The following is a 57157-nucleotide window of genomic DNA, read 5'->3' as shown; positions in this document are numbered from 1 at the left end:
CATGGCCGTAGGTAAGCTTTTTATCATCTGCTGCACCGCCCTCTTTCCATTCTGTGTAATAACCGCCGTATTCGTGATCTCGCATTTTATTCTGAAAGAAGCTGATGCCATGTTGTGCCGCTTCTTTATATTTCTCTTTTTCTGTGAGCATGTAGCCAACACTGAAGTTATACAGATGGCGCGCTTGCCCAACGATGTGTTTCGTTGTGTCGTTTGTTAATGATCCGTCCATGTAATAGCCTTCGTGATAGCCGCCATACTTCCTGTCTAATGCTTGCGGATAGTAGAATACAAGTGTTTCTTCAATATGCTGAAGCAGCCCTTGCCTTGTATAAAAATCGAACGTATTTTTCACGTCTCGGCACCTCTCTCGTTTTGGTATGTGTCTTTTATTTTCCCTTTTTTGCCATAGACAAACGACTGATAAAACTGTTGTATCCGCTTTAAAATTGCTATATAATAAGCAGTAATCACATACATATGCACTTTCTGGAGGAGCCTGCCACACTAGGCCCCTCTGTGTTCATTTTTAGCATACCCTTAGGGATTCCTGGGGGTATGCTTTTTTTGTGCCCGGAAATTGCATAAATACATGTTAAAGGAGTAAGATATGGAATTTATATTACACTTAGCGTTAATTCTTTTGTTCACAAAAATTTCCGGTCAGCTTGCATTGAAGATTGGACAGCCATCTGTTCTGGGGGAACTTCTTGCCGGTGTCATCCTCGGCCCGGCTGTACTTGGCTGGATTCAGCAAACTTCCTTCATTCATGAATTCTCCGAAATCGGCGTACTGGTCCTCATGTTTATCGCTGGCCTGGAGACTGACTTGGAACAGCTGAAAGCAAATTGGAAGTCCGCTTTTGCAGTTGCCGTTCTTGGTGTGCTTTTCCCATTTATCGGTGGTTACAGCTTGGCACTAGCTTTTGGCATGAGCCAAGGTCATGCTCTCTTCTTAGCGCTGCTCTTCTGTGCGACGAGCGTGAGCATTTCTGTGCAAGCATTAAAAGAGATGAATAAATTGAACTCACGAGAAGGTACCACAATCCTCGGTGCAGCAGTTGTAGACGATATACTTGTTGTCGTTCTGCTGGCAGTATTAATGAGCGTGCTTGGTACAGGTGAATCAGTCAGCATAGGCGCTCTAATTGGTAAAAAAGTGCTCTTCTTTGGCATTATAATCGCAGCCTGCATTTGGCTGATCCCAATGGTGATGAAGCTGTTTGCTCGTTTCCAAGTAAGCGAAACAATTGTTTCAGCAGGCGTTATAATTGCACTTGCCTTCAGTTATTTCGCTGAATATATGGGCATTGCGGGCATTATTGGAGCGTTTGCCGCTGGTATTGCCATCTCTCAAACGAAACATAAGGAAACCGTGGAGCACAAATTGGAACCAATTGCTTATGGTATCTTCGTGCCTGTCTTTTTTGTCAGCATCGGCTTAAACATCAGCTTCGAAGGGGTCGGTTCCCAACTCTTGTTTATCGTGCTCATCAGTATAATGGCAATCGCAACGAAGCTTTTCGGCGGTGCCCTTGGAGCAAGATTAACTGGATTCAATGGCAGATCTTCAATGGCAATCGGAACAGGGATGGTTTCAAGAGGCGAGGTGGCGCTTATCATTGCAGGTACAGGTCTAAGCTCTGGCTTACTTGATCCGGAATACTATACGAGCATCATTATTATGGTAATTGTAACCACACTCGTGACGCCTTCTTTGCTAAAGTTCATTTTTTCTAAGACAGAGACTAGCGGAAAACAACGGTCAGCTTCCTAAGAAGCTAAGAAGCTCGTAAAACGCTTAGGTAGAATCCAGTATAAACAAAAGAGGCTGTCGCTTACTGACAGCCTCTTTCTGTTGATTCAAAGTATAAATGATGATGCAGCTGGCACCCTGGGTTGAATGCTGCATGGCAATACGGACAGTGCTCTGTATCCATGTATGCATGGATGCTAAGCGTTGTTTTACACACGCCGCATAAAATGGCTTGTTCATTGAAGTGTTCTCTCGGCCAGACAGCAGCTTCATGCCCAGCCGTCTCTTCATGACATTGGTAGCAAGGATAGAATTTGTTACAGCAAGCAAACTTGATTGCGATGACATCAAGCGGAGAGTGATAATGTTCACACCTTGTCTCCCCATCAACTGTTTTCCCATGTACGCGGCACATATTAATTACCAATATGGAAGTCAGAGAATGGATAGAAGGTCATCTTCACTTCTCCGATCACTTCTTCTTTTGATACAAAGCCGAAAATCCTGCTGTCCTTGCTGTTTGTACGGTTGTCACCCATAACGAATAGCTTTCCTTCAGGTACAGTTTGTTCGCCAGTCAGTTCTTTCAATTTGAAATCGCCGGTAATCATATCCTCTGGAAGATAAGATTGATCCTGTACTTCTCCATTTACGTACAACACATTATCTTTCACTTCAATCGTATCACCTGGTAACCCAATTACCCGCTTGATATAGTGGGCATCTGCATCTGGTGCGTTGAATACAACAATATCATTATGTTCAATCTTAGAGATCTTGCTGACAATGACATGATCACTGTTCTCATATGTCGGCAGCATCGATTCACCGTGCACAGTCGATGGTGTGAACAAAAAGTAGCGGCAAACGAAGGCAATAATGACAGCAATACCAATTGCTTTTATCCAAGAGAGAATCTCTCTCGTTGTTTTGTTTTCTGACATAATCCTATTCTCCTAACCTATCTTTTTGTAAAGTATAGGGTGCATTTCTTATTTTAGCAGTGTCAAAGATAGATGCAAAGCAGGATCTTTTCTTCTCTAGCCCAAACCAACTTATTCACTCCTGCATACGGTAGGATTGTGGCCTATAAGGCTCTACCCTTTTTACAGGAAGTGAAGTGATACGCAATGACTGATAAAAGATGTGATGATTGCAAGGAGATTAGATGCAAATGCTGTCAGCCTCCTCTAATCATTGAGATACCAGGAAGAACCGGCGTGACTGGACCAGCTGGACCAGCCGGACCTACTGGACCCGCAGGCCCGACAGGAGTAGGACTTCCAGGTCCAACTGGAGCAACAGGACCGTCCGGACCGGCGGGGGGACCTCCTGGACCGACAGGCGCTACAGGGGCAACCGGGCCAGCCGGGGGACCTCCTGGACCAACAGGTGCTACAGGACCAGCTGGACCTACTGGACCAGCTGCTTCCGTTTGCTGCCCTTGCACCAACTTGCTAGTTAATCCAGGTTTTGACTTATCTCCGCCTGGAGCACCTCCTGCAGGGTGGACATCCGATGATGCCACTGTCTTTACCTTCCCGAATGCTCATAGTGGAAGATTTGTAGCAAGTCCAACTGTCCCAGTTATTCAATCCGTTGGCATACGAGGACTAAACTCAAACCCTCCAGTTGGAGAGGTAGCAACACCTGGGTTCGTTAACCAGATTGTTTCAGTATCACCCGGCTGCTGTTACACACTAACCTTTGCTGCTGATGTGCGTGCAAATGGTATCCTCGTTGCGTCTGTGTCCTTTCCGCCGCAGCCTTGTCCACCTTTAATTACGAATACTGGTACAGCTGGTGGAACTGTAACAACAAATCCGATACTAACAAATAACATACCGCACATCATTGCAGTTTCCAACCAGCCACAGAGTGTGTTCCAACATTACACGTTAACGGTCTGTGCCCCGCCAGGAGCCACAACGGCCTGTATTACGTTCCAAAATGTCGGTAATGTCGCACCTGGCAGTACAGCATTTGTAGATAATGTTGTTTTCAAAACTACTGGCGGACCATGTGATACTTGTACGCAGAATTTTTAAAGGTGGTGTAACATATGGGAGACTGCGGATGTAGTGTTCCTGATTTGGAATTCCTGCAGGCAACTGAACTGACATGTCCAGCCCTGGAAGCTATGAAAGAATTCAACGAACGCGTTCATGGAAATGTTTCCTGCGGCGGCAATCCGCTTGAACATGTTAAAGTTACGCTAACAAATGATACTAACGCGGAAGAAGCTACTACTTTTACAGATAGTAATGGCAATTTTAGCTTTGCTTCTAGTTATTCTGGCAGTTCCGTTTTTATCGTTGCAAATGGAGAAAGAATTACGATGTCTTTATAAACAGGGGGGGTAAATCATGCCCCTCTCTTTTTTTAAAGAGACAGTATAAACAAACTTCGCTTTATCTCCATCTGGATGTCATTTGCATCCAGCGAACCTTCCACCACGGCCGGCAATCTTTATGCAAATTAAGACCTGCTCGTTCAGCTATTGCAGCCGCCACTTCATCTACTGCTAATTCATCTGTCACCAGCTTATTCTCGAATAGTGGATTTGCTAAGCCGTTCATACAGCGCGGAATCTGCTGGGCCGCCCATGAATTCTCCTTGTTTCCCCGTTTCGCCAAGCGCTTACCAAGCGTTTCAGCTGATGCAGCTAGCACAAAGTGAAGCACCTCGTGACCATCTTTACGCAATTGTCCGATAATCTCTTCATAGTTAGACGAATCTGTGATTGTCATTGGTACGAGAATAATACCCTCTGTGTTCGTTGTAAGGTAAGCCAAATGTTCTCGCACAATGGACCGCCATAAGGGATGGTTCTGAAAATCTGCTTTTTGCATGGAATTCGGTAGATTTTTTCTTATGTAGAGCCCTGCTTGTTCTGGGTCATAGAGGAAAGCGTGCGGAAGCCGATACTGAAGGGTGATTGCAGTCTGTGTCTTTCCTGCACCGAAAGCACCGTTAAGCCAAATAATCATTTCTTCTGTTGGCAGATCATTACAATATTGCCCTCAGGATCTTGGAGATTGAAAAAAGCGACCGCTTCATCCTCTTCCAACTCACGTACAATCTTGCCGCCTTGTGCTGTCACTTTCTTGTATGCCAGATGAATATCATCTGTTTCGAGCATAAATGCCGGACGAATCCCCGCTGTATTATTTCGGTTATCATCAATTATGAGACCTCTTCCGTCTCTCATCTCCATGAACTGAACCGGCCCTGTTGTTGGATGAGGTTCTGGTTTTCCTAATAATCTCGCATACCAATTCGCCGCTTCATTTGCATCTTTCACATGAATAAAGACACTGCCTACTTGGAACTCAGACATCACTCACCCTCCTGTTTTTTGAATATTTTACCACAAAACACAAAATGGTAATATAGGGAAATAGAATAAGAAAAAAGGACAGGCATATTACGTATGCTGTCCTTCCGTGTACCGTTTGGCATGCCCGTCTATTTTCTCCTTCTGTAATAAATCTGGTATAGCAACCATTAACATGATGAAAAGGAAGCCTAATTTAATGATTAACAATAGCGGCAGCTCAAAACCGCCTGCTATATTACCGACCACAAGCAATGAACATGTGAAGAAAATGCCCCAAATTGCTACGTAAGTGAATTGTCCAAGATGGTTTTTAATCAAGTGCCAGCAGACAGCAAAAGGCAGCAGGCTGGCAGCAATACCTCACTTGAGACATTTCGCTGCCAATAAAGAATGAGCCACCGCAAGCTATCTATCAGCATACCCGGCATCACACTAACTCTTCCTCAAACGAAAGATTAACAGGCTCCTCCTGTATGTCATAAGTCATATTCAAATTGGTTGTCGGAACAGATTCATCCACTTCTTCAAACCGAAATCCATCGGCCCAAACTTGTCCCTTGCCAGAAAGAATTACTCCGAATGAGATAATCGCACTGTTTTCCGGAACATCCAAGACAATACGGTATCTAGCCCAATTAGTTGTACCTTTAATTGGACGGTTGCTCATGTTATCAAATTGAATAATATCATCTGAAGAATTGTCGACCCGCATCCACATGCCAGCAAAGCTGCGCACATTTTCTGTTTTTAGGAAGCAGGTGAGCTGTATGCGCTTGCCTGCAAACTTTGCTGCTTTGAATTGCTGCATCATGGTGGCGAATTCTTCCGCTCCCATCACGGTTTTTGATTTTAAGTATCCTGACGCCTTGCCTTGGTGCACGTGCTTATAATCAATTCCCATTTCGTAATTGTGCGGATCTGTCCCGCTCAACATCCAGCCTGTTACTTTTTCTTCTACCATGTTCTCCTCCTTCTGATGCAGCATAACATGCATCATGCGTCGATATTTTCCTGGCGGCAGCTTGTAATACTTTTTAAAAGCCCTTGTAAATGCTTCTTGGGATTCAAAATGATACATAAACGCAATATCCAATATGCCCATCTCGGTATGCAGCAGCATGGCCGATGCTCCTGCCAATCGTCTTCTGCGAATATAGTCTGTGAGGGTTAACCCGACTGTAGCTTGAAATAGTCGATGAAAATGATACTGGGAAAATCCGGCTTGGCGAGCCACCTCGTCGGCTGATAGGGATTTGTGTAAGTTATTTTCTATATAGGTGAGTGCATGTTGAATCGCTTCCTCATGAACCTGCATACATCTGCCTCCTTTGATTACAGCTTACATCAAGCCACCTGCTGCTTTTTTGATTTTTTTTGCTAAATATAAATACTTACACCATGCGGCATTTGTCAGGAAAGACTGCTATATTGGGGTCGTGATGTACAAGTAGCTGTGACACACGAGCGAGGGTCTGTTCAGTATATATCATTAGAGAAGCTGCAGCCTTATCACTGGACATATGCTTATCCAGAGGAAGAGATCTTTAAAAAAGAAAAGAGCAGACACTTTATGTCTGCTCTGGTCTTCTGATATATGTTTTAACTGCTGGTGCTTCATACTGCCGGAATTTCTCCAGGAGACTCGCAGGGGTCGTATCGGATAACGTCATATCGCGGTATTTCTCATGCATGAACCGTTCATCTGCCATATGATTGAATAAATTAATCAGCAAATCATAATAGCCTTCTACATTTAAAATACCAAGCGGTTTCTTATGCAGACCAAGCTGTGCCCAAGTGAAGATTTCAAAGAATTCTTCAAGTGTCCCTGGTCCGCCCGGCAGTGCAACGAATCCATCGGCAAGCTCTGCCATCTTCGCTTTTCGCTCGTGCATGGAAGAGACAACAATCAATTCAGATACATGCGAATGCGCGACCTCTCGTTTTTCCAGAAAGTCAGGTATAACGCCGATTACATGACCGCCTGCTTTCATAGCGCCATCAGCAACTGCTCCCATTAACCCTACACTTGCACCGCCATATACAAGCGTAAGCTTCTGTTCGGCAAGCGTTTTTCCGAGTTCTTTAGCCGCCTCCATGTAAGCCGGGGATGCACCTTCACTAGAACCGCAAAATACTGCAATACGTTTCATACCTTCACTCCTTTTTGATTAGTTCCAACTCGGTACCCGCTACCTCTATACCATTTGCTAACAACGCAATCCGATGCACACCTGGATAGTGAACCCTGGTCGTAAAATCGCTCCATTTATGTACGCGTTCCTTTGCAATATCTTCGCCTGCTGCAAATACTCGATCAGAAAGAAGGAATTTCTTTGTTGTGATTTTCCGTTTTTTTATAAAATCAATGCTATATTCAATACGCAATTTTACCTGCTGCTTCACATGGAAAGAATAAGTGAGAGTAACTGCTTCACCGATATTCACTCGCTGTCTATCTGCTGCAATGGCAGCATCCGCCAGTGCGCCTTTGACATCTTCATATCCGAACAAGGCCAACACTTCTGGTTGACCGCTTCGCAGCAGTGTCCGGCAGCCGTGCCGAATGATCCAGTCTGTTTCCTTAGAATAGCCATTCCAGCGTTTTGCAGTTTGAATAACAAGCTCAGGATGATCTTTGCTGATATCATTTAAATTGTTGGCAACACTCTTCCGCACATACAAGGAAGGATCGGCTTTAAGTAATTCCAACACCTCCAGAACAGGCTGCGGATCAGCTTTGAATTGCCTGATTGCTTGTCCCCATGGCAGTCTTGGCCGACACCCTTCACTTGCCAGACGGCGAATGTGATAATTTTTTGATTGTGCCCATTCTTTCATCTTATTCATAATGCGCTCTGGTGCTTTAATCAGAAACGGTCTGATTGCAAACTCTGCCGTCGACCTTTTCGTAAACACCTCCAAAGCATGCAGCGAAAGCTCTTCATGTGCAGGATCTTGTCCAAATATCTCAACAAAGTCCGGAATAAACAAATAAGGAAATCCTTCACATTGTGCTTCAATTGCTAACAAGATGGTCACCGCCTCCGGATAATCATCTGGCAGCAGCGAACCCAGCACTAGTGCTATGCGACGTATTCTTGCTTTTAGCTCCAGCTCTTCCCAGCTGTCATCCATCACTTCAGCCAAAAACTTGTTCTCTGCAAATACCTCATATTCCTCTTTCACTACAGAAGCGAAATGTTCAAGAAATTCCTTTGTATACATCGCCTTCATCGGCTCTGCCACATGTACCGCCTCCATCGTATCTGTATCTTTATTTTACAGGAAATAAGCGGTAAACTACAATAAACCCATTCAAAAAATTCTGCTCAAAAAACGTACAAAGAATACAATCGCAAAATAGCTAAGTACCAACCCTGCACCAATCGAGACCCATTTCACAACTGTCTCATTCATTACTTTTCTTGTCCCAGCCACGATACTCATTAGTCCAATATCATGAACCTGAATACCTGCCAATACACCAAGTCCAGCTACAATGAAGGAAAGCTCGCTCCCTTCCGCAAAACTGCTGGATAGAAATGTCCCAAACACACTGATCCAAAATACAAGATTACTAGGGGAAACTGCTACAAGAAGTCCATTCTTGTAAGATGAAGCTAGCTTTTTTGTCGTTTTTTTGCCGGCTAATGTGATCTGCTTGTCCGCATTTTTAATACTATCGTACGCAATATACATTAAAAAGATTGCACCTAACAGCCACATACCTGTTTGGATTGCAGGGGCAGCTAAAATGGGAGCCAGCCCAAGAAATAGTGCAGCCATCAGGAGAAAATCGACTGTCATCCCGCCGACGCCTACCATCCATCCGTGCCAGAAACCATTCTTTAACCCTTGCTTTGTCATCTCAATCGTTACTGTACCAACTGGCAAGGCAATAGAGAAACCTAATAGTAAGTTTGTCAGAAATATAGAAATCACCACAACCACCGCCTTATATAGTTAAATCATACAATTTCGTTAATAAAAATACAATTAGAGGAGCGTATATAATGTCTAGTAAACAACTTGTCCACCTTCGTCCTATAGCAGTTTCTGATGCAGCACATCTCTTTGAATTCTGGTCTGATCCTGATGTGACAGCCTTTATGAATATTTCTCCCATGCAACGTGTTGAGCAAGCAGAAGAGATGATTGCATACATTACCCAGCTTAATAATGCGAATCGTTACACAATCGTATTGAATGAACATACAATTATTGGAACCTGCGGCTTCAACTATATTGACCCTGCGAATCAGCGAGGTGAAATTGGTTATGAATTAGGAAAGAAATATTGGAGAAATGGATACATGAATCAAGCATTGCAAACTTTGCTTCAAAAAGGATTTTTCCAGTTAGATTTAAACAGGATAGAAGCCAAAGTGGAACCTGGAAACAGAGCATCACGCATGTTGCTTGAGAAAATCGGCTTTCAGCAGGAAGGTACATTACGTCAATACGAGAAGCTGGATGGCGTGTTTCTGGATATGGTCTTCTATAGCCTGCTGCAGACTGACTATACAGCTATATGAAACTTCCAGGTGAACTATTCGTAGAATAAAGCAGTGTGTATGTATGAGGTGATGATAAATGAGTAAAAGAAACAAAAAAACAAAGACCTTCATTACCTCTCTTTTAACATTAGTAGTGGTATGTACCTTTGCGTTTATAGCTGTACTGTATTATTTTGGATTTCTAGGTGCTTTCAGCATTCTTGATGTCTTTTATGAAACACCAAAGCACTTAGCTGTTTTTGTCGGCATCTATCTAATTTTAAGTATCATCGGGGAACTTTTTGTCAAAGGTATTTACTATATTAGAAAGAGAAAGCGCAGGGCCGATACGTTCTCTGAATACATGCTATTATTTTGTATGAACTTTATAATGAATTGGCTTATCATTTCAATGATTGATGACCTTTATCAACCTGTTCTTGTAGAGTGGTACACGGAAATTGTACTCGGGGCTTTCATTTCTCTTGCAGAAGTTCTCCTGAATAATGGCAGTAAAAAGAAGAAAGGAGACCGCAGCAACTGACTGCGGTCTCTTTCCTATTGATTAGTAACCGCCGCCAACGTAAGAAGCACCGATGATAATCAACAAAATGAAAAGCACTACTAAAAGCGCGAAACCGCTGCCGTAACCGCCACCGTAACCTTCAGACATGATATCCCCTCCTTTTCTTTTCAAGCCATTCTATGTAGAGGGAAACCAATGCGTACCGACTAGCAGCATAGAAAATTACAAACAGCAAAAATCGCTTCCGAATATAGTCTCAACTGCATTCGGAAGCGATCATTTTTGCTTTTTCAATGGTTCACACTGCTTTCGTGTTTATATTAGTTGTTGTCGCTGTTGGAACGGCCGCCTTTAGAGCCAATCTCTTGGAAATGCTTTTTGTCATGAGACTCTGCATTTGCTTTACCGCCTTTGGAACCGATATCTTCATAGAAATCTTCTCCATGGCTGTCTGCAGTAGATTGTCCGCCTTTAGAGCCGATGTTTTGGAAATGCTCTTTGTTATGCTCTTCCGCGTTTGCTTGTCCGCCTTTGGAGCCGATATTTTGGAAATGCTCTTTATCATGCTCACTTGCGTTAGCGTCTCCGCCTTTGGAGCCAATTTCTTGATAAAATTCTTTATCATGATTCTTAGATGTTGCTTGTCCGCCTTTTTTTCCCGCTTCTTCATAACTCATTTTACCGTTATTATTGTCTGCCATGTTAATCTCCTCCTCAAGAAAAATATATCTCTTTCGTAGTAGCTTAACGATGCGCGGCCACGCTTAGTTAGTGTATTCCCGGATTGCACCTCTCTAAACGAGATGAATAAAAGTTAGGACAAAAGTTGGGCAATAGAGGATGTCGTATATCTTATGCGGCATTATTTCTCCGCACCTTAGAAAATTAATTGCTGTGTGCCAAAGCATTAAAAAGAAGCAGGCATCATCCTGCCTGCTTCCCTCTATGTTATGCAGCACATTTCCAGCTTTTATCATGCCCTTTCCCTTTCCCTTTCCCTTTTCCTTTATCCGCTCCTTTATGCTTTCCGTTATCTGTTTTGCATGGAGCAGGAACAGGTTGTTCTTCTGCAGGCTCTTCTGCTTGTACAAATTCAGTAATGTTATCTGGCGCCACAGGTTTTAACTGATACGTTCCATTGAAAATGGAAGATACGCCTGTAATGTTTACTGTATCTCCTTCCTGGAACTGTGAAACGAAAGTTGAGTAGTCTAATCCAATTCTGTTATCGACTCGCACTCGTGTTACATTACCGTCTGCTGATTTTGCGTCAAACTCAAATGTACCGTAAGTGTTAACCTCTTCTACGTTTGTTACTGTTACTTCTGTAAGTTTTACTAGCTGCCCCTGATTTGTTTCATCGATCGCTGAAACAAGCTTCGGCGCTGGAATGTCTGCTTGTCCAATCACTTCAGACTGGATAATGTCGGTCAATTCTACTTCGTCATTATAGGTTGTTTTTACGCCAGTAATTTGAATACGATCTCCTGGCTGGAAGCTTTCACTGTCCTGAAAAACATAAATACCGGCAGAGTCATCTTGCATATAGAAACCTTTGCCTCCAAAACTGCCTGTTTCAGAAGTTACGATACCTTCCACCGTCACTATTTCTCCGTCCGCCGCTTTGCGCGCTTCCTGGATCGCTGCTGTGTCTGGCAGCTTCACTTCATCGCCTGGCAGCGGTTCAGTCGCTACATTGCCTACCTGAACTGATTTCGTCAGTACATTATCACCATCCTGCCGCACTCGCAAGTTTGCTGTACCATCTGCTGTGGCAGGATTTAGCTGTGCCGGAACTTCGATTGTCGCTCTCCCTGTTGCATCAGCTGTAACAGAGAAACGGCTGCTATATCCGTAACTGCTTGGCCATGTTCCCGTTGTATTGAACTTTCCGATTTGCTGTCCGCCAGGCATATATGCGCCTAACTGCAGATCAGTCAGCGTTTCACCCGGTTGTAAGTTTTCCACTACTAAGCGTACGGTAAATTCCTGCTGCGTCGGCAATGTTGCTGGTGTCACAACGTCGTATGTCGGATTTGATGCCACTTCATCAGATCCATAGGAACCAGCTGCAAACGTACTTGGATCATACCAGCGATAGCCCGTTGGCGGATTTCTCCATGGCTCTGCTTCTGTTTCAGTTGTCAGTTCTGGATTTTCATTTATCTCTGCTGTTTCGAGAAGCGGTGTTTCTTCACTTAGTGTGATAGAAGTTTCCTCGAAGCTTGCGTAGGTTTCTTTCTCACTCAGCCAGTTCATAACATTCAGCAAATATTGACCATTATTTCCTTCTCCAGTGAAGCCATCATACGTACGCTTTGTGCTGCCGCTATCTTCTCGAAGGTACTTCGGTGTAGCATCCTCTACTGGTGAGGAATCTCCAATAAATGCCGCTTTCCCTTGCTCAACTTTTGAGATGGCAGCAAAAGCTCCCTCATCAATTCCACCGCCCGCATATACTCCCTGGTCAACAGCATTCGGCCAAGCCGGGATATTTTCCGGGAAATAGATAAGACCTTTCGCTTTTGTTGGGTCGAGGATTGTCAGGGTAGCACCTGCATGGGATTCTACAACATCAATACCCTCTGTAATTCCGAAAGAATCAGCCGGACTTACAACAGTTTGTCCAGATTCAATGTCACCTACCGCATTGAAGCGGAATCGAATCCCAAAATTGTCACCAAGCCAGTCAGAACTTTCTACACCTTGCATTCGGTCAGAATTTGCTTCGTCCGCCGTCATTCCTTTTGCAGGATCATCAAATGCACCGCGACGGTATCCATTGAAAATCTCACCGGAGTCCCAGCGATTGTAGTTGCGATCCGCATTATAATGGTCCCCAATGAAGAAAATACTGCCGCCTTCCTGCGTATAGCGCAGCATCGCATCCTGTTCCGATGCTTTAAACGGAATATTCGGTTCCGGAATTACAAAAACGTCATAAGCGCTTAAATCGCTGTAAGTAATTGGCGACGTTTTTCGCAGCTCTTTTACATAATAGCCTTCCTTCGCTAATGCATTTCCGAAATCAGAAAATGCACCGTCGATTACCCAATCGGATGCACCTGCTGTTTGGCCATGCGTGTTATCAAATAATACCTTTTTTCCATTAGCTTCGCCTGTCGGCTGCAGCTCCGGCGCCGGATCAGCTGCTGTTTCAGCATCACTTTGCTGCGCATAGCCGAACAGCGTTACTGGGATAAGTAAAACCGCCAAAATGAGACCTTTCCAATCCATCGCTTTCTTCACGAATAGATTCCTCCCTCTGTTTTATAAGATGAGCATAGCAAATCCTCCACTATCTTTGGGCACCTTTACAAAAAAGCTACACAAGCAGAGGAATATTTACGCTGCTGTCATCTTACTGTATAAAAGGAGCAGCATAAGTCTTCTCACAACCTCGGGACACAAAAAAACTGCATGCTTTTGCATGCAGCTCAGTTAATCTATAACGGATCGCGCCGGTGTGCCTTCCTTCAAGGAAAAATCTCTGCTAGAGACATCTGTATATTGGACTTCCATATAAACAGAATCGGTTTCCTGTCCGGTTGCTTCTTTATAGCTTGTGAAATCATGATATTCCGCTTGCTTCCAAGTCCAGCTTACATCCAAGTTCTGTTCTTCCTCATAAACGTTTCGATCTAAATATGTGTTTGTATTTGTCTGGTAGTCGTTCGCAATAAACAATCCTGTCTTACTGGCCGTAAAGACATTATGAGAGATTGTGTTATCTTGAATATCATGCTGCAGAAGAAGCTGGCCGCCATATAAATCTTCCGTATCGTTTTGATAAAGAACATTGTACGTAATAGAAGCATTCTTCGTACCGCCTCGGCCCTTATCGTATCCGCCAATTGAAATGCCTGTATAATGATTTTCGTAGACCTCGTTCTTTGTTATCTTTATGTTATCTGCATAGCGGCCTTTGTGCTCGGACGTCGCTTCAATGCCTATATCATTACGAAACACTCTATTATGTTGGACCGTGACATTATGTGCGCCGTCGATATAAATGCCGCCTGCAGCATATTCTTCGCTATATGCTGGGTTTCCGTACGAAGAATTATTATGAACCATGTTGCTCTCGACTGTACCGTTTCTTACGTAGTCGGCTTCCGGATCCTCTGCTACGCCTTCATAACCAATTAGATCAATTCCTATATTATTGTTATTTCGGACTCTGTTTCCTGATATAGTAAAACCATCAATGTTGCCGTTTAAGACGACTGCCTCACTGGCACCAAGCGTCAATTCCTCCACAACATTGTCCATAATCTGGATTTGTTTCATTTCACCAGTTCCATACACCGCAATACCATGTGCATTTCCTTCATCCGAAGTTGTTTCTATATGCTGGATATAGTTCTGGATAATCGTGATATGATTGCTTTTACCTGTCACATAAATACCCATCACTGCCAAATCAGAAGCATTTGTCTTCAGATCTTGAACAGTTAATCCTTGAATCGTTACGTAGCTCTGACTGTCTATATGTAGTAATGCTGTGTCTTCTTCCGGCTCCAAATCACGGCCGCTTATAATGACTTTTTCGTTATCATAGTTACGAATGATCAACGGCTTAGCTTTCTTACCGCTATGGTTAACCTCAACACTGCCAAAATAAGTGCCGCCTCGGATATAGATTGTGGTTCCAGCTTTGGCTTGATCAACTGCCGCTTGAATAGTACGCAGTGGGTTCTCTTTTGTCCCATCATTCTCATCGTCACCGTCGGTTGCGACGAATAGCTGTTTTGAAATGGTCACTGCCGCCACTTCTTTCTCGTTGTTTGCTGTGATTGCATAGATAACTGCACCGATTAAGCAGAGCACTATTGCAATCAGGATGGATAATCTCATTTGCTGACTCTCTTCTTTACATAAATTTGCCGTTCAGGCCACTGCTAGTATGATACAGTTGATACAGCTATTTGTATAGAAGAAAACCCTATTCTTCACAATATCTTCATTGTCATAAAAATCGCTCTTTTAGCGCAGGAGATGGCAGCATGCATTCGTTTTGCCGACCGAACCAGCGATAACGATTTTTGGCTACATAACGATATAATGTATTCCTAATGGGACGCGGAATAACCCACGCTGCGGCTGCTAGTTTCCACACTCCATCTAAGTGTCTGGCTATACGTACTACCGCACTCGATTCGGTATACACTTTCCCTGCCTTAACGAGTAGAATACTATCCACGCCATCCGGAATTTGGTCATCACCAGCTAGTGCCGTGCCAGCATCGCTCTGCAAAGAAGCAAATTTAAAGTAAGCCTTTCGATCGTGTTTTATGATGAATTGAACACTATTATTGCAAAGGTTGCACACACCATCAAAGAGAATGATTGCTTTGTTGTTCATTTTATACCTCCTTTCCTCTTCATTCAGCGTATACGAAATATATACCCTAAAATAATTCTAATAAAATAAACAGATACCCGGTTCTGGTTATGCTATGTAACTACATAACAGTTCAAAGCTATGATGATCACGTGCCTGCTTAATAAGCATAAGGTTTTTTTACAAAAAACTGCAGGGCAGCTGGCCCCGCAGTCTTTGTTTTAGAAAAATAGTTGAAGCAGTTTTACCGTTTTATGAGCAGCATCAAGTACTTGGTTGCATGCGGCAGGTATGACAGTGATGAGAGCTAGAAGAAGAGCCATATTATCATTTGGCTGTTTTGGGTTGTGAGGGTGTTCCTTCATCGCAGACAATCCTCCCTTCGATTTTACATCGGCAGGTTCGTTGCTTGGATATAAATGTTGGTTGTTAGAAGGATATAGTTAGTATTTCCTCCTTGCGTACATTTATGCATTGTTGACAAATAGTCAACAAGAGCGTACCTTGTAATAGTTAGGGAGGTGCATTATGGAAAAACAACGACACACAAACAGAAAGCGAAAACGTCGAATTAGCAAATATATTCTGCTCATCCTCTTTGTTCTGCTAATTGGAGCAGGTTCCTTTTTCTTTCTAACTGCTAGGGATGTAAAGCAGACAATAGACAGTATCCAGAAAGATTCAGCAGTAATCGATGAAGGAGTGACCTCTGAAAAGATTAAGAATAAAGAAAGGATTAATATACTTTTGCTTGGTATTGATGAACGAGAGTTTGATTCTGGAAGATCCGATGCCATGCTGCTCATGTCATTGGACCCAAACACAGAATCGTTGGATTTGGTAAGTATTCCGCGTGATACTAGAACAGAAATTGTCGGACATCATACAATCGACAAGATTAATCACGCCTATGCTTTTGGTGGTGTAGACATGGCCGTGGAAACAGTAGAGGAATTGTTGAACACTGATATTGATTATTTCGTAGAGATCAATATGCAAGGTCTTGCTGATCTAGTTGATGCAGTGGACGGCGTCACCGTAAACAATGATTTAGATTGGTATGATGAAGGTTTTTACAAGAAAGACTATCATTACAAAAAAGGCCAAATCAACTTGAATGGTGATCAAGCATTAGGATATACAAGGATGCGTCACTTAGATCCAGATGGTGATTTCGGAAGAAACAGTAGACAGCGTCAGGTAATTGAAGCCATTCTTAATAAAGGTGCTAACATCAAATCTGTCAGTAAAATAGACGACTTGCTAGATGTATTGGGGAAAAATGTACAAACAAATATTAATCTCGCTTCTATGCGTCATCTGTTCACAGATTACCGTAATGTACGCAACTCTATTCAAGAGCATGAGATAAGGGGCCAAGGTACAAAGATTGATGGTATTTACTATTTGATAGTACCTGAGGATGAGATAGCCGCCGTTCATAAAAGTATAAGCAAATGAGAAGAAAATCCTAATCGGATCTTCTTCTCATTTGTTTTAGCTCTTCTTTATTTTGGACCAGCAATACAAACGCCAGAATTGCTATACCTAACCAGATTGTTGTAAGCCCGATCAACCTTAGACTTAAGCTGGCTGCCGATGCTCCAGCTAAGTAAAGGAAAATTGCCCCTCCTCTTAGATATGCATCCGTTGACAGCTTCTGAGAGCCTTTCTTTATTCTAAGCATGATTCCTTCTATCAATGCAGCAAGTGTACTTGTCAACACTGTTGAGGAAAGTCCGGCAATCTTTAAGTTCCTTCCTGCTATCGTTTGCATTCCCATCGCTGCACTCAGCACGAAGAGCACTACTGCTGATACTCGCCCACCTATTGAGGTAAATTGGATTACGATTGCCACTAGTATAAGCAGGATAATTTCCCAAAATAAAATTGTGTTCGTTTTTTTCACAAACACAGCAACTGCAACTCCAATAATAAAACCAATTAACGCCAAAGCGGCATTACTTAAAATAACCTCTCTGGCATCACCTACTCCTATTCCTAATAATACAATGTTTCCTGTCATGTTAGCGGTAAACACATGTGATAAACCGATATAACCAATTACATCAATCACTCCCGCTACTGCACATAGGAGCAAGATGGTCATGCGGTCTCTTTTTATCTGCATTTTATCCCCCTCTTTCCTATGTATTTCTACCTTAATTGTTGACAATTTGTCAACTACTTAGTACGGTTAAGGAGTGAATTTGAAAAGAGGAGCTGCGATATAATGAATGTTGAAAAAAATTCGATAGGAAACCTGCTGCGTGAGTTAATCCAACAAAATAAATTATCGATTCGTGAATTGAGCAGACGCACCGCCATCGACGCTGCCATCATATCTAAAATTATAAATGGCAAAAGGAAAGTAACCGTTAACCACCTTAAAAAGTTTAGTGAAGTTCTAAACGTATCACACGAAGAACTTATGCGTACTGCAGGATTTCTAGATCAAAATGCTTTACAACAAACAGAACAGCATTTGGAAGCGCTATGTAAACAGGCTGACCCTTCCTTTACAGCAGAAAGAGTACGGAAACAGCTAGCTGGTTATGAAGAAGTTGCCCTTACAGAAGGCGGCAAAAAAATCATTGAGGAAAAATTTAATGAAAAAATCCAGTCTGTTGGAAGTGTTGGTAAATTGGTGAGTGACCTGAAAACCATGTTTTCCAAACTTCAATCCGGATTAGCAACTAAGCATGAAATAATCATCTTTGGCGCTGCTTTGCTTTATTTTATCAACCCCATTGATGTACTGCCTGATTATATATTTCCGTTTGGATATCTAGACGATACACTAGCAGTGCAGGCTGCTTTGCTGAACAGCAATAAATGACGGCAGGAAATGATGCATGCGTTTTGGTAAGACAAGTCTGACCAGATCCAAGTTACCTCCGGTCAAATCCGCCTTCTGAATGCAGCTCCTGCCCCGTTATCCAATAGCCATCATCTCCTACGAGAAAACGAATTAATCTTGCCGCATCATCAGGCTCTCCAATTCTTCCCATTGGAAAGTTTGGCAGCAATGCTTTTCGTATATCATCTGTCATCCATGTGCTGTCTGTCGGTCCTGGATTAACTGCATTCACGTTGATACCAATGGAAGCCAATTCAGCTGCTAAAGATTGGCTGAATGCAGTGATGGCCCCTTTTGTAGCAATGTAGGCCAGTTCTCCCGGCATTGGTCCTTTGCTTTGTCCAGAAGTGAGATTTACGATACTTCCCCAACTCGCGGGTTTCTCCTGCTCAAACAACTTTGCAAAACCTGTACAAAGGAGGAAAACACTTCGCATATTTACTGCGTAATGCCGATCCAGCTGCCTCTCATCCAATTCATGATATGTACCGTCTTCCGAAAATGCCGCGCAGTTAACCAATACTGCCGGGACACCAAGCCGCTGTACTTCCTCCAGAATATATGCGGCTGCCCCAGATTCCTCTAAATCTACTTCGAGGCCTTCACATCTGACACCAAGCGCGCGTATTTCAACAGTAAAGTGATCCGGCCACGTTTCACCTGCTTGCCAGTATGTAAAAAAGATATCCATTCCTTGTTCAGCCAATCGGCGGCACACAGCAGTTCCAATGGAGCGCGGATACGAAACACCCGTTACAATCGCTAGCTTTCTCATTTATGAACCTCCCTTTTACCAACTATTAATATTATTCGTGTACAATGGGAGTAAATCCTTTGAAAGGAGTCTACTCTTGAAAAAACTCCTTATCTTTCCTTCAGTTAGTATCTTCGTCATACTTGCTGTCTTTGGATGGTTGCTTTACAAGGCATTCACTGACACGTCATTTTCCGGAAGTGACACCACTATGCTCTTTGTTATCCCATGCTTTATCATTACATGGAACTCGAAAAATACAGCGACCTTTTCACTTTACGGTGCATTCCTTTTTGTAACTGCGATATATACAGTTTTAGAGAGTTTCCAGACTAATCAGCCCAGCATTTACCTCCTCATCACCCTTCTTATCGGGACGCTTTTGCTTCCAATAGAGACGCTTATCAAGACAGCAAAAAAGCAGGAGTAGACCTTTAAACGACATGTTTAAGCCTAAAACTTTGCATACTGCCTTATAACTCGACATGTAACAACAGTGTTTCTCCTTCAACGTTCACAATCTTTGATCTCTCTTGTTTTTCGTAAAACACTTCCTGCAATCAAAAAACTTCTCCCCCATTTTTCACAGGGAAGAAGCTTGTCCTTACTTCACTAAGCTTTCAACTGCATCGTCTACAATTTGTTCGTTTGCAATTGGGCCAGTGTACAGCCAGCTTGTTTCTTTATCATACTTATAAACATTGCCTTCTTTAATAGCTGGTACATTCGCAAGCAATGGATCTTCAAGAATTTCAGAGCCGTCGCCTTCATCACTATTGATTAAGAAGAGGTGGTCAACATCCATCGTTGCTAGTTGTTCAAGAGAAACTGGATTCCAGTTTGCTTCTGCGTTTTTAGAGATTTCTTTCACGCCTTCTGGAGCTGTGATGCCCAAGTCACCATAAAGAACTGCACCGCTGGATAAATTCTCACTTACGATATAAAGCTTTCCGCCAACGAGCCAGACAGCAGCTGCGGATTCATCTCCGATGGCTTGCTGAATCTGTTCTTTTGCTTCAGCGGCTTTTGCATCATAGTCCTTCAGTACTTGCTCCGCTTTGTCTTCTTTGCCGTAGATTTCACCGACTGTTTGCAATTCTTTGCGCCAGTCGCCATTCTCTTCCGTACCCATCACGTACGTCGGAGCAATCTTGTTGTACTGCTCATATTTATCGCCTTCTACCATGGATGCTGAATCCATGATAATCAAATCCGGCTTATAACTAGCTACTGCTTCAAAAGGAAGCGTCGAATCAATTGTAGGTACATCCTTAAGGCTGTCCTGTAAGTATCCTTGCGGGTCACCATTATTTACAGACCATTGTGCTGCTGGTGTAATATCGAGTGCGACAAGGTTGTCTTCCAAATAAGAAGCAATCACATTTTTCGGGTTAGCCGGAATCTCCACTTCATTATCCATCGCATCGGTCATCGTGCGCGTTTCGTTACTCTCTGCATTATCAGAAGCATTATTTTCAGCTTTATCACTTGAATCGTTGCTGCCGCAACCTGTTATAATAAACACAACACTGGCGAAGACTGCCAGAAGTAAAGACATACTCTTTCTTTTGAACAAGGTACTCACCTCTTCGTTTATGATATAATCTTCAATAAATGATAACAATTATCATTATCAATTACAAGCATATTTCATATATCTGGCATACATAGAGTGAAGAAAGCGGGTTAACGATGCAAGTACGCAGACTTTTGGGCACAATCATCCTTATCGCAGGTACGCTACTGCTGATTTTCTCAATCGGACTATCCATCATTTTCGGTGTTTCCGACATTTCCCTCGGCACTGTCTGGAATAGTATTTTCCATTATGATGCAACAAATACATCTCATCAAATTATTCAGCGACTTCGGCTGCCGCGGACAGTAGCAGCAGTATTGATTGGTGCTATGCTGGCGGCGTCTGGAGCAATTATGCAAGGCATGACACGTAATCCGCTCGCCTCTCCTCAGATTATGGGGGTTACATCAGGGGCCACATTCATGATTGCGATTGCACTTGTGTTTCTGCCTGGCTTGTCCAATGTACACTTACTCTTTTTTGCGTTTGCTGGAGCGGGACTTGGTCTTGGGCTTGTTTTTGGTGTCGGTCTGCTGGCGCGAACAGGATTAACACCTGTGAAACTAGCCTTAGCAGGTACAGCCATCACTGCATTGCTCGGTTCGTTCTCCAATGCATTGGCTATCCATTTCGATGTGGCTCGGGATTTGAGTTTTTGGTATGCGGGCGGCGTAGCGAATGTACAATGGGATACCGTGAAGCTGTTATTCCCTGCGGCAGTTATTGGAATGATCCTAGCACTATTCATTAGCGGATCTGTTACCACACTCAGCCTGGGCGAAGATGTTGCGACTGGTCTTGGTCTTAAAACAAGCGCCGTGAAAATTGCGGGTGTGCTTGTTGTTCTTATTTTGACTGGGGCGGCTGTTTCAGTTGGCGGAACAATCGGTTTTATCGGCTTGGTTATTCCCCATATCACACGCTTTATCGTTGGACCGGATTATCGCTGGATCATTCCTTGTTCTGCTATCCTAGGCGGTATTTTACTGAACTTTGCAGACATTCTATCTCGTATGGTCAATCCGCCATTCGAGACACCTGTCGGCGCCCTTACAGCATTAATCGGTGTTCCATTTTTCATTTATTTAGCTCGCCGGGAGGGTAAGAACATATGATACATTCCGTGAAAAAGACAAGCATCGCAGCGATTAGTATCATCGCCGCTATCTTGATTATCTTCTTCATCAGTTTATATACAGGGACCATTCCGATTGGTCCTGCAGATGTCATCAAAACTTTACTCGGTACAGGAGACGGCTCTTATGATGTGATTCTTTTTGATTTTCGCCTCCCGCGAATGGTGATTGCACTTCTGATTGGTATCGGCATGGGTATTGCAGGTGCCATTCTTCAAGGTGTATCTCAAAACGGGCTAGCTGATCCAGGTATTCTCGGCATAAATGCAGGTGCCGGCTTTGCTGTCGTTCTTTATATTTTCTTCTTGCAGGACCAACTAGCAGGAAGCGGCAGTCTGCAAGTGTTCATTATGCCAATTTTCGCTTTTGCCGGAGCTTTTTTAGCAGCAGGCCTCGTCTATACGCTGGCTTGGAAGAAAGGCATAACACCTGTACGTCTCATTCTAGTCGGCATTGGTATTAATGCTGCATTTGGCGGATTAATTATTGTGTTCCAACTGATGATGGAACCAAAAGATTTCACGCAGGCCACTGTATGGCTTAACGGCAGCATCTGGCAAACGAGCTGGAACTATGTGCTCGCCCTTTTGCCATGGATTGTTTTGCTTGTGCCATTCGCTATATATAAAGCAAAAGCACTGAACGTATTAACACTTGGTGACCAGCTTGCAACAGGCGTTGGAGCTCCCGTACAAAAAGAGCGTACATTGCTGCTGCTGACAGCTGTCGGTTTGGCAGGAGCTTGTGTGTCTGTCGGAGGAGCCATTACGTTTCTTGGACTTGTGGCGCCGCATTTGGCACGACGTATAGTCGGTCCGAACCACAAGCATCAGCTTCCGATTTGCGCATTAATTGGCGCACTCATTATGCTAGCTGCTGATACGTTATCACGAACACTATTGGCACCATCAGAAATTCCGATTGGACTGGTAGTCTCAGCAATCGGCGCACCTTATTTTATTTACTTATTAATTAAAGACTGAACCTCTGCCTTCGCAGAGGTTCAGTCTTATTTCCCGCCAAGCTGTGTTGTTTGGTATAATATGTTATGTACAAGTTAACGACTCACTCAAGGGCGGTCTGACTCATTCCCCAAAAGGGGGTGAGGCGTATAGCGATAATCGAGCTCCTGCTGTCGATTGGCAAATTAATGTTTGCATTTGGCATGTTTCTGCTCGCATTGCTGACTTATTTAGACAATAAAAAATAGACCCCCTTGAGCCCTGAACAAGTCTAAGGTGGTCTATTTTCTCATGAAAATATTCTGAGTCAGCGCCATGATGGTCGCTTGTACACAACCAGGGTGCGCCAACACCCTGGTTTTTTTATGGTATTCATTATCTACGTTCAATATACCACTTCTCATGGCAGTTCTTCAAGCGGCACCTTTTGACTGCTGTTTACTTTCTTATATAAAAACCTATCCATCATTCTTCATGCCTTGATAAATGCTCTTCTCTGGATAATAGAAGCCGTAAATCTGCACTTCTATTAACATGCTTGTCATTTATTCGTTAAGCGAGTCACAAATCTTGTAAGAATCAAAGTCTTAAAATTTCCTTTTATGATATATAAAATATTACATGTAGGATTTAACTTAAATTACTAAATGACGTCACAACTAGATTTTTTTATACAAACTGTACTACGTCTAAAGAGTAATAAGTAACCTCTCTGCTATTAATTCTGAACAAGATATCTTTATTTTTCAAGCAATTTCTTCACGTATGAAACTTAGAAGGGTAGTGTAACTATGCAAAAAGGATTAAAAAATGCCACAGTAATAGGAGCTGGTATTGGAGGTTTATCTGCTGCTATTGCATTAAGAAAAACAGGCTTAGACGTAACCGTATATGAAAGAAATACGAAAGACCACGCAGGTGGAACTGGCATTACACAGCCTCAAAATGTATTTAGCGTCCTGAAGGATTTAGACATATATGAGGAATGCCTGAAAAGCGGAGTCCAATTAGATTATATGGAGATGCTGGACAAAGAAGGCAATCTGCTTTTTGAAGCCAACGAAAAGTTTATAGATAAAGAAGGACCTGGAAGGAATGCTATTTGGCGCTCCACGCTAAAGGATGTTCTTCTTTCGAAAGCATTGTCACTTGGCGTTAACGCAGAATGGGAGAAAAACCTTATTAATTATAAGGAAAATGAACACAATGTCTCTCTCTCCTTCCATGATGAAACGCAAATCACAACAGATCTGTTAGTAAGTTTTGATGGAATACGATCTAACGTGAGAGATATTATGTTAGGTAGAACCGTTTCCCCTCAATACCTAGGAATGGGAGCATGGAGAATTCCAATCACTTTTGAGAAAAATGCGTTGTCTAAAAAAGGTTTTATCATGAAAGACGGAACGACAAAGCTAGGTGTTTTCCCTCTGACCGATACGGATGGATATGCATTTATTCTGACGCCTGTTCCTGCAGACTATTGGGATGAGGAAGAGAAACGTTATGACACTGTTCGTAACATGCTCGAACCTTTTCACGGAAAAGGAGATTTTATAAAAACATGTTTTACAAGAGATACTCCGATTATTTTCAGTCCCATTGAAGAAGTAGTATTAAAGGAGAAATGGTACACTAACCGTGTCGTAATTGGAGGCGATGCAGCTCATGCCAGTGCTCCAACGCTCGCTCAAGGAGCCGCGATGGCTTTAGAAGACGCAAGTGTATTAGGACAAGAAATCTCTAAAGTTTCTTCTTTAGCACAAGCTTTACATGCTTATTACACAAGACGATTTCCAAGAGCCAATGCGATCCAATCCTTTTCTTCAGAAGTTATTCGGAACGAATTAGCTGGTAATTTTAATCAAGCAGAAATTATAGCTAAGAGTAACTCGATTCTCCAGCAAGCATACTAATATTGCTTAAAGATTAGTATGCTTGCCCCATATTAGATTGCTTTGCATCTCTTAGTCTAAATAAAGTTCGGTATCGCATGTAATATAGATGGATTTGTAAAGCGGATAGAATATCCTATCCGCTTTCTTTGAGTTCTCTTATAAAAAGCAACTTCGCATTGCGCTTTAGGAGTGTACAAAAACTCTTCCTGCTGCAATATCCTCTAAACTATCCACAATCGTTTGTTCACAGGCATCGTCAAGCGGGATATCCACATGTGCATAACCTATTAACTCTTCCTGTTCACCTATCCTAACAGCGTACTTCGCATGGCGAAGCATCTCGATGTCATTCGCATCATTGCCAAAAGCGATATATTCCCCTTCACTGATCCCAGCTTGTTGGATAGCTGTCCATTTATCGATACCTGGCGGGCTGATATCTACAATATCCTCTCCGTGGTGGCGATGCACCCGCAACCCTAGTGCTTCTGCTTCTGCAGCCACTTTTCCTTGATCAGCAGATTGGAGAATGAGTATTTTTACTACCTCATTTAATTTTTCCAGCTGCACTTGTTCTGCCAGATTATCCGGGTCCAAATTTGCCTTTATCGGATGCATTGGATCGCCTGTATACGCATAATTCCAGTCTCCATCAATCAGATAAGCCGCATTATACATTTTTATTATTTGTTTCATAGCAGCTACTTGTTCGGATGAAAATGCCCGCAAGAAAGCAATCTTTCCATTACGGGAAATAAGTGATCCGTTGCCGCCTATCAAGGTAGCCGAATGAAAGTGCTGATCGATAACTGGGAGTAAATCACGTATCGGCCGAGCTGAGGCAAATATTACTTGATGGCCATTTTGCTCCAGTTCTTTAAGCGTATCCATTATTTTTTTCGTCACCGGTTTGCCTTTAAAACAAATTGTACCGTCTAAATCAAAGATAAAATTCATGTTTGTTCCTCCAGCATTAGTGCCATATGAATTTCAGTAATATATGTATCTTCTATTTTCATTGCATTTTTTTCAATTGCAAATTGCTTAAAACCAGCTTGTTCATAAACATGCTTCGCCACATGATTGGTCGCTGCAACCACTAAATTTACTTTCTCTATTCCTTCTCGCTTGCGGGCTGCTTGAACCATATGTCTTATCAGCATTTTTCCATACCCATTCCCTTTGACTTCCGGGGCCAAGTATACGGCAACTAACTCCGCTCGGTGCTGCAGCTTCGTTAATAGCTCATATCGTAATGTTGCATTTCCTGCAAGCTTTCCATCATTAAATATTCCATAGGTTTCTGCAGTTGCACTCGTTAAATTTGCTTTCACTTGCTCAATTGGCCGGTTTGCCGCTTCCTCATACGTCGTACTAAAAGCATCCGGATGATGTTGCAAAGCTTGTAACCTTAGTTCCCAATATGCTTCTGCATCTGCGGCTGTTAATCTTCTAATCTCCATAGGTCTCTCCCCTTCTTTTCAGTCATCTAGAAAATCTGTATCCCAGTGTGCTCAAAAGTAATACTTGGTCTACTAAAATCAAAAACATGTCATTTACTAGTAATCTTCCATTAATTCTAAACGAATTCAGCCACTTTTTGGATATTGATTTCTATGATTTCAGAAACTAAAAAAGAGAATGCTCCTGATTGAGGCATTCTCTTCCCATTGAAAATTATTATTTTGTATTTGCAAACAGCTGGATGAAGCTTTCCATAGCTGGCTGAATCTCTGACTGTATCGATTCCATTACAACCGATAAATGCATGGTATCTTCTGTTGCTAACACATTTTTCAAGCGATTTACTGCTGCAATCGAGACTTCTGTATTCACGTTAATCTTGCAAATTCCAGATTCAATTGTTTTCTGAATGGTATCATGCGGTGTACCCGATCCACCGTGCAGTACTAGCGGAATATCCACACGCTGGCGAATTGTTTCTAACAATTCCAAGTCGATATTCGGTTCTCCTTGGTACATACCATGCACAGTACCAATAGCCGCAGCCAAGAAATCGACACCTGTTTCTTCTACAAATTGCGCTGCCAAATCAGGGTCGGTTAGTGATCCTGTTCCTTCTTCTTCATCAGAAAAGGCTCCTTTTGCCATCGAGCCAATCTCTGCCTCAACTGATATACCTGCTAAATGAGCTATTTCCGCGATTTCTTTTGTATATCGGATATTTGTATCTAAATCATGTTTTGAACCATCATACATTACAGAATTAAATCCAGCTCGGATTGCCCGGATGATTGTTTCTTTTTCATAAGCATGATCTAGATGTAAACTTACTGGAATCGAAGCTTTACGCGCTAGACTTTTCACCATTTCCGCAAATCCATCTATATCTACTGTCGGCAAATACCGTTCTCCCAGTGCAATAATAACTGGCCTGCGCTTCGCTTCCGCTGCTGCAATGGCAGCTTGAACAGTTTCTAAGCTGTACACATTGAATGCTGCGACAGCATAGCCGTTTTTCTGTGCATCCTGCAGCATAACTTTTGTATTTATTAACACATTTCCACTTCCTCTCTATTGCTTTACATAAATAGATCCAATAGTAAAATACATGCTAAACCAACAACCGAGATAATTGTAACGCTTACAGACCATGTTTTAATTGTCTTCCCAATAGACAAATTAAAGTACTCTTTATAAATCCAGAAACCAGCATCGTTAACATGGGAGAATGTAATGCTTCCCGCACCTGCTGCCAGCGCCATTAATTCCGGACTTACGCCAGCACCAGCTAAAGGAGCTGCAATCCCTGCCGCTGTCAATCCAGCTACTGTTGCTGAACCTAGGGATACGCGCAGAACTGCTGCAATCAACCACGTCAGAATAATTGGTGAAAGAGGTGACCCTTCCATAAAGCCGGCAATATACTGGTCCACTTTACTATCTATTAAAATCTGCTTGAAAGCTCCGCCGCCTCCAATAATCAGCAGAATCATCGCAATAGAGGCAATTGATTCTGTTATTGTGTTCATAACATCGTCAATAGAGCGCCCATTGTTCAATCCAAAGGTAAACACACCTAGGATTACAGCAATTAATAATGCGATTGATGGGTCTCCGATAAATCCAACATATTCAAGTAAGCTGGAATCCGGATAGAAGATTTCCATAAATGCATAGATAAACATTAAGATAACCGGTATTAGGGCTGTAAAAATACTAATTCCAAAACCTGGCATTTCTTCGTCTGTTAATCGTTTCGAGTTAAATAGTTTCTTTGGAATTTCGCTATGCAAGCTTTCCATTTTAAACATACGTGTATACAATACACCGCCGACAAGTATGGAAGGAATCGCAATAATAAGACCTAGCAAAAGCATAATTCCAATATTTGCATCAAAGATAACTGCAATCGCTGTTGGACCAGGATGCGGAGGCACAAATCCATGCACAGTGATTAATGCAGCTGCAACAGGCATTCCAATATATAAGACCGGTAAATTTGCACCAATTGCCACTGTGAAAACGAGTGGAATGATTACAATGAATCCGGTTTCATAAAACATAGCAATTCCTACAATAAATGCAGTAATAACCAGTGCCATTTGTACTTTATTTTGACCAAAGCGCGCGATTAATGTATCCGCTATTCGCTGGGCACCGCCTGAATCTGCCATTAGTTTCCCTAACATAGTCCCAAAACCTAATACCAATGCTAAGTCTCCAAGTGTGGAACCGATACCATTTTTTACTGATTCAAGGGCCTCAATAGGATGCATACCTTCCATAATCCCTACAAGCAGCGCAACGACTACCAAAGATATGAAAGCATTTAACCGAAAGACTGTAATAAGTAAAAGGAGCAGTGCCACTCCAATACAAATATATACAATAGGCATGTTTTAACTCCTTATTCTAGACAGCACATCCATACAAGAAGGATGCACTGCCCTGCTGTAGTTTAGTTATCCAGTTCTTCTGCTACTTCTCTAAGTGTACTAACTTCGCCCACATTCCCAGGGAAGATGACATACGCAATCCCAGGAAACTTACTTTCCTCTCCAGTTACCCATACTGGAATTCCGGGCTTAATTTGACCAGCTACGGTAGCTCGTTTAACGGCTAACCCGTTCACCCCAATATCACTGGAAGTAATACCGCCCTTTGCAACAATAAACTTAGGACGATTTTTTAGTGAGGTGACAATATTCGTAACAGCTTGCGATATTTTCACAGATAATTTCAGTTCTTCTTCCTTTTTATCTGGTCCAAGATCCAAGCGCTCTCTTCGTGTATAAACAGCAACTGTTTTCCCCTGCTGGATCAGCTGTTCTGTTTCTTTCCGTACACGATCAAATTCCTTCTTAAATGCTTCTTCTTCTAAAACTAAATGTGTATCAAACTCAATAAAGTGAAGCGAACCCAGTGTTTTTAGCTGTTCAAGCTGGTCGGTGCTTTTCTTTACATGTGAACCAACCAAAATAAGACCGCCATTATCTTCACTTTTCGTGATCAACTCTTTTTTCGTTAAAAGGGCACGATCTGAAACACCGCCGATTACCTTTGTAAGTGAAGCAGCGGTACGGAACATAAACTTTTTCCCGGCATTCATAGCACGTATCAGCGCAGTTACAGCTACTTGCACATCAATGTAATCTGCTGCATTGATTACAATCTTATTAAAACTGTGTACCTGCATCAGCTGGTCTGTGAGCGCATTTATATCCATTGCTCGGATCGTATCCAGTGATAGATACGTTACATTTTCTTCCTGATACTTACCTGCTGTCTTCTCTTCCACCCATTTGCCAAGGTGAGAATGTGTAAAGCCAAACGTCCGATCTTTCGCAAATTCAGTTAATCCTGCCGGAACTAATTTATCTTCATTTTTTACATAGTGAATATTATCAATGGTGTAGCGTCCGCCCTCCTTGAAGAAAGGAAAAACCACTTCGCCATCAAATATGTCACCGCTTTCTTTTTCAATCGTATGTTTAAGCACTTCTGTTTCCAGCGGATAGTGACCTCGGAGCGTAGAGTCCCCACGGCTCACGATTACAAATTCTTTCTCTTCCTCTTTGGCAACTTCAGAAATTGTGGATGCAATTTCTTCATGTACTTGTTCTGTTTCTTTGGCAGTAAAGGCCCTTGAGTTGGTCAGAATAAAGAACATACTAGTTGCTTCTTGAAACCCAGAACGGATACTTTCTTTTGTCCAATCAGTATAAACAGAAATATTATGAATGGTTTGTACACCTGTAGGATCATCATCCAGTACAATAATCTTCTTATTAAATGACTGCAGCGCCTCTTCAAGCTGCTGTGTAACCTTTGATTCGTCCATAGCTCCGAAATGGTCTAACTCATTTATGTGTCGTTCTGTTTGTTCTGACAGCATATTACTTCCTCCCAACTTCTACATGAGCAAGTTTTTCGTAATACTGTACAATACCGCCGTGGTCATCCGTTGCTTTTCCGTCTGCTTTTAATGCATGGAAGATCTCAAGCAGCTGACTTGTTAAAGGAAGCGGAACTCCAATACTATGTGCTGTATCCATTACATTGGTAATATCTTTTAAATTAATATCGATTCGGCCGCCAGGTTTAAAATTACGATCTAAAATCATTGGTACCTTGGCATCTAGCACTGTACTTCCAGCAAGACCGCCTCTTATTGCTTGATACATTTTCTCTATATCAATATCTGCTTTGGCTGCCAAAACAAGTGCTTCTGACATAGCTGCAATATTCAAGTTCACGATTATTTGGTTAGCAAGTTTTGCCGTTGCACCACTGCCACTATCGCCCACTAAAACGGTTTCAGATCCGAGAATGTCAAAGATATGCTTGGTTGCTGCAAACTCAGATTCTCCTCCTCCTACCATAATAGACAACGTTCCATCTATTGCTTTTGGTTCTCCGCCACTCACTGGCGCATCCATCATGTGTATATCCTTTTTCCTTAATTCATTTGCTATGTCTACGCTATCCACAGGAGAAAGAGAGCTCATATCAATAACAATAGTGCCGGGCTTAGCAAACGCGGCTACCCCATCTGTCCCAAACAGAACCTCTTTAACATGCTTGGCACTAGGAAGCATCGTAATAATGACTTCATTATTTTCTGCTGCTTCTTGAATGGAAAAAGCTGACTTTGCTCCTGCCTCTTTTACCTGTTCAACTGCAGCTTTATTAATATCAAAAGCGGTTACATTTTGTCCTGCTCTAATTAAATTCAACGCCATCGGTTTCCCCATAATTCCAAGTCCGATAAAACCTATGCTGGATTTCATACTATTCTTGTTCTCCCTTCAGGAAATAATGAATACGTTTTCAATGACTATTAAATCATAAACGTTTTATCTTGTATACAATTTAATGAGATTTTGTATACAAAATCTTAAATAATGAATTAATAATAGGTGTATTTGTCTTTTTGGTAAGATTTGATATGATGATGATATTAAACCCAGCTTTATTAAAGGGGACGAGAAGGTTAAGGTGGAGCAAGGATGAAAACGGACAAAAAAAAAGCCGTACAACAATCGTATGAGATGGTCCGAGACAAAATCTTAAACGGCCAGTTACAAAGCGGAGAAAAAGTGACGGAAGAAAAATTAGCCGCTGATCTCGGTTTTAGCAGGACACCAATTCGTGATGCCATTAAACGATTAGAATACGAAGGACTAATTATTGATAAAAAGGTCGTGAAACCGTCAGATAAAGATTTACGAAATATCTTTCAGGTTCGCATGCTTCTGGAAGGATATAGCGCGCACTATGCTGCAACATATTCATCACCTGACCAATTAGCCATATTAGCCGAATGTGTGGCAATCGGAAAAAACGGGTCTTACGAAGAGATAATGGAAGCAAATGAAAGGTTTCATCAAATCATTGTCCAAACTAGCGGTAATGACCGACTAATTGATACGATTAACCGCATGCAGAGTATCATTTATCTATTCCGCAAGACAGTTGTATTTTACAGCCGTCCGTTCCTAATTGAGGAACACGAAGAGATTTACAATGCAATAAGAGACCGACGACCAGAACGCGCAGAAGAACTGATGAAACAGCATCTGGAAAAAGATCTCGACTTCTGTTTGCATCTCCTAAATAGTCAAAAATAAAACAAGAATTGCAAAACCCCCAAATAAGGGAAACTTATTTGGGGGTTTTGTGTTTTCTGTCTATGGTTATCTATTTGCTAAAACTAGCAATACACGCACGGCAATTATCGTTATATTCCGCATTGTTTCTTTCTGCGAGCAGAGATTCTGACAACCTCTGCTAATCAAACATAGTTTTTTTTATTCCGTTACTACCCGAAATGCATAGGTGACGTTCCCCTGCTCCCACTGCGCAGCTACACGGTATACATAAGTGCCTTCGCTATCAGGAAGCTGGAAATACGAATTATCCTTCATAAGCTGCTTCTCCCATCTTCCATCCTCATCTCTTCTTTCTATCTCTATCTTCTCTGGCGAATTATTAAATACTAACTCCGCTTCCAAATCAGACACCGCATGTATTTCATAACTTTGATCAAGGTTTGAAGCTGGATCTTCGGTGTCTGTACAAACGCTTTGCTCATTTTCACTCCAGCAGTATGCCCCCTTTTTGGCAGCAATTTCTTCTTTGTTAGCTTTAACTTCCAGATGAGGCGATGATAGGTTGCTATGCTTTTCATTTTGTTGGAAAAACAAAACGAATACAGTACCCAGAACCACTAAACAGCTTCCTATTACGGCGATTACTTTTCCAATTTTCATCGTTTCCCTCCAGTTATATTGGCAGAAAGAAGCAGTCAGTGATGAGAGATTCATAGATGCTGTACAGAAAGATTACACTACGGCGTGTCTTTATTCGCTTAACCTATGTAATAGCCTTCCAACAATCGGCCGCCATAAGGACGCAGGCAAATCTCAGCCAATTTCGCGATAGCTTGTTTGTCATGTCTCTGATAAAATGCTTCTAAGCTTTGTTCAAACTGATTCGCTAGCGCAGCATCCATTTTCCTTAGCTCTCGGAACATCCATTTTCCAGAACCAAGCCAATGTTTGTTTGTGCGCAACGTGAAAACGGCTAGATCATGGATAATACTATTAGCTAAAAAATATGCTTCTCCGCCTGTTTCTTTATCCAGAAAGTCATCAAGCAGATTAGAAATCATGTATCGATTATGATTGATTAGACGTTCATTCCAGGCCATCGGTCCTTACGCAAGTACTTCTTTCGCTTCTTCCTTCATCTTTACCACCAGAGCTTCAGCGTCTTTCAGCACAATCCCTTCGCTGGCCATCCTTGGCAAGGAAGGTATCGCCCGTGCAGCATCATTGTGAAAGAATTTATGGTATGCATCCCCTGTATACACAAATACCTCGACAGGCCAGTCTTCATAAAATAAGGATTCTCGATAGGCACTGTCTTTTCCTGTGTAAAGAATAATAATATCCAGATCAGAAGTTGCTGTGGCTTCTCCTCTTGCACAACTTCCAGCAAGCATAGCACCATTACATTCTGGGTGATTCATTTCAATGTATCTTTTAGCAGTCTCCAGTGAGTCCCTCAAAAAAATTCCTCTTTTCCATTTGACGTTAATATCCAGTATCTGTATAATGAGCATACAACAAAACAAATGCATTGATAAGGACAAGATGCAAAACGCCACTATCTTACAGAGAGCGAAGGAATTGCTGGGATCTTCGCAGATAAGCACATGCATTACCACCTTGGAGCTGTTACGGGGAAATCACAGTATCCGTAATCGGGAAGACCGTTATCGAAACTTGGAGCATCAGTATTTACTGATGGAATTAGGGTGGAACCACGACCGCAATCGTCCCTTTAGGGGAATGAGTGCGGTCTTTTTGTTTACAAATTTATAGATAAAAGCAATGCGAAGGACATGATCTTAGATCATCCCTTTCCTGACAGAAAGCAGGGTCACCGGCTGAGAGCCCTGCAGGAAAGCGATCTAGATTACCACCTTCAAGCTATGATGGGGAAATGATAGTATCCGTCATCGGTAGAACCGTTATCTCTTGTATGAGCGCCAGTAATGGCGGAATTCAGGGTGGAACCACGGCCGCAATCGTCCCTATTTTGGGAGGATTGTGGTCTTTTTTTATTTCAAAGGAGGATATACACATGAACAAACAAGCAGAAGCAGAAAAACGGAATCACCGTAAACTTGGACAGCAGCTCGAACTCTTTATGAGCATGGAGGAAGCACCAGGTATGCCTTTCTTCCTGCCAAAAGGAATGGTGCTGCGCAATAAATTGGAGGAGCTGTGGAAGGAAAAGCACGCACAAGCAGGTTACGATGAGATAAAGACACCTATCATGATGAAGCAGCAGTTGTGGGAACAGTCTGGGCATTGGGATCATTATCATGAAAACATGTATTTCTCAGAAGTAGATGATCAGCGCTATGCCATTAAACCGATGAGCTGCCCAGGTGCCGTACTCATCTACAACAGCAAACTCCGCAGCTATCGGGATCTGCCGCTGCGTTATGCAGAATTGGGGCTCGTTCATCGCCATGAACTATCCGGCTCACTTAATGGACTGCTCCGTGTCCGGTCATTTACACAAGATGACGCACACCTATTTGTTCGCGAAGACCAAATCGAACAAGAAATCGAACAAGTGCTGCAGCTGATTGATGACTTTTACAGCTTATTCGGCTTTTCTTATGAAGTAGAGCTATCTACTCGGCCAGAAGACTATATGGGCGAACCTGCTATTTGGGATCAAGCAGAAGCATCCCTTGAAAACGTGTTAAAGCGACAAGGTGTTGCGTATAAAGTCAATGCAGGCGATGGTGCTTTTTACGGACCTAAAATCGATTTTCACATACTCGACAGCCTCGACCGCAGCTGGCAGTGCGGCACTGTCCAGCTGGATTTCCAAATGCCAGAGAAATTTGACTGCAGCTATGTGGATCAAGAAAATAGCCGAAAGCAGCCAATTATGATTCATCGTGCTATTTATGGCTCAATTGAACGTTTCATGGCTATCCTGATTGAGCATTATGCAGGTGACTTCCCGTTCTGGTTAGCACCAGTTCAAGCAAGCATCCTGCCAATTAGTGACGCACATAAAGATTATGCAACATCTGTTTGTGAAGAGCTCCAAAAAGCTGGCTACCGCGTTTCCGTTGATAATCGCGCCGAGAAGATTGGCTTGAAAATTCGAGAAGGTTCCCAGCATAAAGTTCCTTATTTGCTTATCGTTGGTGATAATGAAATGCAAAACCAGACAGTCGCTGTTCGCAAGCGTCCCGAAGGAAATCTTGGAGAAATGTCATTGGCGGAGGTTAGGAAGCAGTTTGAATTGTAATACAAAAAGCGGATGCTCCAAGAGAGTATCCGCTTAAAAAATATCAATTAATTCTTTTGTGTAATCATGTCTGTTACTATCATATATCTCTTCTTTTCTAAACACATCGAGTAATTCTCCGTCTTTCATTACAGCAATGCGCTGACACAGCTGATAGACAGCGGCCAAGTCATGCGAAATGAATAGATAAGACATCCCTAGTGTTTGCTGCAGGGATCCGAGAAGCTCTAGGATTGCTCCTTGTGAAAGAACATCCAGGCTTGCTGTTGGTTCATCCAAAACAATTAGCTTTGGTTCGATGCTGATTGCACGTGCAATTGTTACACGCTGCTTTTGTCCGCCGCTCAGTTCGTGTGGATAGCGGTCTGCTAATCCTTTTGGCAGCTCTACCGTTTCAAGCAGCTGCTGGACAAAGTCTTGTTTCGATGTGAAGTGAAAGTGCTTCAACTGCAGATCATCTTTGAACTGCAAATAAGGATCGAGCAGTGAATCTCTGATTTTCAGCTTCGGATTTAAGGAAGCAGTCGGGTTTTGGAAGACTGTCTGTACATTTCTCCGGTAGTTTCGCAGCTGCTTTCGATTGGCATGCGCGATAGGTTCCTCATTATATACAATCGAACCAGCATCCATCTTTTCAACACCCAATAAACAGTGTGCCAATGTACTTTTCCCACAGCCGCTCTCGCCTACTAATCCGAGACTTTCGCCCTTTTGGATAGATAAAGAAACATCATTTACTGCAAGTTTCCCAGGGTTATAGCTTTTCTTCAGATTATGAATCTCAATCACCGTCATGATTTGCTAACCTCCATGACGCGCATTGGAAGCGTTGGTGCAGCCTGTATCAGTTGTTTTGTGTAAGCATGCTCTGGCTGATGGACGAGCTTTTGTTTGGTTCCTGACTCAATAATCTTGCCATCTTTCATTACTGCAATTTTATCGGAGTAGCGAACAACGTGACGCCAATCGTGTGTAATGAAAAGAATCGCACAGCCTGTCTTTTGCTGCAGCTCTTGCAGCAACGATAAAATACGGTGAGCTGATACACTATCAAGAGCCGTGGTTGCTTCATCTGCAATTAAGATATCGGGCTCCAAAAGAAGCGCTAGCGCAATAGATGCCCGCTGCAATTGTCCGCCGCTCAGCTGGAATGAATAACGCTTCGCAAAACTAGCATCCAAACCGACAGATTCAAGCGCTTCCCGAATCATTTCCTTACGCTGCGCCTTCTGTACACTGTGCGTTTGCAAGTATTCTTCCATATGCTGCTGAATTGTCAAAAATGGTGTAAACGAGCCATGATAATCTTGGAAAATATAACTGATTGCCTTTCCGCGCAGCTGATTCATCTTTTCTTTTGGGTGCTCCAAAACGTTGTCACCTTCATACATGACACGTCCGGAGGCTTTCAAATTAGGACCAAGCAGCTGACCGACTGCTTGTGAGAGCATCGTTTTTCCGCTGCCGCTCTGCCCTACGAGGGCAAACCATTCTCCTTTATCGATTGTCAGACTGACTTTATCAACAATTATCTTCTCTCCGTGTGATACCGTTAAATCTTCTATCGCTAGAATCATGGCTGCACCTCCTTTTTCACATCAAATTTGTCTCGCAGATAGTCGCCCAGTACGTTCGCCACTAATACGACCGCAACAATTGCCAGACCAGGATAGACCATCATTTCTGGATTCGCTTGGAAATATGGTCTGGATTCATTCAGCATCGCACCCCATTCCGGTGTTGGCGGCTGAGCGCCAAGGCCGATATAAGAAAGTGAAGAGATAAGCAGGATGATTTTTCCGAAATCCAAGCTTGCAAGCACTAATACATTCCCAATAATATGCGGCAGCAGATGCTTGCGCATAATAGTAAATGTAGATAGGCCATTAATTCTGGCAATTGTAACGTAATCTTTCCGCACTTCCGTCAGCACTGTACTGCGCACCATCCGGGCATAGTTGACCCATTTAACAAGTACGATCGCAAATAATAGATTGCCAATACCCGGTCCTAGCAGTCCGCTTAAGACAATGGCAATGACTGTATCTGGGAAAGCAAGAAATCCATCGGCAATTCGCATAAATAACCGATCAATCCAGCCGCCGCGCAGTCCTGCTATTAAACCAAATGGAACACCGATGATGACAGCCGCTGCTAAAGCAATCAGGCTGTAGCCAACTGTTAAACGGAAACCGAGCAGCAGCCTCGTCAGCACATCTCGACCTAGATGGTCTGTACCGAGCGGGTGTGCCTGTGTTGGCGAAGCAAGCCGATTTCCTACATCTGTCATGTTGGCATCATGCTTCAAATAAAGAAATGTATACGCAACAGCTGCTAGTACGATGAGCAGGATGATACTAATCAGCCATACCTTGGCCTTTTTTATTCTTTTTTGGGAAAGAGCCAATACACTCATCTAGCTTAGCTTCCTTTCTTTAATCGAAGTTCTGGATTTACGTACCGATAAGACAAATCTACTAATGTATTCACGACAAAAACAATTGCTGCCATCAGGACAATATATCCTTGGATAAGCGGATAATCACGCTGACGGATGGAGTCTACAACCAGTTTCCCTACACCCGGATAAGCAAATAGCACCTCTACTACGACTACACCGCCGATCAAGCTGCCAAGACTGACTCCAAACACTGTAATGACCGGCGGCAGGCTGTAGCGAAAAGCATGCGAAAAGAAAATACGCTTTTCGGCAATTCCGCGTGCTCTTGCCGCCCGCACAAACTCTTGTCCGAGTGAATCTAAAAGACTGGAACGAAGCAGCCGCACATACACACCTGCAATCGCGAGTCCTAATGTCACTGCGGGCAGGACAAGTGACAGCAAACTGTCACGCCCCATCGTTGGGAACCAGTTCAGCCGTACAGCAAACATATCAATGAAAATAAGTCCGAGCCAAAAACTTGGGACAGCTGCGCCAATAATAGAAAAATAGCGGCTGATATGATCAATCCAGCTTCCTTTATAAAGCGCCGATAAAGATCCCAACGGAATAGCAACGATGAGCATGACAATCAAAGAACCAATTGTCAGCTCCATTGTAGCTGGAAGACCCGTCATCAGCATTTCTGACACCGGCTGATTTGTAATATAAGAATTGCCAAAATCAAGTCGGATGAAATCCAGCAGCCATTTGCCGTACTGTACGATTAACGGATCATGAAAGCCCATATCCTCACGCAGTGCCTCCACTTGTTCCTGGCTGACATTCAGTTCATCTACATTCAGTATGGTGAGCGCCGGATCGCCAGGCGCAAGACGCAGGAAAAGGAAACTGCAGAAGGTGACGAACAAAACGAACAGCACAACCTCTACCAATCGTTTCCCAATAATACGAAACATTACTTCACATCCAATTTATTTGTAATCATGTAGTACTCACTTCGCGTTGTAACCCAGTTTTTCACTTTCGTTTCATCGTAAGCTACCAGTGTATCTGGATAAATAACAAAGGAGTTAATTTGATGTTCATCCACATAATCCGCTGCAGCTTCTGCCAGTTCGGCACGCTTATCCGCATCAACAGTTACATTCAATTCATCAATAATCTTCGTTAATTCCGGTTCATCTGCTCCGCTGAAATTCAGAGCGCCATCCGGATGATACGTTGCATTCAAGTAATAACCAGCGTCACCGCGCGGGGCTGTCAAGTTGCTATACGTGGCCAAATCCCAATCGCGATTTGCTGCCATGTACTCTTCTGGAATCTCAATTTGACGAAGCTCTACATCAATACCAACCTTCTTCGCATCTGATTGGAAGATCTGTGCAATCAATGGAAGATCCGCCCTAGCGGAGTAAGTCAGCATGGTCAACGTTAGTGGTTTGCCGTCTTTCTGCATCTTACCGTCTTCTAAGGAATAGCCCGCCTTTTCCAGATATTCTTTCGCTAGATCAGAACCTGTTTGATGCTCACTGTAGCTAGGTGCGAACGGCAATGAATCCGGGAACGGCCCTTTTGCCGGCTGTGCATATCCTAGTAAGACTGAATCAGCAATCTTATCACGATCGATTAATGCATCTACTGCTTTACGGACATTCACATCCTGCAAAGCCTCACGCTGCATATTCATCGTCATCTGGTGCACACGGAATGTTTCTGTTGATTCTACTTTTACGCCATCCCTTGCTTCCAGGCTTTCAATACTTTCTACTTCCGGACGGAATACAACATCCGCATCGCCAGACTCTAATGCTAATGACCGCGCGTTTGCATCTTCATTAAAGGAGAACGTTACCGAATCAAGTTTTGCTTTTTCATCCCAATAATCTTCATTCCGAACTAGTTCGAGCTTGCTTCCCGGCGTAAATGATTCCAATTTGAAAGGGCCTGTCCCAATTGGATTATTTACAAAGTCTCCTGCTTCTACATCTATAATGGAAACATTCGGGTTAACCAACTCCGAAATGAATTCCGGAAATGCCTGTGTATTCGTAACTTGTAATGTCATATCATCTGTTGCTTCAATGGAATCAATCTTTAATGCATTCTGAATCGCTACATTATCTTTCAAAGAACGTTCCAATGATGCTTTAACTGCTTCTGCATTCATCGGCTCGCCATTCTGGAAGTTAACACCTTCCCGAAGTTTAATCGTCCACTCTCTGCCTTCATTTTTCCCTTCCCAGCTTTCAGCCAGCCAAGGTTCAATCGTAAGTGTTTCTTCGTTCAACTGTACTAGTGTTTCTGTCAAACCTGCTCGCAAAGGTACATAGCTGGAGTCCACGTTTGGATCCAAGGAGTTCGTCGCAAAATTATAAACAAAAGTTAAATGCTTGCCGTCTTTCTCTGAACCGGCGTTATCTGTACATGCTGCCAGCAGCAGAACTAGTCCAATCAAACCGATCGCTTGTTTCCAAAGTTTCCTCATGCCTTTTCTCCCCCAATATATATGTATACGTTATTTCCGTAATTATTACGCTTTGTATCATATCGTAACGATTACGTTTTGTAAAGATAAATTTCCATAATGATGCAGTAACACAAAAAAACGGATCAGCCTGGGCTGATCCGTTAGAACGATTGTTTTATTAGTACTATAAAGAGAACACAATCTTACTATCTATAAGGTTTTTTAAAAAAGTACTGCACACACTTCTTCATTAAAGTGAGTTTTTAATAACCTTATTGTAATGCACAACTGAAAGAATCCCAAAGATAGAATAAAGAACTGTATAAATCACCATAACGATAATCATCGGCGTTAACATGCTGGTACCAAATAAGAACCAACCAGATTGGACTGCAAAGTAACTGTGAAACAGACCAATGACTAAGGGAATACCAAAGTTAAACAGCTGCTTACGCTGAATACCGCGGCGAAGATCTGCCGTCGTAAAGCCAAGCTTTCGCAGAATTGTATAATTCGGTTTCTCGCTTTCTGCTTCATCCATCTGTTTGAAATAAAGAATACAGCCTGAAGTGACCAAGAAGGTCAGACCGAGAAATCCTACAATAAATAGTACTAAACCAATGGAAGACTTCTGATCTTCAGTAACATTTATTCTTGAATCACTAAAATCAGCTGCTTCCAAGGCTAAGCTATTGAAAAGCTTATTCGCCTTATCCAATTGATTTTTATCTTCAATTTCATATCCAAAATACATTGAGTAGTCCCGTGCAAGCTCTGGATCAAGATCTTGTTTCAACTGCTCGAATACCGTTTCATCCACTACCATGGTTGGCAGGCCGCCCATGGTGTAATAGTTCGATATAGGATATTCATCCTGCAGCCCTGTGTAGTGCAGTTCCACCTCTGAATCTTTCCCGTGAACTGTGACGTCCCCTTCACTCTTTAAAGACATAAAGCGCTGCAGCATCTCGTTATAACCTGTCAGTTTTAGCTCACCTGGCGCTACTTCTAAGCCCGCTGCATCTTCACTAATGAAGACCGTTTCCATCATCGAAGCGTCAAAATTCAATTCCAATGCTGTTTGCAAAATATCTTCAATATCCAGCATCGTTGTATAGACTTCTGCTTTGTTTTCTGTGTATGCGATATTTGCCTCATCTAATACATGGCGGAAAGCTTCAGCATCCTTTTCTGTCAGCAAGGAGAAATCCTTTCCTCCTGTATGGTTATAAGCTGCAGACTCAGCTGAATAGTACGTGATATAGCTTAAAGACAATAGCCCAATAGCCAAGGCAGAAACAGTAGTGATAATCGTTAACAGTGCTGCATTCGATTTCATTCGAAACATAATAGATGAAAGAGACAGCACTTGCTTAATATTTAGATAACCGCCCTTTTGTTTTCGTATGAGACTGACTAAAAAGGCAACCGACCCTTTGTAGAACAAGTAAGTACCAAGAATGACAGAAAACAAGATGAGTATCATAGCTCCGAATAATTCCACCATGGTGGAAAAGTCTCCATCAAAAAGCTTTCCTGACAAAATATAACCAGCGGCAATAAAGGCAATACCGAAAATACCAATTACAACTTGAAAGACTGACAGTTTGCGTGCCGTCATCTCTGTCTGTGATTTTACACGGAATAACGATAAAATCGTCTGCCGTTTGATAAAAATTAGATTCATTAACAGAATCAGCATATAGACACACAGAAAAACAATGAACGTCTGAAGTAAAGCTCTAGGTGAGAAAGATAAAGAAGCAATTCCTTCCACGCCTGTAATCTTGAAAAGAATCATAATCAAGAGCTTTGAACCGACAAAACCTAAAGCAACTCCAATCACTAAACTACCGAAATAAAGAATCGCATTCTCGGCACTAAGCAGACCGAATACTCTATTCTTCGTCATTCCAATCAGCTGAAAAAGACCGATTTCCTTACTGCGCTGCTTGATGAAGATCATATTTGCATAAAGCAGAAAGACAGCTACAATTGCGATAAGAAGAATAGAAGCAACCCCAATACCAGCAGATCCTTTTACCGAACCTTCCACCGGATCCATCGACTTATCATACTGCAATGTCACAAAAGCAAAATACAATCCCGAACTAAAAATTAACGCAAATACATACAAATAATAGTTACGCAGATTTTTCTTCAGATTACGGAGTATCAGGCTATTAATGTTCATTTTGCACCCCGCTGAGCACGCCTTGCGTGGACATGATGTCTTTGAAGAAGGCTTGTCTTTCTTGCTTTCCTTTGTTGAGCTGCGTATAAATTTGGCCGTCCTTAATGAAAATAACGCGGCTGCAGTAGCTTGCAGCGGCTGGATCATGTGTAACCATCACGATGGTCGCTTTCCGATCCTGATTAAGCGAACTAAGCTTATTAAGCAGATCAGAAGCTGATTTAGAATCCAGTGCTCCTGTCGGTTCATCAGCAAATATGATGCTTGGCTCATGAATAAATGCTCGTGCTGCAGATGTACGCTGCTTTTGACCGCCGGAAATTTCGCTAGGATATTTATGTTGAATATCAAAGATTCCAAGCTGATTGGCTACTTCTTCAAACTTTTGATTGGCTTCTTTTTTCGGTACTTTCTTGATAGACAAAGGCAGAAGGATGTTCTCTTTCACTGTTAATGTATCAAGCAGATTGTATTCTTGAAAAACGAATCCCAAATGATTTTTACGGAATTCTGCCAGCTGCTTTTCCTTCATATTTGTGATTTCATTGTTTTGGATGAGGATAGTACCGCCGCTTGCACGGTCAATCGAGGAAAGGACATTCAGCAGTGTTGTTTTACCAGATCCCGACGATCCCATAATGCCGACAAACTCACCTGCTTCAATACTGAGGTCGACACCTCGCAGTACTTCCTGTTTATTAAATTTATTGCCGTAATTCTTCTGCACTCTTGTCGCTTGTAGAATTCCCATTTATTCGCACCTCTTTATGTGATTTGTTACCCCAAGTATACGGATGCAGCGAAATATGCTCCTGCTTTTCAGCTAACAAACGAACAAAAGCGTGTGACAATCTTGTCACACGCCCGTCATGCCGACCATTTCATTCCGCTTTGGGAAAGTGAGTGTAAAGCATGTGCCTTTTCCTGGGTCAGATGCTACGTCAATGTTGATTCGAAGCGGCTTCGCTGCCTTTTTAGTCAAATAAAGCCCCATACCAGTAGCCGCTTTATCATGCTGGACTGTTGATGTAAAACCCCGTTCAAATATACGCGGCATATCTTTTGCATCTATTCCAATACCGTTATCTTGAATATGTATCCGTATATGTCCATCCTTCATTTCACTCATGATGTGAATATCACTGTTTTCACTATACTTTACAGCATTGGATAACAGCTGCCGTAAAATAAAAGTGAACCATTTTGTATCACTGAGCACCATTGTTTCCTTTAAGTCTATTTCAAATCCAATTCCCTTTTGCATACACCAAGACCTGAGTGATCTAATTTCCTGACTTATTACTTCCGGTAAATGGATTTCTTCTATAAACAAGTCGTTTTCAATGAACGTAATTCGTTTTTGATGAATTTGGGTGTCCAACAGCATATGCACACGAAGCCATTCATACGTGAGCTGCTGCTTTAGTGTCATATCCTCAATCCGCTCCATGATTAGCTGCATCGCGGTTAAAGGCGTTTTCACTTCGTGGATCCAGGACAGCAGCTCATCTTTCTCTTGTTCCATAGCTTCCAGGCGATCAGCAGAAGTTCGGTTTAAGAATCGAACTTGTTCTTGAAGACTTTCATGCACAATATATTCATAAGGACGATCGGGCTCCGGCAATGTGGATGCATCCATACTTTTTTCCCAATTTTTTATACCGCGGTAATAGCGAGTTTCCCGATGATAACGAAGGAATAGAAAAATAAGCAGCAGCAGCCAGAACAGCAATAAGAGATAAAAGATTGATGTAAAGGGAATGGTAGTATCCACATAAGCTACTAGTAAAAGTAAACAGGAAAGCAGAACAAACATACCAATCCAGCTCGCTTTATCACGCAAATAGATACGAATCATAGATTATCCGCCTCTAATGCAGCGTACCCTTGCCCTACTTTTGTTTCAATATGCTGACCAAGACCGATGGCTTCCAATTTCTTTCGCAATCTGTTCACATTCACTGTTAGTGTGTTATCGCTAATGAAGCGTTCATCGTCCCATAAACTTGTAATGAGTTTTTCACGTGAAACAATTTTATTTCTCTGTTCAACTAACATTTTCAAAATAAACATTTCATTTTTTGTCAGCTCTACTTTTCCTGTATCATTTTCAACTTCATTTTTCTCATAATCTACCGTTGCACCATTCCATGTCTTTAATGTAACGGTATCTATGCTGTAATTATAAACACGGCGAAGTATTGCTTGAATTTTAGCAATCAGCACCTCAAAGTGAAATGGTTTTTGTACGAAATCATCTCCGCCCAGCTGCATTGCCATAACCATATCCATTGGATGATCCCGAGAGGACAAGAAGATAATCGGTACATTAGAATGAGCTCGAATCATACGGCACCAATGAAATCCGTCATAGCTCGGCAGCTGAATATCAATAAGTACAAGCTCCGGCTTTACCGCCGAGAACTTCTCCATTACCTGACCAAAATCATCAATCCCTTGTACGTCATAAGACCATTGCGTCAAGCGCGTCTTAATCTCTTCGAATAAGCTTCTATCATCTTCAATCAATAAAATCTTAAACACGTTCTCACCCCATTCTTCTTGCATAAAATTGTAACGAATATCCCATATTTTTACTACCGTCTATCGTAAAGATTGTTTCTATATGAAGCATGTGCTAGAGTTTTCTCATATAAATAAAGCGAGGTTCTGCATGATGTTTGATCCAACTGTATTTGATAACTTGAAAGTAGCTTTTGAAAATCAGCTTTATGATCTGGACAATCTGGATAATGAAATCAACATTGTATCTCGATATGACCGCGTGGAAATGGCAAGCCTGTCTCGTGAATTTCGCTTGGGCTTTACGATGCAAGACAACGCTGACGTTACTGCGGAGATTTGTTTAGAGGCATCTCTAAAAGATCTAGCAGATGAAATATTGGAAGCACCAGACACACAGCCAGGCTGCACATTACGTGTATTCTTTACTATGACTGTTGAAGACCCACAAGCAGAATGTCCTGTTATAGAATCCATCCTAAATCAAATCTGGACGCCCCCTAGCCGTCCGAAGCAAACATTACAGTATGAATATAATAAACAGCAAGCCCACTACCAAAATACAGCAGAAGTCCATTTTGACCGTAAGATTAATGAAAATCAGATGGAAGATCTGCCGAGTTTGATTGACCATATACTAGATTCGCTAGAAGCTTTGGCGACAGAATAAAAAACAGCCTGCAGATAAAAACTGCAGGCTGTTCTTTATGATATTATTTATGCTCGAACTGTTTTGCCTAACTCATTTCCGAGCTGGAAATAATGACGGAAATTATAAATTAACGGGCTGAATTTGCTAGGGTTAATATGGTGACTACCCTCTTCCAGAATATGTTTGTGAGCATGAATAGCTAAAGCTTCAACTTCGACGATTGCAACTCCTTCCAAGTAATTCGGCCTCCTCATATGCATTACTTGCGCTTCAATGTGGAGCTGGCATTCTGCCACTGCTTCCACATCTACCTTTGCAGATGGTTGCCATGTGAGTCCTGCGTATCCGAACTTGTCTTGGATTGATATACAGCCATATGCTTCTTTTCCAAGAGGAACCTTTTCTTTTCCTGTGCAAGACGCTAGTTTTTCAACGTGAGGCCATAAATCAGGACCTGGAAGGTTTAATACACATTCTCCATGCCTCTCTAGATTCTCATACGCTTTACCATCTGTACCAAGACCAAGGACTACCATATGACCTAAAGCCCAAGACGAGGAGATCGGACTTATATTCGTTGTACCGTCCTCATTTGCAGTAGTCAGAAGTACCACTGGATTGCCATAATATAAGATTTTGGGGTGAATAGCTTGTTTTTTTATGACCATGTATCTTCTCTCCTTCCATTTATTAGCTTAAAATAAGTATGATAAGAACCTCATCGAAATATGGATGTAAGGAAAGGAGAACAGCCATTGTATCCACAACACACTGCCGAAGCTGCAAGACTTCTGATTGATCCATCTCGAAGTGTTATGCTAACTTCGATGCTGGATGGGCGATATCACACATCCGGAGAACTAGCCAGATTTGCTGGGATAACTCCGCAAACTGCCAGCTTTCATCTGAAGAGATTAGAAGATGCCGGTATAATCCATCAAACCAGACAAGGGCGCCATCGCTATTATGGATTAATGAGTCCTGACATTGCGAAGATACTCGAATCGCTGCTGACCATTTCACCACCACCACGAATCTCTTCTTTTAAACAGGCTAGAGAAGATCAAGCTATCCGTTATGCACGGACTTGCTATGATCACCTGGCCGGTACACTTGCAATAATGGTTACAGAATCCTTAATAGAAAATGATTACATCACACAAAGTAATGAACATTATTTACTAAGCAAAGAAGGGGAGCATTTTTTCTCCGATTTTGGTATAGACCTGGAAGTGGCGCGGAAAAAGAGGAGATCTTTCTGTCCTTGCTGCTTAGACTGGAGTGAAAGAAAGCATCATATTGCTGGGGCATTAGGGAACGCAATGCTAATTCGTTTCTTAGAATTGAATTGGTGCCATAAGAAAACTGCCTCACGATCTCTGCTTCTTACAGAAACGGGGAAGAAAGGATTTGAGACTATTTTTGGTATTGATATAGCTAACACAAATAAGACATAAGGTACGCAGACTTAAGATATAGCCTTTGCATTAATGGAGAATGGGTCTCCAGATTTATCTGTCACAGATTGCATAAGTACAATCACTCACTAATTTGTTAGGCAGTTGGAATCAAATTTGTAAAATTTCCCTTTTGTATCCATTATGACACTTCCTGAATGGTATGATAATACATGTTTTTCCATTATTTATCTTCAACATATTAAAGTGGAGGTTGAACATGATTAGCAAACCAGATTTGAAAGGAATGGCATTAACTGGATTATCATTCAGGTGGGGAAAAGGGGTTTTAGCTGGGTTTTTATTGTACCTTATGTTTGGCTTTCTAATAGTCTTCTTATCTATACTTTCTATCCCTTTTCTCTATTCTACGGACATAAACAATCTTAACTTAGTATCTTTATGTATTTCAGTCTTACTATTTTACACATTACTCATGCCTTTGCCTGTCGGTACAAGTTGGTTTTACCTGAGTCACCTTTGGACATATCCTTACTACAAGTCGACTCGCGCAAGCTTTTATGAGGCATATATCAAACGTGATCTTACTGAAACAGATGTGAAAAGCAGTTAACCTGAATAATTGGAGGGTAATGAATGAAATTGCTACCTGTTCCGTACATAAAGCAGCGACCTGAACTTCCTTCCGGTTGTGAAGTCACGGCACTGACGATGGCACTCTCCTTTTATGGAGAAGCCGTCGACAAACTGGCGTTAGCACGTGAGATGCCTATGGATCATACCCCTGTAGCACGCGATGCTAATGGAACAATACAAGTATGGGGTGATCCCGAAGACGGCTTTGTTGGAGATCCATTTGATAATGGTATTACAATCAACCCAAAACCGCTGAAACAGCTGGCAGATACATACCGTCCTGGCAGCTTGGCTTTGTATGGTCAATCATTTTCCAGCATTGAAAGACATCTGGCAGATGGTCATCCTGTGCTAGTCTGGTTTACGATTCACCACGAGATGCCTATTGAACGTTTCTGGAAAACACCTGCCGGTAAAACTGTACCAGCGCCGCGGCCGCTTCACTGTATCGTTTTAACTGGAACAGATGATAACTATGTCTATTTCCATGATTGTGAATCAACCGAAAAAAGCGGTGCGCATGTAAAAGCAGCAAGAGAGCATTTCATTCGTATATATGACGCCATGGGCAGACGCGCTCTTGTCGTCACATAGAAAAACACGGTGTGCAAACCGTGTTTTCTTCATTTCATCGCCTCATATATCGCTTGAACAACAGGTCCGTAATCGCCGGTAGCATACTCATCTCCTGCAAATAGATTGCTGTTTTGTTCCGGATTCACAACCGGTGTATGCTTCTTATTTGTCAGCAGCACAATACCTAAATCATACGCAGGGTCAATAATGGTTACGGTGCCCGTCCAGCCTGTATGCCCGTAAGCAGCTTCGCTTGCCAGTGATCCAAACATCCATTCCATTGTCCCTCCGCTTCCATTCCGTCTCCAGCCCAATCCATAGGTATCATTCGTGGAAGAAGCGGCCGTAAATTGGTCTATCACAGCTTCGTCGAAAAAGTGATGCGTGCCATAGTCACCGCCATTGAGCATCACTTGCAGGAGCACTGCCATATCTGTTGTTGTGGAGAAAAGACCAGCGTGACCAGCAATACCCTCCATCGCGTAATAACTTTTTTCATCATGCACTTCTCCGATAATTGTCTCTTGGCGTATATGCGGGAAGGAGATATATCCATCACGTGTATTTCCCAGCCGCTCCGTCGCAGCAATATCTTTCTTCTTTACACCTTTATCCAATGGCTTGAACATCGTATTTTTCAATTGGAGCGGCTGGTAGAAAGTTTCTTCCACAAACGCATCTAGCTGTTTCCCCGTTACTCGCTCTACAATGACACCTAAAAGCATATAATCTATATCACTGTATAGGTGATTTGTGCGAGGTTCATATTCCAGCGGCACTTGTGGAAGATATTCAATAGTGCGATCCCGATTCTGAGAATAAAACACTCCGGCTGCACTTGGATCATGAAACTCTATACTTGCAGGGAAACCAGCTTGGTGCTGCAGCAGATCCTGAATCAAGATTGTATCCTTCCCTTTTATGTCCGCGTTGGTCTTATCCTTGAATTCTGGGATATAGTCACTGACTTTATCTGTTAAGGCGATTTGGCCTGTACTCACTAAATGCTGCAATGCAAAGTTTGTAGCGTACATTTTTGTGTTCGAAGCCAAATCATAGAGTGTTTCCTTCTTCAACTTCTTCGGATGCTTCAATTTTTCCAGACCATCATATACTTGCCGGTAACCATAACGAGACTCCTTGACGATTTTCCCATCTTTTATGATGATCAAGGAAGCTCCCGGAAACCCGTTCTCAATATCATTTTCTATGAGCTGGTCTACTTTAGCTAAGCCCGTTTTCGTAAAACCTGCTTCTTCTGGAGTTTTCGCTTTCTCAAACATCGTACTTTCATTTGGCACAGCCACCACCTCAGTCGGAACGAAAACTAGCAACAATACCAGAGCCAAAAACGCAGTCTGCAGACCTGTGCGTAACATTCACATTCCTCCTTCGTCTACTCTACTGTTTCCGCTAAAAAGAAATAAATCCTTCCAGAGCAGTAAAAACACGAAAAAAGCACTGTGCGAAGCAGTGCTTTAGAGTCATATCGTTCATTAGTCGATTAATTCTTTATTCTTTTGGTAGGACCTCCGGAGAGATGCATAATCTGTTATAAAAAGTATAACGGCTCCTAGTATACTTACTCCCAGAATAGCTACAGGTGATGTGGAAACTGCCCCGAAAAGGTAGAAAAGGGAGTATATCCCAACAAAAAAGAGAAAGAACGTTATTGATTTCACTGCTATTCGCTTTCGCTCTTTTCGAAAGGCTTTCTCAGTCATAATGTCGGTATATTCCATACCAGAAAGAATATAACGAATCCCTATATAAGCTGCTGAACCAAACAGCAGCAATAACAACACAAGCTCACTATCCATTGATATAAGACCTGTACGAGAGAGAATCAGCATAATAACCAGCACTCCCAGCTGCAAAATAGCAGCCTCGGCAAAGTAACTCATTATATTCCTTCTTTTATACTCATCATCCGGCAGTAAAAAACGTATCCATGTGTTCTCCATTCAGTCTACCTCCCAAAATAGATCATCCAATGTCTTTCCCATTGCTTTTGCAATTGCTACACAAAGCTGTAAAGTTGGATTGTACACTCCTTTTTCAATTAAACCGATTGTTTGTCTTGTAACATGTACACGCCGGGCAAGCTGCTCTTGTGTGATTTTCTGTTCCATTCTGGTGATTTTCACATTATTTTTCATTTTCATCTCCTATGCAAATTATATATTGCATTTGTAAGATATATATTACGTTATATGTACAATTTAGTCAAAGTAAAACGCATGCCGAGGCATGCGTTAATTCATTCTCTTTGCTTCCCAGAACATGTATGCTGCAAGCCCTAGGAGTATACAGAATAAAAAGACAAGCTCTGTATTCTCACTTATCTGAATATAACGAGAGATAAGCTGCGGTATGAAGAATAGGATAGGCATGACAACTACAAACCACGTTTTTGAAAATATAGCTAACCCCACAAAGACCAAGAAAGATATAGAAATAAAAGCAGTGTTTGCCGCTGGGGTGATCGTAAATATAGGTGATTCTATATAATTATCTGCAAATAACAAGCCAATAAACAAGGAAAACTGAATAATGCTGAATAAGATATAGCCTATCATCTCTATTTTCTTCGAGACGTGGTTAGCTGCATTATAGCGATACAACCCAAAGAGTCCGAGTATACTTACTATAAAAACAACAGGATTCCCAATTAGCGATAACATGGAATAACTCCTATCATTGTCTAATACTTTATCCATCACCAGATAAGCAAAAGCTCCCAGAATAATCATTGGCATATACAAAATCCAGAAACGTCCATCTTTATCTACTTCCGCCTCTACTTCCTTCATATAGGCTTTAGGAGAGTTTCCGATAATATGCTCGATACTCTTCCCGTTCTGTTCTGCCTCATACAGATGATCCTCAAGCTCCTCGAGCAGATCCTTCACCTCTTCTTCCTTTTTATTGCTGGCAAAAAGGTAGACACGTAAGTTATCAAGAAACGTCTGACTTGCTTTGGATAGTGTCATGATTGATTCCTCCTTAGAATGTTATCAACGCTAGACGAAATTGCTGACCACCTTGTCTTAAATTCATTCAATGCTTCTTTTCCGGCTGGTGTTAGCTGATAATATTTCCGTTTCGGTCCGCCAGACGGCAAGGCTTTACTTGTGGTCGTTACGAGCCCTTCCTTTTTCATTCGCAGCAGTAATGGGTAAATACTGCCCTCGCTGACCATCGTAAATTCATAAGCAGCCAGTTTTTCCACCATTTCATATCCATACGTTTCACGTTCGGCTATGAGAGCGAGCAAACATCCTTCCAGAATCCCTTTTAGTAATTGACTAGATGACAAAATCAATTTCCTCCTCAACTATCTTGCTATACAAGGTAATTGGGTAAAAAAGAAAGCCACTACTTTGTTTTACAAGATAGTAATTAAGTTATCATATGCAATTCCTAATTACAACCATATTTCCCCAAATTTTATGGTATTATCGATAGTGCAATAAACATATCAATCACAGAGAAAGACCGGGGGATTTTTAATGAATACAAACCAGACGCTTAAACGGGATGCATTGGATAGTCTGAGCGGCAATTGGGGAAAAAGTGTACTAGCTGTTTTTCTTTTCACTATTATCTCTTTTGCGCTAAGTCTGCTAACAGATCCTTTGCTTAACATACCGGGGGTCTTTGAGGAAACCACTTTACGCGATGACATTATTAGTTACATACGAGACACTATCATAAATTACATATTATTAATGCCTTTATTTATAGGTACAACCTGGCTGTTTCAAAGCTTTGTTCAGGGTGACCGGCCGTCATTCAGCTCTATTTTTAATCCATTTACACGGTTCTGGCGGTATATGCTGACTGGGTTAATTCTTACCGTCTTACTCACTTTCTGGACGCTGCTCCTGATTGTTCCTGGCATTATTAAATACTACAGCTACTCTCAGACATTGTTCATTTTGCGCGAAAATCCTGATTACTCACCCTTACAGGCTATTCAGGAGAGTAAAGCAAAAATGCACGGGAATAGAAGTGAGTTGTTTTTCCTTCATTTAAGTTTTATTGGATGGGGTCTGCTAGCCATATTAACTTTATTTATTGGCATGTTCTGGCTCGAACCCTACTTCCGCACAACACTGGCAAGCTTTTATGAACGCAAAATAAAACAGGAATCGTGATGATTCCTGCTTTTTTCATTCAAAATCAAATTCTATTTCCCACTGTTGCCTCAGTTGATCCATCATCCCCATAACATCCTTTGTGTACGGCAATGTTACATGTGGAACATCGCTTTCAATCAATTCTTTCATCGCTCTTACTTCGTAACGTAATGCGCTCTCTGTTTCTCCATTCTCTATTGTTTCCGTTTTTTCTTCTTCTACATAACAAACAGTTGCTTTCTGTGCACGCGAGAATTTCTCGATATCAATGAAACCATTCGTGCCCATAATAGTCGCACGTTCTGGCGACTCGACCATGAAAGATAAAGTGATGGTTGCTATTTGGCCTTGTTCGTTTTTAAGAATAATTCCCGCTTGCTGATCAACACCTGTTTCATGCTTGGTGACGGTGCTGATGATTTCACTAGGCTGTTCTTTCATAAAAAGACGGACAAAGGATAAAGCGTAAACACCAATGTCCAGTAAGGCTCCCCCAGCTAAGTCCGGGTTAAAGAATCGATTTGTCGGTACGTTTTCCTTGATACTGTTAAAATTGACACTTAAAGATTGTACTTTGCCAATTTTACCGGCATCAATTAGTTGTTGCAGCTCTTTAAAAATCGGCATATGATAGATAGTCATTGCTTCTGCTAAGATTAGCTGTTTCTCTTCTGCTAAAGCTGCTAGTTCCTCAAGCTGCTGATAATTCACTGTAATCGCCTTCTCTGCTAATACATGCTTTCCATGCAATAAGGCTTCTTTTATTGTTTCATAATGGAAGGCGTGCGGAGTTGCTATGTATACGACGTGAACATCTGGATTATCGAATACGCCTTGAAACCCTTCATATACATGAGAGATGTCAAATTGCTCTGCGAATACTTCTGCCTTTTCTTTGTTACGCGCCCCTACTGCATGGATGGATTCTCCCTCTTTCTTCAGTGCTTCTGCAAAATGATGTGCAATTGAACCCGGCCCTAGAATTGCCCAATTAATCATTTTCCACTCTCCATTTCCTCTTTGTCGTACTATACGTATACCCTAAAGAGCCATGGAATTAGCTTCATCCATGGCATCTTTTTTAGCTATATACTTTCTTTGGTATCTTAATTACTTGGTTGCCTGACACATACGGTGCAATATCATACTGCTGGAAGACAAGCGCAATTCCGTTATCTGTATAAAAAAAGGCTGTCTTCTCGTCCAGTGGGATATCCTCTTTTTTCAAATCAGGATAAAAGATCTCTGGTCTTGCTTTTGCGTAAGTATAAACATATTGCTTCACCTTTTCTTGCTGTCCTGGCGTTTGCAAAATATCTGTCAGATAGACGCGTTGTTTTTCCATTAAATCGTAATTATAGGATTCGACGACTGTAGACCCGTGCGCACCTCCGGTAAATATGTAGCTGCTCATTAATATACTCAGCTTACCGTCTGTATTGTATTTGACTTCAAACTCCGTCTGAAAATCCGGTTTATACCCATATTTTCGGCCGGCTTCTTCATTTTGCTTCCGCATTGCAGCTGCTTTTTCTATATAATCCTTAAAGTCTTTGTTTATCTTTCTCGTAAGCTTTGGTGTTCCTGCATGCTTAACTTGTGGGAATTTTAGTTCCTCGATATCATCGTAGTACTCTGTTTCTACAATGACATTTTTAACCGGTTCTGCTCCTACTAGATGCGCAGATACAGAAAAGGCACACAGAAACAAAAATCCAATTATAATTTTCTTCATTAGTTTCCCTCCACTGTTCATCTTGTCTACAGTGTTTGCAGGACACCAATTATTTATGTGCACAATTATGAATGGAAGCAGCTGCTATCAACAGCTAAAAAATAAGTTGTACTAGATTTCGAGTTGGGTTGATGTTGCTTTAGCTATCTCTAGATCATGTGTAACCATGATTATTGTTTTACCTTCTTTATTCATATCCTGCAGAAGCTGGAAAATAGCATCCCTATTCTTTATATCAAGATTCCCTGTTGGCTCATCAGCAAATATATACTTACAGTCTTTTGCAATTACTCTTGCAAGCGCAACTCTCTGCTGCTGTCCTCCACTTAGCGTATAGACCCGCTTTTTTTCATAACCAGAGAGGCCCACTTTCGCTAGGATATTCTGTATTAATTCTTTTTTATTGCTGATCTTTCTGTAAGCAATAGCTAAGAGAATATTTTTCTCTACTGTTTCATTATTAATCAACGAGTAATCTTGGAATAAGTAACCAAACTCATTTCGACGTAACAGCATTATTTGCTTTAAATTAGGATTCTTCAGACCATCATATTCTATGTCTCCGCTATCAGGCTTTTCAAGAAAACTCAATAAATTTATTAAAGTTGTTTTCCCCCTCCCGCTTTCTCCCGTTATAGATAAGAACTCGCCATCATTTACTGTTAAAGAAAAATCATCAAATATGATTTTTTCTCTAAACGTCTTCTTTAGGTGAGCAGCTTGAATCATCTCTCTACACCTCTCTTCTGAGTTTTGAATACATGTTAGCGGTGAAATACTTACTCAAACCGATTACCAGTATTGCATCAACTGCTATGCCACCGAATATAATCAAAATTAGTGACGGTGCTGATATAAATAAAAACGCTGCTAAAAGGATGCAGTAACTGATAGATTGTAAGAATATGAGTGTTTTATTCGTCTTGAAAAAGGAATAACCGTGAATGTTTCTTAGCAATACATCCATTTTATAATTATAGAAATGACAGACAGTGTAATAAACACTAGTAGTGAATATGGAGATATATAACAGAATGACCGCCAGTACTAATAAATAATTATCAGTTTTCAACTCTTGTATTTCTTGTCCATATTCGTCAAATACAGAGATAACAGAATTTATCTGTGAAGCGGCATTATTTTCTCCGGCAATCTCCTCTAATTTCTGAGTTGGCTCAGCTTGATCTGAGTAAAAGAAGTAAGCATTGGATAAATAGCTCATGTAATAGGAAGTATCGAATTGTCCCGTATCGATAACCGCAATTGGATCTTCAATATAGTAATCCCCTTCTCCTTTGTTAGAAGGGTTGTAGGTGAAATATTCTTGGTGATTTTGTACATAAATAACATTAATCCTTAAATCGTCTTTAGAAGTATTATCCAGTTCCTGACCTTTTGCCTCCCTATAAATATTCCCTACTTCAACCTTCTGAAAATGGAAATAGTCTAGGAAGTTCTTTTTAATTTCTTCTTCCTTCTCTTTGAGAGATACAGGAACCAATACATTCATGACAGACGGGTCGTTTATAATTGAATCTTCAATGGTTTTCGTATCTGCTTGGATATTGTTGTAATCCAAGTAGTTTTCATTAATCGTTATTGCTTTTCCATAAGGAGAGGTTGACGCAGTTTGTTCATCTGTATTCATTTCGTACAAGTAACTTCCATTAGAGCTGATTTCATAGTTTTCTGCATTAATAAGAAAACCATTTAGTTCACTATTCAACTGATCATAAACTTGCTTTAAATTGTTATTTTGGTCACTCTCTGTGGCTAGGTCAACTTGTCCAGTAGAATATAATACTGTTTGATACAAATTCTCCGTCTGATGCCATGTATCCAGATTGTCTTGATAGTCTTCCAATGATTTTTTTGTTTGCTCTAACTGCGACATGGCAACCACTGCTGCAACGAGAAATAATATCTTCATCGCATAACTTAATGCCATTAATGTTTTATAAGGCCTTTTTCCTTTTAACGCTTCATATTCTTTACCAAAGGAAAAAATCAAGCGTGTTATCAGAAATACATATAATAGTATTCCAATAAATAGTGTTAGTATCAGACCTGCATACAGAAGCGTGAATTCAAATAGATTCATGATGCTTTTGTTCGTGACGATACGGAAAAGCAGATATAGCAGAAAGCTAGACAATACAGCTGTTAATAACGGTGCGATTAGCTTTCTTACAAAGATGAAGGATAATCTTCCATAAGCGTACCCCATCACCTTATAAAGCATGACCTGATTACTTCTATTCAGCAGATAAAAAGAAATAACACCAATCATGGTTATCAATATGATAAGTGGTGAGATTAGAAAGGATAATGGCTGGTTTATTACTACGGGATCTATACGTTCCTCGATTAATTCAGAAGTAACTCCTTCTTTTTCTAACTGATCCAGCAATGCAGAAACTGCACTATTATTATCATCTATGTAATAAATCCCGCTTGCACTTGCTTGTTTCTGATTAGCTAGGTTCCATATGGATATAGATATATTACTTTCTCCAGAATGGAAGGAACCACTTTTATCATCGCTTGCATCATTCGTTTGATTCGTTATAAATTGTTCGGTACCTTCTTGCGGGAAATCACCATCTAACCGATCAATACGAGAGCCTAGTGTGGGGTCTGTAGTAAATACACGGATTGAACGCTCATTTACAAATACATATTTAGATATCTCCAACTTGTATTGATCAGCACTATTTTTCAGTAATTCATTAGGATTTCCTTCATAATTACTGAAATTAATTGCTGCCGCTGTTCGATCTTCGTAAAGGAGTTCATTAAATTTGTATTGCTCTAATAAGTCATATATAACGTACAGGCTTATCAAAAGGAAAAGAGAAGTTAGAAATCCCAAGATCATTCTCACATTTTTCACCTCATAAATAATGCAAGAGCGCGTAACACCCTTGCATTATTTCCTAGTTTTTTATCTATAATCGTAGTAGGACTTGTTCGTTCCCCAGAATGACCAGTCCAAATCCGCCTTACTCCAAACGTTTTTGGCTTTCCATCCGCCATCGTCATGATAGCCAGCGCCATTCGTAACGGATGCTCGTCCTTCTTTCTGATAGTGCTTATACTCAGAAACTACTCTTCCATCTCTCTTACCACGGATCCAATAACCACCCGATATTTCGCCGGATGTTGCATTGGTTGAAAATCCAGACTGCGTATCTTTTACATAGCTTTCTGTTACTCCCTGGCTTGATTCAATAATCTCCGAACCACCATTTTCTGTCAACCCGCTACTTGATGCCGATACTCCTCCTGATAGTCCGCCTACAATAACACCAGCTAGTAATGCTCCTGCCAAACCCTTCTTCATCTTTGACATTCCATTCACCTCTCCATTAATTGTTATTTAATGTTTTCGCTAGTTGTGATTTTATTATATAAGTATCCTCGTCCAAAACAAGCTAATTCTTCCATA

At 41.7% G+C, this 57157-nt stretch carries 66 protein-coding genes and 1 other annotated feature (1 of these 67 only partly in view); of the genes, 18 read left to right on the top strand and 48 right to left on the bottom strand.

Features of this window, described 5'->3' with window-relative positions; genetic code table 11:
- Positions 1-355, bottom strand: the start of a protein-coding gene (locus tag CRO17_RS00875) for an AGE family epimerase/isomerase (protein WP_097038379.1). It extends 842 nt beyond the left edge of the window; only the first 355 of its 1197 coding nucleotides appear in the window; the start codon lies at positions 353-355; its stop codon lies beyond the left edge, outside the window.
- 255 nt (positions 356-610) lie between these two features.
- Here CRO17_RS00875 and CRO17_RS00870 point away from each other — a divergent pair, with 255 nt between their 5' ends.
- Positions 611-1777, top strand: a complete 1167-nt coding sequence (locus tag CRO17_RS00870; RefSeq protein WP_097038377.1) for a cation:proton antiporter — start codon at positions 611-613, stop codon at positions 1775-1777.
- A gap of 61 nt (positions 1778-1838) precedes the next feature.
- On the opposite strand, the gene CRO17_RS00865 is transcribed toward CRO17_RS00870, so the two are convergent.
- Both CRO17_RS00865 and lepB read right to left on the bottom strand, forming a co-directional pair.
- Positions 1839-2171, bottom strand: a complete 333-nt coding sequence (locus CRO17_RS00865; RefSeq protein WP_097038375.1) for a CHY zinc finger protein — start codon at positions 2169-2171, stop codon at positions 1839-1841.
- Between the two features lies 1 nt (position 2172).
- Positions 2173-2700, bottom strand: coding sequence for a signal peptidase I (gene lepB / locus CRO17_RS00860; RefSeq protein ID WP_097038373.1), 528 nt, complete (start codon positions 2698-2700; stop codon positions 2173-2175).
- 186 nt (positions 2701-2886) lie between these two features.
- Between lepB and CRO17_RS17315 the strand changes: the two genes are divergently transcribed.
- On the top strand, positions 2887-3804 hold the full coding sequence (locus tag CRO17_RS17315) for a collagen-like protein (RefSeq protein ID WP_143595975.1): 918 nt from the start codon (positions 2887-2889) through the stop codon (positions 3802-3804).
- Between the two features lie 14 nt (positions 3805-3818).
- Entirely contained in the window at positions 3819-4106 is a 288-nt protein-coding gene (locus CRO17_RS00850; RefSeq protein ID WP_097038371.1) for a DUF6795 domain-containing protein, read from the top strand.
- Positions 4107-4167: 61 nt separating this feature from the next.
- On the opposite strand, the gene CRO17_RS00845 is transcribed toward CRO17_RS00850, so the two are convergent.
- The 7 genes from CRO17_RS00845 to CRO17_RS00815 all read right to left on the bottom strand — a co-directional run bounded on the left by CRO17_RS00845 (position 4168) and on the right by CRO17_RS00815 (position 9038).
- A complete protein-coding gene (locus CRO17_RS00845) occupies positions 4168-4746 on the bottom strand; it encodes an AAA family ATPase (RefSeq protein ID WP_143595974.1) in 579 nt (192 codons plus the stop codon).
- On the bottom strand, positions 4743-5096 hold the full coding sequence (locus CRO17_RS00840; protein WP_097038369.1) for a VOC family protein: 354 nt from the start codon (positions 5094-5096) through the stop codon (positions 4743-4745). The genes CRO17_RS00845 and CRO17_RS00840 overlap by 4 nt, the downstream gene beginning before the upstream one ends.
- 87 nt (positions 5097-5183) lie before the next feature.
- Positions 5184-5414 carry a hypothetical protein gene (locus CRO17_RS00835; RefSeq protein ID WP_097038368.1) on the bottom strand — a complete coding sequence of 77 codons (231 nt, stop codon included), beginning with the start codon at positions 5412-5414 and terminating at the stop codon, positions 5184-5186.
- 109 nt (positions 5415-5523) lie between these two features.
- Entirely contained in the window at positions 5524-6411 is an 888-nt protein-coding gene (locus CRO17_RS00830) for a helix-turn-helix transcriptional regulator (RefSeq protein WP_097038366.1), read from the bottom strand.
- A gap of 253 nt (positions 6412-6664) precedes the next feature.
- A complete protein-coding gene (locus CRO17_RS00825) occupies positions 6665-7249 on the bottom strand; it encodes an LOG family protein (protein ID WP_097038364.1) in 585 nt (194 codons plus the stop codon).
- Positions 7250-7253: 4 nt separating this feature from the next.
- Entirely contained in the window at positions 7254-8345 is a 1092-nt protein-coding gene (locus tag CRO17_RS00820) for a DNA alkylation repair protein (RefSeq protein WP_097038362.1), read from the bottom strand.
- 69 nt (positions 8346-8414) lie between these two features.
- On the bottom strand, positions 8415-9038 hold the full coding sequence (locus CRO17_RS00815) for a LysE family translocator (protein WP_097039993.1): 624 nt from the start codon (positions 9036-9038) through the stop codon (positions 8415-8417).
- 74 nt (positions 9039-9112) lie between these two features.
- Between CRO17_RS00815 and CRO17_RS00810 the strand changes: the two genes are divergently transcribed.
- The gene (locus tag CRO17_RS00810) at positions 9113-9634 is read left to right on the top strand and encodes a GNAT family N-acetyltransferase (RefSeq protein WP_097038360.1); all 522 of its coding nucleotides are present in this window, start codon (positions 9113-9115) and stop codon (positions 9632-9634) included.
- 58 nt (positions 9635-9692) lie between these two features.
- A complete protein-coding gene (locus tag CRO17_RS00805; protein WP_097038358.1) occupies positions 9693-10139 on the top strand; it encodes a YrvL family regulatory protein in 447 nt (148 codons plus the stop codon).
- A 21-nt stretch (positions 10140-10160) separates the two neighbouring features.
- Here CRO17_RS00805 and CRO17_RS00800 read toward each other — a convergent pair whose 3' ends face one another.
- The 6 genes from CRO17_RS00800 to CRO17_RS17400 form a co-directional block, all read right to left on the bottom strand.
- A complete protein-coding gene (locus CRO17_RS00800) occupies positions 10161-10268 on the bottom strand; it encodes a YjcZ family sporulation protein (protein ID WP_077306200.1) in 108 nt (35 codons plus the stop codon).
- Positions 10269-10441: 173 nt separating this feature from the next.
- Positions 10442-10822 carry a KGG domain-containing protein gene (locus CRO17_RS00795; RefSeq protein WP_097038357.1) on the bottom strand — a complete coding sequence of 127 codons (381 nt, stop codon included), beginning with the start codon at positions 10820-10822 and terminating at the stop codon, positions 10442-10444.
- Between the two features lie 247 nt (positions 10823-11069).
- On the bottom strand, positions 11070-13370 hold the full coding sequence (locus tag CRO17_RS00790) for an endonuclease (protein WP_097038355.1): 2301 nt from the start codon (positions 13368-13370) through the stop codon (positions 11070-11072).
- Positions 13371-13562: 192 nt separating this feature from the next.
- On the bottom strand, positions 13563-14978 hold the full coding sequence (locus tag CRO17_RS00785) for a right-handed parallel beta-helix repeat-containing protein (protein ID WP_097038353.1): 1416 nt from the start codon (positions 14976-14978) through the stop codon (positions 13563-13565).
- Between the two features lie 112 nt (positions 14979-15090).
- Positions 15091-15486 (bottom strand): thiol-disulfide oxidoreductase DCC family protein, encoded by a 396-nt coding sequence (locus CRO17_RS00780; protein WP_097038352.1) that lies wholly within the window; start codon positions 15484-15486, stop codon positions 15091-15093.
- A gap of 200 nt (positions 15487-15686) precedes the next feature.
- Entirely contained in the window at positions 15687-15830 is a 144-nt protein-coding gene (locus tag CRO17_RS17400) for a hypothetical protein (RefSeq protein WP_179636754.1), read from the bottom strand.
- Positions 15831-15993: 163 nt separating this feature from the next.
- Between CRO17_RS17400 and CRO17_RS00775 the strand changes: the two genes are divergently transcribed.
- On the top strand, positions 15994-16926 hold the full coding sequence (locus CRO17_RS00775) for an LCP family glycopolymer transferase (RefSeq protein ID WP_097038350.1): 933 nt from the start codon (positions 15994-15996) through the stop codon (positions 16924-16926).
- Between the two features lie 10 nt (positions 16927-16936).
- Here the strand turns inward: CRO17_RS00775 and CRO17_RS00770 are convergent, their stop codons facing one another.
- Positions 16937-17596, bottom strand: coding sequence for a YoaK family protein (locus CRO17_RS00770; RefSeq protein WP_097038347.1), 660 nt, complete (start codon positions 17594-17596; stop codon positions 16937-16939).
- 102 nt (positions 17597-17698) lie between these two features.
- On the opposite strand from CRO17_RS00770, the gene CRO17_RS00765 reads away from it, so the two are divergent.
- A complete protein-coding gene (locus tag CRO17_RS00765) occupies positions 17699-18304 on the top strand; it encodes a helix-turn-helix domain-containing protein (protein WP_097038345.1) in 606 nt (201 codons plus the stop codon).
- Positions 18305-18356: 52 nt separating this feature from the next.
- On the opposite strand, the gene CRO17_RS00760 is transcribed toward CRO17_RS00765, so the two are convergent.
- Positions 18357-19100 (bottom strand): SDR family oxidoreductase, encoded by a 744-nt coding sequence (locus tag CRO17_RS00760; RefSeq protein WP_097038342.1) that lies wholly within the window; start codon positions 19098-19100, stop codon positions 18357-18359.
- 583 nt (positions 19101-19683) lie between these two features.
- Entirely contained in the window at positions 19684-20664 is a 981-nt protein-coding gene (locus CRO17_RS00750; RefSeq protein WP_342748958.1) for an ABC transporter substrate-binding protein, read from the bottom strand.
- A 107-nt stretch (positions 20665-20771) separates the two neighbouring features.
- Between CRO17_RS00750 and CRO17_RS00745 the strand changes: the two genes are divergently transcribed.
- The 4 genes from CRO17_RS00745 to CRO17_RS00735 all read left to right on the top strand — a co-directional run bounded on the left by CRO17_RS00745 (position 20772) and on the right by CRO17_RS00735 (position 24672).
- Positions 20772-21773: a FecCD family ABC transporter permease gene (locus CRO17_RS00745; RefSeq protein WP_097038338.1), complete on the top strand. Its 1002-nt coding sequence runs from the start codon at positions 20772-20774 to the stop codon at positions 21771-21773.
- Entirely contained in the window at positions 21770-22777 is a 1008-nt protein-coding gene (locus CRO17_RS00740; RefSeq protein WP_097038337.1) for a FecCD family ABC transporter permease, read from the top strand. Before CRO17_RS00745 ends, CRO17_RS00740 begins: the two co-directional genes overlap by 4 nt.
- A gap of 167 nt (positions 22778-22944) precedes the next feature.
- Positions 22945-23004, top strand: a complete 60-nt coding sequence (locus tag CRO17_RS17980; RefSeq protein WP_371747644.1) for a putative holin-like toxin — start codon at positions 22945-22947, stop codon at positions 23002-23004.
- A 543-nt stretch (positions 23005-23547) separates the two neighbouring features.
- Positions 23548-24672 carry an FAD-dependent monooxygenase gene (locus CRO17_RS00735; protein WP_097038335.1) on the top strand — a complete coding sequence of 375 codons (1125 nt, stop codon included), beginning with the start codon at positions 23548-23550 and terminating at the stop codon, positions 24670-24672.
- A gap of 165 nt (positions 24673-24837) precedes the next feature.
- Here CRO17_RS00735 and CRO17_RS00730 read toward each other — a convergent pair whose 3' ends face one another.
- The 6 genes from CRO17_RS00730 to garR form a co-directional block, all read right to left on the bottom strand.
- Positions 24838-25611, bottom strand: coding sequence for an HAD-IIB family hydrolase (locus CRO17_RS00730; protein ID WP_097038333.1), 774 nt, complete (start codon positions 25609-25611; stop codon positions 24838-24840).
- Positions 25608-26117, bottom strand: coding sequence for a GNAT family N-acetyltransferase (locus CRO17_RS00725; RefSeq protein ID WP_097038330.1), 510 nt, complete (start codon positions 26115-26117; stop codon positions 25608-25610). The genes CRO17_RS00730 and CRO17_RS00725 overlap by 4 nt, the downstream gene beginning before the upstream one ends.
- Before the next feature lie 217 nt (positions 26118-26334).
- Positions 26335-27174: a class II fructose-bisphosphate aldolase gene (locus CRO17_RS00720; RefSeq protein ID WP_097038328.1), complete on the bottom strand. Its 840-nt coding sequence runs from the start codon at positions 27172-27174 to the stop codon at positions 26335-26337.
- Between the two features lie 23 nt (positions 27175-27197).
- Complete coding sequence (locus CRO17_RS00715; RefSeq protein WP_097038326.1) at positions 27198-28514, bottom strand: gluconate:H+ symporter; 1317 nt, start codon at positions 28512-28514, stop codon at positions 27198-27200.
- Between the two features lie 62 nt (positions 28515-28576).
- Entirely contained in the window at positions 28577-30013 is a 1437-nt protein-coding gene (locus tag CRO17_RS00710; RefSeq protein WP_097038325.1) for a four-carbon acid sugar kinase family protein, read from the bottom strand.
- Between the two features lies 1 nt (position 30014).
- Positions 30015-30908: a 2-hydroxy-3-oxopropionate reductase gene (gene garR / locus CRO17_RS00705; protein ID WP_097038323.1), complete on the bottom strand. Its 894-nt coding sequence runs from the start codon at positions 30906-30908 to the stop codon at positions 30015-30017.
- A gap of 219 nt (positions 30909-31127) precedes the next feature.
- On the opposite strand from garR, the gene CRO17_RS00700 reads away from it, so the two are divergent.
- Positions 31128-31748 carry a GntR family transcriptional regulator gene (locus CRO17_RS00700; RefSeq protein ID WP_097038321.1) on the top strand — a complete coding sequence of 207 codons (621 nt, stop codon included), beginning with the start codon at positions 31128-31130 and terminating at the stop codon, positions 31746-31748.
- A gap of 180 nt (positions 31749-31928) precedes the next feature.
- Here the strand turns inward: CRO17_RS00700 and CRO17_RS00695 are convergent, their stop codons facing one another.
- From CRO17_RS00695 to CRO17_RS00685, 3 genes are all read right to left on the bottom strand, one after another.
- Positions 31929-32390: a hypothetical protein gene (locus tag CRO17_RS00695; RefSeq protein ID WP_097038319.1), complete on the bottom strand. Its 462-nt coding sequence runs from the start codon at positions 32388-32390 to the stop codon at positions 31929-31931.
- Between the two features lie 98 nt (positions 32391-32488).
- On the bottom strand, positions 32489-32830 hold the full coding sequence (locus tag CRO17_RS00690; protein ID WP_097038318.1) for a hypothetical protein: 342 nt from the start codon (positions 32828-32830) through the stop codon (positions 32489-32491).
- Between the two features lie 6 nt (positions 32831-32836).
- The gene (locus CRO17_RS00685; RefSeq protein WP_097038316.1) at positions 32837-33190 is read right to left on the bottom strand and encodes a nucleotidyltransferase domain-containing protein; all 354 of its coding nucleotides are present in this window, start codon (positions 33188-33190) and stop codon (positions 32837-32839) included.
- 62 nt (positions 33191-33252) lie between these two features.
- Positions 33253-33468 (top strand) — a binding site (T-box leader).
- A 300-nt stretch (positions 33469-33768) separates the two neighbouring features.
- Between CRO17_RS00685 and thrS the strand changes: the two genes are divergently transcribed.
- Positions 33769-34962: a threonine--tRNA ligase gene (gene thrS / locus CRO17_RS00680; protein ID WP_097038314.1), complete on the top strand. Its 1194-nt coding sequence runs from the start codon at positions 33769-33771 to the stop codon at positions 34960-34962.
- A 33-nt stretch (positions 34963-34995) separates the two neighbouring features.
- Here thrS and CRO17_RS00675 read toward each other — a convergent pair whose 3' ends face one another.
- The 9 genes from CRO17_RS00675 to CRO17_RS00635 all read right to left on the bottom strand — a co-directional run bounded on the left by CRO17_RS00675 (position 34996) and on the right by CRO17_RS00635 (position 44571).
- A complete protein-coding gene (locus tag CRO17_RS00675) occupies positions 34996-35757 on the bottom strand; it encodes an ABC transporter ATP-binding protein (RefSeq protein ID WP_097038312.1) in 762 nt (253 codons plus the stop codon).
- Complete coding sequence (locus CRO17_RS00670; RefSeq protein WP_097038310.1) at positions 35754-36539, bottom strand: ABC transporter ATP-binding protein; 786 nt, start codon at positions 36537-36539, stop codon at positions 35754-35756. Before CRO17_RS00670 ends, CRO17_RS00675 begins: the two co-directional genes overlap by 4 nt.
- Positions 36536-37378: a nickel transporter permease gene (nikC, locus tag CRO17_RS00665; RefSeq protein WP_097038308.1), complete on the bottom strand. Its 843-nt coding sequence runs from the start codon at positions 37376-37378 to the stop codon at positions 36536-36538. Before nikC ends, CRO17_RS00670 begins: the two co-directional genes overlap by 4 nt.
- Before the next feature lie 5 nt (positions 37379-37383).
- Positions 37384-38322, bottom strand: coding sequence for a nickel ABC transporter permease (gene nikB / locus CRO17_RS00660; protein WP_097038306.1), 939 nt, complete (start codon positions 38320-38322; stop codon positions 37384-37386).
- Positions 38322-39851: a nickel ABC transporter substrate-binding protein gene (nikA, locus tag CRO17_RS00655; RefSeq protein ID WP_097038303.1), complete on the bottom strand. Its 1530-nt coding sequence runs from the start codon at positions 39849-39851 to the stop codon at positions 38322-38324. Before nikA ends, nikB begins: the two co-directional genes overlap by 1 nt.
- Before the next feature lie 232 nt (positions 39852-40083).
- Entirely contained in the window at positions 40084-42027 is a 1944-nt protein-coding gene (locus CRO17_RS00650; RefSeq protein WP_097038301.1) for an ABC transporter permease, read from the bottom strand.
- Positions 42017-42778, bottom strand: coding sequence for an ABC transporter ATP-binding protein (locus CRO17_RS00645; protein ID WP_097038299.1), 762 nt, complete (start codon positions 42776-42778; stop codon positions 42017-42019). Before CRO17_RS00645 ends, CRO17_RS00650 begins: the two co-directional genes overlap by 11 nt.
- A 105-nt stretch (positions 42779-42883) precedes the next feature.
- On the bottom strand, positions 42884-43885 hold the full coding sequence (locus tag CRO17_RS00640) for a sensor histidine kinase (RefSeq protein ID WP_097038297.1): 1002 nt from the start codon (positions 43883-43885) through the stop codon (positions 42884-42886).
- Positions 43882-44571, bottom strand: coding sequence for a response regulator transcription factor (locus tag CRO17_RS00635; RefSeq protein ID WP_097038295.1), 690 nt, complete (start codon positions 44569-44571; stop codon positions 43882-43884). The genes CRO17_RS00640 and CRO17_RS00635 overlap by 4 nt, the downstream gene beginning before the upstream one ends.
- A gap of 130 nt (positions 44572-44701) precedes the next feature.
- Between CRO17_RS00635 and CRO17_RS00630 the strand changes: the two genes are divergently transcribed.
- Positions 44702-45220, top strand: a complete 519-nt coding sequence (locus tag CRO17_RS00630) for a hypothetical protein (RefSeq protein WP_342748939.1) — start codon at positions 44702-44704, stop codon at positions 45218-45220.
- A gap of 47 nt (positions 45221-45267) precedes the next feature.
- Here CRO17_RS00630 and CRO17_RS00625 read toward each other — a convergent pair whose 3' ends face one another.
- On the bottom strand, positions 45268-45870 hold the full coding sequence (locus CRO17_RS00625; protein WP_097038294.1) for a flavin reductase family protein: 603 nt from the start codon (positions 45868-45870) through the stop codon (positions 45268-45270).
- Positions 45871-45957: 87 nt separating this feature from the next.
- Between CRO17_RS00625 and CRO17_RS00620 the strand changes: the two genes are divergently transcribed.
- From CRO17_RS00620 to CRO17_RS00610, 3 genes are all read left to right on the top strand, one after another.
- The gene (locus CRO17_RS00620; protein ID WP_281253783.1) at positions 45958-46659 is read left to right on the top strand and encodes an ArsR/SmtB family transcription factor; all 702 of its coding nucleotides are present in this window, start codon (positions 45958-45960) and stop codon (positions 46657-46659) included.
- A gap of 220 nt (positions 46660-46879) precedes the next feature.
- Entirely contained in the window at positions 46880-47233 is a 354-nt protein-coding gene (locus CRO17_RS00615; protein ID WP_097038290.1) for a hypothetical protein, read from the top strand.
- Between the two features lie 23 nt (positions 47234-47256).
- Positions 47257-47850, top strand: coding sequence for a C39 family peptidase (locus tag CRO17_RS00610; protein WP_097038288.1), 594 nt, complete (start codon positions 47257-47259; stop codon positions 47848-47850).
- Positions 47851-47879: 29 nt separating this feature from the next.
- Here the strand turns inward: CRO17_RS00610 and pbp4b are convergent, their stop codons facing one another.
- The 5 genes from pbp4b to CRO17_RS00585 all read right to left on the bottom strand — a co-directional run bounded on the left by pbp4b (position 47880) and on the right by CRO17_RS00585 (position 51151).
- Positions 47880-49211, bottom strand: coding sequence for a penicillin binding protein PBP4B (gene pbp4b, locus CRO17_RS00605; RefSeq protein ID WP_097038287.1), 1332 nt, complete (start codon positions 49209-49211; stop codon positions 47880-47882).
- A 117-nt stretch (positions 49212-49328) separates the two neighbouring features.
- A complete protein-coding gene (locus CRO17_RS00600; RefSeq protein ID WP_097038285.1) occupies positions 49329-49796 on the bottom strand; it encodes a hypothetical protein in 468 nt (155 codons plus the stop codon).
- Positions 49797-49991 carry a helix-turn-helix transcriptional regulator gene (locus tag CRO17_RS00595; RefSeq protein ID WP_097038283.1) on the bottom strand — a complete coding sequence of 65 codons (195 nt, stop codon included), beginning with the start codon at positions 49989-49991 and terminating at the stop codon, positions 49797-49799.
- Positions 49992-50087: 96 nt separating this feature from the next.
- Positions 50088-50825 (bottom strand): HAAS domain-containing protein, encoded by a 738-nt coding sequence (locus tag CRO17_RS00590; protein WP_097038281.1) that lies wholly within the window; start codon positions 50823-50825, stop codon positions 50088-50090.
- Positions 50822-51151: a PadR family transcriptional regulator gene (locus CRO17_RS00585; protein WP_097038279.1), complete on the bottom strand. Its 330-nt coding sequence runs from the start codon at positions 51149-51151 to the stop codon at positions 50822-50824. The genes CRO17_RS00590 and CRO17_RS00585 overlap by 4 nt, the downstream gene beginning before the upstream one ends.
- Before the next feature lie 193 nt (positions 51152-51344).
- On the opposite strand from CRO17_RS00585, the gene CRO17_RS00580 reads away from it, so the two are divergent.
- Positions 51345-51992 (top strand): DUF975 family protein, encoded by a 648-nt coding sequence (locus tag CRO17_RS00580; RefSeq protein WP_097038277.1) that lies wholly within the window; start codon positions 51345-51347, stop codon positions 51990-51992.
- A gap of 15 nt (positions 51993-52007) precedes the next feature.
- Here CRO17_RS00580 and CRO17_RS00575 read toward each other — a convergent pair whose 3' ends face one another.
- The 5 genes from CRO17_RS00575 to CRO17_RS00555 form a co-directional block, all read right to left on the bottom strand.
- Positions 52008-52973 carry a Gfo/Idh/MocA family protein gene (locus tag CRO17_RS00575; protein ID WP_097038275.1) on the bottom strand — a complete coding sequence of 322 codons (966 nt, stop codon included), beginning with the start codon at positions 52971-52973 and terminating at the stop codon, positions 52008-52010.
- An 82-nt stretch (positions 52974-53055) separates the two neighbouring features.
- Positions 53056-53709 carry a DUF3298 and DUF4163 domain-containing protein gene (locus tag CRO17_RS00570; RefSeq protein WP_179636751.1) on the bottom strand — a complete coding sequence of 218 codons (654 nt, stop codon included), beginning with the start codon at positions 53707-53709 and terminating at the stop codon, positions 53056-53058.
- A gap of 111 nt (positions 53710-53820) precedes the next feature.
- Positions 53821-54438, bottom strand: coding sequence for an ATP-binding cassette domain-containing protein (locus tag CRO17_RS00565; RefSeq protein ID WP_097038271.1), 618 nt, complete (start codon positions 54436-54438; stop codon positions 53821-53823).
- Positions 54439-54442: 4 nt separating this feature from the next.
- On the bottom strand, positions 54443-56587 hold the full coding sequence (locus CRO17_RS00560) for a DUF1430 domain-containing protein (protein ID WP_097038269.1): 2145 nt from the start codon (positions 56585-56587) through the stop codon (positions 54443-54445).
- Positions 56588-56653: 66 nt separating this feature from the next.
- The gene (locus tag CRO17_RS00555; protein WP_245864517.1) at positions 56654-57061 is read right to left on the bottom strand and encodes a hypothetical protein; all 408 of its coding nucleotides are present in this window, start codon (positions 57059-57061) and stop codon (positions 56654-56656) included.
- Positions 57062-57157: the final 96 nt, after the last annotated feature.

The sequence above is a fragment of the Terribacillus aidingensis genome (assembly GCF_900215625.1).
Taxonomy (GTDB): Bacteria; Bacillota; Bacilli; order Bacillales; family Amphibacillaceae; genus Terribacillus; species Terribacillus aidingensis.
Note: the sequence above shows the minus strand (reverse complement) of the source record. Positions and strands in the feature narration are given on the sequence as shown.

Excerpts from the sequence above, each read along its gene's own strand:
- CRO17_RS00870 (WP_097038377.1), top strand. The coding sequence starts at position 611 with ATGGAATTTATATTACACTTAGCGTTAATTCTTTTGTTCACAAAAATT.
- CRO17_RS00865 (WP_097038375.1), bottom strand. The coding sequence starts at position 2,171 with ATGTGCCGCGTACATGGGAAAACAGTTGATGGGGAGACAAGGTGTGAA.
- lepB (WP_097038373.1), bottom strand. The coding sequence starts at position 2,700 with ATGTCAGAAAACAAAACAACGAGAGAGATTCTCTCTTGGATAAAAGCA.
- CRO17_RS17315 (WP_143595975.1), top strand. The coding sequence starts at position 2,887 with ATGACTGATAAAAGATGTGATGATTGCAAGGAGATTAGATGCAAATGC.
- CRO17_RS00850 (WP_097038371.1), top strand. The coding sequence starts at position 3,819 with ATGGGAGACTGCGGATGTAGTGTTCCTGATTTGGAATTCCTGCAGGCA.
- CRO17_RS00845 (WP_143595974.1), bottom strand. The coding sequence starts at position 4,746 with ATGATTATTTGGCTTAACGGTGCTTTCGGTGCAGGAAAGACACAGACT.
- CRO17_RS00840 (WP_097038369.1), bottom strand. The coding sequence starts at position 5,096 with ATGTCTGAGTTCCAAGTAGGCAGTGTCTTTATTCATGTGAAAGATGCA.
- CRO17_RS00830 (WP_097038366.1), bottom strand. The coding sequence starts at position 6,411 with ATGCAGGTTCATGAGGAAGCGATTCAACATGCACTCACCTATATAGAA.
- CRO17_RS00825 (WP_097038364.1), bottom strand. The coding sequence starts at position 7,249 with ATGAAACGTATTGCAGTATTTTGCGGTTCTAGTGAAGGTGCATCCCCG.
- CRO17_RS00810 (WP_097038360.1), top strand. The coding sequence starts at position 9,113 with ATGTCTAGTAAACAACTTGTCCACCTTCGTCCTATAGCAGTTTCTGAT.
- CRO17_RS00805 (WP_097038358.1), top strand. The coding sequence starts at position 9,693 with ATGAGTAAAAGAAACAAAAAAACAAAGACCTTCATTACCTCTCTTTTA.
- CRO17_RS00800 (WP_077306200.1), bottom strand. The coding sequence starts at position 10,268 with ATGTCTGAAGGTTACGGTGGCGGTTACGGCAGCGGTTTCGCGCTTTTA.
- CRO17_RS00795 (WP_097038357.1), bottom strand. The coding sequence starts at position 10,822 with ATGGCAGACAATAATAACGGTAAAATGAGTTATGAAGAAGCGGGAAAA.
- CRO17_RS00785 (WP_097038353.1), bottom strand. The coding sequence starts at position 14,978 with ATGAGATTATCCATCCTGATTGCAATAGTGCTCTGCTTAATCGGTGCA.
- CRO17_RS00780 (WP_097038352.1), bottom strand. The coding sequence starts at position 15,486 with ATGAACAACAAAGCAATCATTCTCTTTGATGGTGTGTGCAACCTTTGC.
- CRO17_RS17400 (WP_179636754.1), bottom strand. The coding sequence starts at position 15,830 with ATGAAGGAACACCCTCACAACCCAAAACAGCCAAATGATAATATGGCT.
- CRO17_RS00775 (WP_097038350.1), top strand. The coding sequence starts at position 15,994 with ATGGAAAAACAACGACACACAAACAGAAAGCGAAAACGTCGAATTAGC.
- CRO17_RS00770 (WP_097038347.1), bottom strand. The coding sequence starts at position 17,596 with ATGCAGATAAAAAGAGACCGCATGACCATCTTGCTCCTATGTGCAGTA.
- CRO17_RS00765 (WP_097038345.1), top strand. The coding sequence starts at position 17,699 with ATGAATGTTGAAAAAAATTCGATAGGAAACCTGCTGCGTGAGTTAATC.
- CRO17_RS00760 (WP_097038342.1), bottom strand. The coding sequence starts at position 19,100 with ATGAGAAAGCTAGCGATTGTAACGGGTGTTTCGTATCCGCGCTCCATT.
- CRO17_RS00745 (WP_097038338.1), top strand. The coding sequence starts at position 20,772 with ATGCAAGTACGCAGACTTTTGGGCACAATCATCCTTATCGCAGGTACG.
- CRO17_RS00740 (WP_097038337.1), top strand. The coding sequence starts at position 21,770 with ATGATACATTCCGTGAAAAAGACAAGCATCGCAGCGATTAGTATCATC.
- CRO17_RS00735 (WP_097038335.1), top strand. The coding sequence starts at position 23,548 with ATGCAAAAAGGATTAAAAAATGCCACAGTAATAGGAGCTGGTATTGGA.
- CRO17_RS00730 (WP_097038333.1), bottom strand. The coding sequence starts at position 25,611 with ATGAATTTTATCTTTGATTTAGACGGTACAATTTGTTTTAAAGGCAAA.
- CRO17_RS00725 (WP_097038330.1), bottom strand. The coding sequence starts at position 26,117 with ATGGAGATTAGAAGATTAACAGCCGCAGATGCAGAAGCATATTGGGAA.
- CRO17_RS00715 (WP_097038326.1), bottom strand. The coding sequence starts at position 28,514 with ATGCCTATTGTATATATTTGTATTGGAGTGGCACTGCTCCTTTTACTT.
- CRO17_RS00710 (WP_097038325.1), bottom strand. The coding sequence starts at position 30,013 with ATGCTGTCAGAACAAACAGAACGACACATAAATGAGTTAGACCATTTC.
- garR (WP_097038323.1), bottom strand. The coding sequence starts at position 30,908 with ATGAAATCCAGCATAGGTTTTATCGGACTTGGAATTATGGGGAAACCG.
- CRO17_RS00700 (WP_097038321.1), top strand. The coding sequence starts at position 31,128 with ATGAAAACGGACAAAAAAAAAGCCGTACAACAATCGTATGAGATGGTC.
- CRO17_RS00695 (WP_097038319.1), bottom strand. The coding sequence starts at position 32,390 with ATGAAAATTGGAAAAGTAATCGCCGTAATAGGAAGCTGTTTAGTGGTT.
- CRO17_RS00690 (WP_097038318.1), bottom strand. The coding sequence starts at position 32,830 with ATGGCCTGGAATGAACGTCTAATCAATCATAATCGATACATGATTTCT.
- thrS (WP_097038314.1), top strand. The coding sequence starts at position 33,769 with ATGAACAAACAAGCAGAAGCAGAAAAACGGAATCACCGTAAACTTGGA.
- CRO17_RS00675 (WP_097038312.1), bottom strand. The coding sequence starts at position 35,757 with ATGACGGTGATTGAGATTCATAATCTGAAGAAAAGCTATAACCCTGGG.
- CRO17_RS00670 (WP_097038310.1), bottom strand. The coding sequence starts at position 36,539 with ATGATTCTAGCGATAGAAGATTTAACGGTATCACACGGAGAGAAGATA.
- nikC (WP_097038308.1), bottom strand. The coding sequence starts at position 37,378 with ATGAGTGTATTGGCTCTTTCCCAAAAAAGAATAAAAAAGGCCAAGGTA.
- nikB (WP_097038306.1), bottom strand. The coding sequence starts at position 38,322 with ATGTTTCGTATTATTGGGAAACGATTGGTAGAGGTTGTGCTGTTCGTT.
- nikA (WP_097038303.1), bottom strand. The coding sequence starts at position 39,851 with ATGAGGAAACTTTGGAAACAAGCGATCGGTTTGATTGGACTAGTTCTG.
- CRO17_RS00650 (WP_097038301.1), bottom strand. The coding sequence starts at position 42,027 with ATGAACATTAATAGCCTGATACTCCGTAATCTGAAGAAAAATCTGCGT.
- CRO17_RS00645 (WP_097038299.1), bottom strand. The coding sequence starts at position 42,778 with ATGGGAATTCTACAAGCGACAAGAGTGCAGAAGAATTACGGCAATAAA.
- CRO17_RS00640 (WP_097038297.1), bottom strand. The coding sequence starts at position 43,885 with ATGATTCGTATCTATTTGCGTGATAAAGCGAGCTGGATTGGTATGTTT.
- CRO17_RS00630 (WP_342748939.1), top strand. The coding sequence starts at position 44,702 with ATGATGTTTGATCCAACTGTATTTGATAACTTGAAAGTAGCTTTTGAA.
- CRO17_RS00625 (WP_097038294.1), bottom strand. The coding sequence starts at position 45,870 with ATGGTCATAAAAAAACAAGCTATTCACCCCAAAATCTTATATTATGGC.
- CRO17_RS00615 (WP_097038290.1), top strand. The coding sequence starts at position 46,880 with ATGATTAGCAAACCAGATTTGAAAGGAATGGCATTAACTGGATTATCA.
- CRO17_RS00610 (WP_097038288.1), top strand. The coding sequence starts at position 47,257 with ATGAAATTGCTACCTGTTCCGTACATAAAGCAGCGACCTGAACTTCCT.
- pbp4b (WP_097038287.1), bottom strand. The coding sequence starts at position 49,211 with ATGTTACGCACAGGTCTGCAGACTGCGTTTTTGGCTCTGGTATTGTTG.
- CRO17_RS00600 (WP_097038285.1), bottom strand. The coding sequence starts at position 49,796 with ATGGAGAACACATGGATACGTTTTTTACTGCCGGATGATGAGTATAAA.
- CRO17_RS00595 (WP_097038283.1), bottom strand. The coding sequence starts at position 49,991 with ATGAAAAATAATGTGAAAATCACCAGAATGGAACAGAAAATCACACAA.
- CRO17_RS00590 (WP_097038281.1), bottom strand. The coding sequence starts at position 50,825 with ATGACACTATCCAAAGCAAGTCAGACGTTTCTTGATAACTTACGTGTC.
- CRO17_RS00580 (WP_097038277.1), top strand. The coding sequence starts at position 51,345 with ATGAATACAAACCAGACGCTTAAACGGGATGCATTGGATAGTCTGAGC.
- CRO17_RS00575 (WP_097038275.1), bottom strand. The coding sequence starts at position 52,973 with ATGATTAATTGGGCAATTCTAGGGCCGGGTTCAATTGCACATCATTTT.
- CRO17_RS00570 (WP_179636751.1), bottom strand. The coding sequence starts at position 53,709 with ATGAAGAAAATTATAATTGGATTTTTGTTTCTGTGTGCCTTTTCTGTA.
- CRO17_RS00565 (WP_097038271.1), bottom strand. The coding sequence starts at position 54,438 with ATGATTCAAGCTGCTCACCTAAAGAAGACGTTTAGAGAAAAAATCATA.
- CRO17_RS00560 (WP_097038269.1), bottom strand. The coding sequence starts at position 56,587 with ATGATCTTGGGATTTCTAACTTCTCTTTTCCTTTTGATAAGCCTGTAC.
- CRO17_RS00555 (WP_245864517.1), bottom strand. The coding sequence starts at position 57,061 with ATGTCAAAGATGAAGAAGGGTTTGGCAGGAGCATTACTAGCTGGTGTT.